The organism is Microbacterium sp. zg.B48, from assembly GCF_024623505.1.
Lineage (GTDB): Bacteria > Actinomycetota > Actinomycetes > Actinomycetales > Microbacteriaceae > Microbacterium.
The window spans coordinates 1-57671 of record NZ_JANJFE010000013.1 but is presented as its reverse complement, the minus strand read 5'-3'; the positions used below and the strand labels follow the sequence as shown (position 1 = coordinate 57671).

The 57671-nt window shown below is 69.4% G+C and carries 39 protein-coding genes, 1 tRNA gene and 1 other RNA gene (1 of these 41 running past the window's edge); 33 read left to right on the top strand and 8 right to left on the bottom strand.

Features of this window, described 5'->3' with window-relative positions; translation table 11 throughout:
* Positions 1-15: the final stretch of a Na+/H+ antiporter NhaA gene (gene nhaA / locus NQ152_RS10290; RefSeq protein ID WP_257523915.1), read on the top strand. It extends 1356 nt beyond the left edge of the window; only the last 15 of its 1371 coding nucleotides appear in the window; its start codon lies beyond the left edge, outside the window; its stop codon occupies positions 13-15.
* Positions 16-76: 61 nt separating this feature from the next.
* On the opposite strand, the gene NQ152_RS10285 is transcribed toward nhaA, so the two are convergent.
* On the bottom strand, positions 77-1372 hold the full coding sequence (locus NQ152_RS10285) for a phage tail protein (protein WP_257523914.1): 1296 nt from the start codon (positions 1370-1372) through the stop codon (positions 77-79).
* A gap of 198 nt (positions 1373-1570) precedes the next feature.
* Positions 1571-2266 carry a DedA family protein gene (locus NQ152_RS10280; RefSeq protein WP_257502990.1) on the bottom strand — a complete coding sequence of 232 codons (696 nt, stop codon included), beginning with the start codon at positions 2264-2266 and terminating at the stop codon, positions 1571-1573.
* A 310-nt stretch (positions 2267-2576) separates the two neighbouring features.
* Between NQ152_RS10280 and NQ152_RS10275 the strand changes: the two genes are divergently transcribed.
* From NQ152_RS10275 to NQ152_RS10260, 4 genes are all read left to right on the top strand, one after another.
* Positions 2577-3227: a VOC family protein gene (locus NQ152_RS10275; protein WP_257523913.1), complete on the top strand. Its 651-nt coding sequence runs from the start codon at positions 2577-2579 to the stop codon at positions 3225-3227.
* A gap of 279 nt (positions 3228-3506) precedes the next feature.
* The gene (locus NQ152_RS10270) at positions 3507-3689 is read left to right on the top strand and encodes a hypothetical protein (protein ID WP_257502988.1); all 183 of its coding nucleotides are present in this window, start codon (positions 3507-3509) and stop codon (positions 3687-3689) included.
* A gap of 343 nt (positions 3690-4032) precedes the next feature.
* A complete protein-coding gene (locus tag NQ152_RS10265) occupies positions 4033-4635 on the top strand; it encodes a GAF and ANTAR domain-containing protein (RefSeq protein ID WP_257523912.1) in 603 nt (200 codons plus the stop codon).
* A 31-nt stretch (positions 4636-4666) separates the two neighbouring features.
* Positions 4667-5404, top strand: coding sequence for a GAF and ANTAR domain-containing protein (locus NQ152_RS10260; protein ID WP_257502986.1), 738 nt, complete (start codon positions 4667-4669; stop codon positions 5402-5404).
* A gap of 149 nt (positions 5405-5553) precedes the next feature.
* Here the strand turns inward: NQ152_RS10260 and NQ152_RS10255 are convergent.
* The 4 genes from NQ152_RS10255 to NQ152_RS10240 all read right to left on the bottom strand — a co-directional run bounded on the left by NQ152_RS10255 (position 5554) and on the right by NQ152_RS10240 (position 10193).
* Positions 5554-5638, bottom strand: a tRNA-Ser gene (locus tag NQ152_RS10255).
* Positions 5639-5664: 26 nt separating this feature from the next.
* Positions 5665-7935, bottom strand: coding sequence for a DUF3488 and transglutaminase-like domain-containing protein (locus NQ152_RS10250; protein WP_257523911.1), 2271 nt, complete (start codon positions 7933-7935; stop codon positions 5665-5667).
* Positions 7922-9169, bottom strand: a complete 1248-nt coding sequence (locus NQ152_RS10245; RefSeq protein WP_257523910.1) for a DUF58 domain-containing protein — start codon at positions 9167-9169, stop codon at positions 7922-7924. The genes NQ152_RS10250 and NQ152_RS10245 overlap by 14 nt, the downstream gene beginning before the upstream one ends.
* Positions 9170-9176: 7 nt before the next feature.
* Positions 9177-10193 carry a MoxR family ATPase gene (locus NQ152_RS10240; RefSeq protein WP_257504060.1) on the bottom strand — a complete coding sequence of 339 codons (1017 nt, stop codon included), beginning with the start codon at positions 10191-10193 and terminating at the stop codon, positions 9177-9179.
* Between the two features lie 167 nt (positions 10194-10360).
* Between NQ152_RS10240 and NQ152_RS10235 the strand changes: the two genes are divergently transcribed.
* From NQ152_RS10235 to NQ152_RS10190, 10 genes are all read left to right on the top strand, one after another.
* Positions 10361-10822: a hypothetical protein gene (locus NQ152_RS10235; RefSeq protein WP_257523909.1), complete on the top strand. Its 462-nt coding sequence runs from the start codon at positions 10361-10363 to the stop codon at positions 10820-10822.
* Positions 10822-12510 carry a DUF5671 domain-containing protein gene (locus NQ152_RS10230; protein WP_257524038.1) on the top strand — a complete coding sequence of 563 codons (1689 nt, stop codon included), beginning with the start codon at positions 10822-10824 and terminating at the stop codon, positions 12508-12510. Before NQ152_RS10235 ends, NQ152_RS10230 begins: the two co-directional genes overlap by 1 nt.
* Before the next feature lie 35 nt (positions 12511-12545).
* An RNA gene (ffs, locus tag NQ152_RS10225) (signal recognition particle sRNA small type) lies at positions 12546-12642 on the top strand.
* Between the two features lie 126 nt (positions 12643-12768).
* Positions 12769-14907 (top strand): phosphate acetyltransferase, encoded by a 2139-nt coding sequence (gene pta, locus NQ152_RS10220; protein ID WP_257523908.1) that lies wholly within the window; start codon positions 12769-12771, stop codon positions 14905-14907.
* Positions 14908-15004: 97 nt separating this feature from the next.
* Entirely contained in the window at positions 15005-16231 is a 1227-nt protein-coding gene (locus NQ152_RS10215) for an acetate/propionate family kinase (protein ID WP_257523907.1), read from the top strand.
* 113 nt (positions 16232-16344) lie between these two features.
* Positions 16345-17121: an HAD family phosphatase gene (locus NQ152_RS10210; protein WP_257504056.1), complete on the top strand. Its 777-nt coding sequence runs from the start codon at positions 16345-16347 to the stop codon at positions 17119-17121.
* The gene (locus tag NQ152_RS10205) at positions 17118-19634 is read left to right on the top strand and encodes a glycoside hydrolase family 65 protein (protein WP_257523906.1); all 2517 of its coding nucleotides are present in this window, start codon (positions 17118-17120) and stop codon (positions 19632-19634) included. Before NQ152_RS10210 ends, NQ152_RS10205 begins: the two co-directional genes overlap by 4 nt.
* Positions 19635-19788: 154 nt before the next feature.
* The gene (locus tag NQ152_RS10200) at positions 19789-21939 is read left to right on the top strand and encodes a DNA polymerase III subunit gamma and tau (protein WP_257523905.1); all 2151 of its coding nucleotides are present in this window, start codon (positions 19789-19791) and stop codon (positions 21937-21939) included.
* A 2-nt stretch (positions 21940-21941) separates the two neighbouring features.
* Positions 21942-22535, top strand: a complete 594-nt coding sequence (recR, locus tag NQ152_RS10195) for a recombination mediator RecR (protein WP_257504053.1) — start codon at positions 21942-21944, stop codon at positions 22533-22535.
* On the top strand, positions 22535-23467 hold the full coding sequence (locus NQ152_RS10190; RefSeq protein ID WP_257504052.1) for a DMT family transporter: 933 nt from the start codon (positions 22535-22537) through the stop codon (positions 23465-23467). Before recR ends, NQ152_RS10190 begins: the two co-directional genes overlap by 1 nt.
* An 8-nt stretch (positions 23468-23475) precedes the next feature.
* On the opposite strand, the gene NQ152_RS10185 is transcribed toward NQ152_RS10190, so the two are convergent.
* The gene (locus NQ152_RS10185; RefSeq protein ID WP_257523904.1) at positions 23476-23964 is read right to left on the bottom strand and encodes a hypothetical protein; all 489 of its coding nucleotides are present in this window, start codon (positions 23962-23964) and stop codon (positions 23476-23478) included.
* A gap of 100 nt (positions 23965-24064) precedes the next feature.
* Here NQ152_RS10185 and NQ152_RS10180 point away from each other — a divergent pair, with 100 nt between their 5' ends.
* From NQ152_RS10180 to galE, 7 genes are all read left to right on the top strand, one after another.
* Entirely contained in the window at positions 24065-26131 is a 2067-nt protein-coding gene (locus NQ152_RS10180; RefSeq protein ID WP_257523903.1) for an elongation factor G, read from the top strand.
* 131 nt (positions 26132-26262) lie between these two features.
* A complete protein-coding gene (locus tag NQ152_RS10175) occupies positions 26263-27549 on the top strand; it encodes an aspartate kinase (protein WP_257504048.1) in 1287 nt (428 codons plus the stop codon).
* A 235-nt stretch (positions 27550-27784) separates the two neighbouring features.
* Positions 27785-28855, top strand: a complete 1071-nt coding sequence (locus tag NQ152_RS10170) for an aspartate-semialdehyde dehydrogenase (protein WP_257523902.1) — start codon at positions 27785-27787, stop codon at positions 28853-28855.
* 109 nt (positions 28856-28964) lie between these two features.
* Positions 28965-30437: a malate:quinone oxidoreductase gene (locus tag NQ152_RS10165; RefSeq protein WP_257523901.1), complete on the top strand. Its 1473-nt coding sequence runs from the start codon at positions 28965-28967 to the stop codon at positions 30435-30437.
* Positions 30438-30571: 134 nt separating this feature from the next.
* Positions 30572-32587: a DUF2207 domain-containing protein gene (locus tag NQ152_RS10160; RefSeq protein ID WP_257523900.1), complete on the top strand. Its 2016-nt coding sequence runs from the start codon at positions 30572-30574 to the stop codon at positions 32585-32587.
* Positions 32588-32620: 33 nt separating this feature from the next.
* Positions 32621-33280, top strand: coding sequence for a thymidine kinase (locus NQ152_RS10155; protein ID WP_257504044.1), 660 nt, complete (start codon positions 32621-32623; stop codon positions 33278-33280).
* A gap of 57 nt (positions 33281-33337) precedes the next feature.
* Positions 33338-34357: a UDP-glucose 4-epimerase GalE gene (gene galE / locus NQ152_RS10150; RefSeq protein ID WP_257523899.1), complete on the top strand. Its 1020-nt coding sequence runs from the start codon at positions 33338-33340 to the stop codon at positions 34355-34357.
* A 113-nt stretch (positions 34358-34470) separates the two neighbouring features.
* On the opposite strand, the gene NQ152_RS10145 is transcribed toward galE, so the two are convergent.
* Positions 34471-35319, bottom strand: a complete 849-nt coding sequence (locus tag NQ152_RS10145; protein ID WP_257504042.1) for a DUF1295 domain-containing protein — start codon at positions 35317-35319, stop codon at positions 34471-34473.
* Positions 35320-35547: 228 nt separating this feature from the next.
* On the opposite strand from NQ152_RS10145, the gene NQ152_RS10140 reads away from it, so the two are divergent.
* The 11 genes from NQ152_RS10140 to NQ152_RS10090 all read left to right on the top strand — a co-directional run bounded on the left by NQ152_RS10140 (position 35548) and on the right by NQ152_RS10090 (position 57646).
* Entirely contained in the window at positions 35548-41622 is a 6075-nt protein-coding gene (locus NQ152_RS10140; protein WP_257523898.1) for an Ig-like domain-containing protein, read from the top strand.
* Between the two features lie 41 nt (positions 41623-41663).
* Positions 41664-42635 carry a MoxR family ATPase gene (locus NQ152_RS10135; RefSeq protein ID WP_257504040.1) on the top strand — a complete coding sequence of 324 codons (972 nt, stop codon included), beginning with the start codon at positions 41664-41666 and terminating at the stop codon, positions 42633-42635.
* Positions 42635-43897, top strand: coding sequence for a DUF58 domain-containing protein (locus NQ152_RS10130; protein WP_257523897.1), 1263 nt, complete (start codon positions 42635-42637; stop codon positions 43895-43897). Before NQ152_RS10135 ends, NQ152_RS10130 begins: the two co-directional genes overlap by 1 nt.
* Positions 43894-46293, top strand: coding sequence for a transglutaminase domain-containing protein (locus NQ152_RS10125; RefSeq protein ID WP_257523896.1), 2400 nt, complete (start codon positions 43894-43896; stop codon positions 46291-46293). Before NQ152_RS10130 ends, NQ152_RS10125 begins: the two co-directional genes overlap by 4 nt.
* Positions 46290-47606: an RDD family protein gene (locus tag NQ152_RS10120; RefSeq protein WP_257523895.1), complete on the top strand. Its 1317-nt coding sequence runs from the start codon at positions 46290-46292 to the stop codon at positions 47604-47606. Before NQ152_RS10125 ends, NQ152_RS10120 begins: the two co-directional genes overlap by 4 nt.
* Positions 47603-48418, top strand: coding sequence for a PP2C family serine/threonine-protein phosphatase (locus tag NQ152_RS10115; protein ID WP_257504036.1), 816 nt, complete (start codon positions 47603-47605; stop codon positions 48416-48418). Before NQ152_RS10120 ends, NQ152_RS10115 begins: the two co-directional genes overlap by 4 nt.
* Complete coding sequence (locus NQ152_RS10110) at positions 48418-49668, top strand: FHA domain-containing protein (RefSeq protein ID WP_257523894.1); 1251 nt, start codon at positions 48418-48420, stop codon at positions 49666-49668. The genes NQ152_RS10115 and NQ152_RS10110 overlap by 1 nt, the downstream gene beginning before the upstream one ends.
* Positions 49665-51293, top strand: coding sequence for a serine/threonine-protein kinase (locus NQ152_RS10105; protein ID WP_257523893.1), 1629 nt, complete (start codon positions 49665-49667; stop codon positions 51291-51293). Before NQ152_RS10110 ends, NQ152_RS10105 begins: the two co-directional genes overlap by 4 nt.
* Entirely contained in the window at positions 51293-52672 is a 1380-nt protein-coding gene (locus NQ152_RS10100; RefSeq protein WP_257523892.1) for an RDD family protein, read from the top strand. The genes NQ152_RS10105 and NQ152_RS10100 overlap by 1 nt, the downstream gene beginning before the upstream one ends.
* A 58-nt stretch (positions 52673-52730) precedes the next feature.
* A complete protein-coding gene (locus NQ152_RS10095) occupies positions 52731-57251 on the top strand; it encodes an FtsK/SpoIIIE domain-containing protein (protein ID WP_257523891.1) in 4521 nt (1506 codons plus the stop codon).
* 101 nt (positions 57252-57352) lie between these two features.
* Positions 57353-57646 carry a WXG100 family type VII secretion target gene (locus NQ152_RS10090; RefSeq protein ID WP_257504031.1) on the top strand — a complete coding sequence of 98 codons (294 nt, stop codon included), beginning with the start codon at positions 57353-57355 and terminating at the stop codon, positions 57644-57646.
* Positions 57647-57671: the final 25 nt, after the last annotated feature.

Sequence of the window (57671 nt, the reverse complement as noted above, 5' to 3'; positions counted from 1 at the left end):
TCAGTGAGTCGGTGACTTTCGCCGTCAGCTGCCGCCGGCGCGAAGGAGGGCGCTCGGGGCAGCACCCGCCTCGGCGCTAGTCGAGTACGGGGTATTGGCCCTCAGTGCACATCGCCCCTGTCAGGGGCTGACCCGGGTCATCCAACGTTGCGGGGGTGAATGTGTCGGCGCCGTCTCCCCCATATGTGTAACCGATCAACGAGAACAGGGCCTGGTTCGTGCTCACCGGGAGGAGATCCGGCAAACGTTGCTCGGGAGTCCACGCGGTGAACCAATTGGTGGGCGTTCCAGATGTCGCCCAGTACCCGGTTTCCGATAGATAACACGCCCCGACAGGTCCGTCGTTGGTCCAGACGTTCGCATCTGACGTGCAGACCTGGTAACTCGTCCCGGTGGGCGAAGGGAGGTTGGGCGTCCCGAACGTGGTGACGCCGTCGCCGCCGAACAGGGTGCCGCTGTAGCCGAACAACGCTGGGTACTGGTTGACCGGCAGTTCCTGGCCGTTCGCCAGGGCAAATCCATAGACCGGGGTTTCCTGGGCGAAGAGTTGAACCTGGCTGACGATGCAACTGTTCTTACTCTGCTCGTCAGGGTCGGTCTCGGCCGGGTCGATGCCGCCGGTGGCGCAGACCAGCGCGTGCAGGTCCGGACCGATACCGGCAACCGTCGGCATCTGGAAGGTGGTGGCGTCTGCGCCGAACCGGTCTCCGAGAACCGCATACAGTTCCGGGTAGTTCGCGGTCCGAACGGAGCTGCCGTCTGCGGGAACGTACCCCTCGGGTGTGAGGGATGCCGGGAAGTGGTCGATCTCGCCGGTGTAGCCGCAGCCTGTGTTCATCGTCGCGTTGTCGATGAACAGTGACGCAGCCCCGAAAGAACCCGCGATTGCGTCGTCATCTGTCTGACCGATCAGCTGTACCGCGATCCTCATCGTCCGACTGTCGCGGTCATAGGTGGGCACGCCCAGCTCGACGATGAGAGGGGCTTCGAACTTTCCGCCTGCGACGGTCAGCACCGCGTTCGGAGGAACGTCCTCGAAGCCCAGGTCGGCCCAGCCTGAGACCAGAGCGTCCGTCGAGATGGTGCCCCCGTCTCGGGCGGGGCGGTCCGAGAACCAGGTTGTCTGCCGCGCGGTGTGATCCAGAGTCAGGGTGAACGCGGAATCGGTCGAGCCCTCGATGGCTTCGAGTTCGCCGGAATCGGCCTGCAGGGCGAAAAGGAGACTGTCATTGCTGGGCAGGGTGCTCAGTGAAGCCGCCTCCGCCTCCGCCTCCGCTGGGCGCTCGCTCAGGCCCCGTTCATCCGCATCGGTACATGCCGCCAACGGAACAACCAAGGCGAGCAGCATCACGAGCAGTGCCGAGCGTTTCATCATGAGAGCTTCCGATCGAGGGGACGGTGGCTCTCCATGAGTGCCCGGTGGCCACATTCTATATGCAGCATGAGCACCAGCACGCCGATGACGGGTTGGTCCTTGACGGTCGTATCAGAGCGTTCGGCGTAATTGTGGGAACGCCCGTTGCGTCAAGACGTGCGTTGGCGCGGTGATTCACGGGTCGGCCGGCAGCCCCTAGCTCGTCATATCGTCGATCGCTGCGGTGTCGGCTCGCGCCCGCCTGCTGCGTGGAGTGGTCGCTTCGCGAATGCGGCGCAGGATGAGGACGACCACCGCGAGGCCGAGGGCGGCGTAAACGACGTAATCAAGGTAGGAGAGGTAGTGCTCCAGCCGTTCGTGCTGTGTACCGAGCGCGGCACCGACGCCGATGAGGAGCGCGTTCCAGGTGCCGCTGCCGATGACCGTGTACAGGCTGAAACGGGCCAGGTTCATTCGGGATGCGCCCGCGGGCAGGGAGATGAGGCTTCTCACGCCGGGGACGAGCCTTCCCACCAGGACGGTCCAGCCGCCGCTGCGTAGGAACCAGTGTGCTCCTCGGTCCAAGTCGGATCTGCTGACCAGTCTTGTCGCGGCCAGCCATGTCACGGCCCGTTCCATCCCGATCGTGGCGCCCAGCCAGTAGAGAAGCAGCGCGCCGATCCAGGACGCCAGGGTGCTCCAGAAGATCAGCCACCCCAGGGTGAGGTTTCCGGTCTGGCTGAGGTAGCCCGCGAAGGGCAGAATCACTTCGCTCGGAATGGGAGGGATCAGAACTTCGATGAAGACCAGGACGCCGACGCCGAAATCACCCAGTGCGGTGAGGACGTCAGCGGCGAATCCGGTCAGGCCCGTGAATCCGTGATCAATGGCAATGGCAGTGGCAGCGTTCATGACGGCCCGTCTCTGTCGTTGTCGGTCCTGACGGATCGTAGGCGGCTCAGATGAACCGGACCTGATGGTGAGCCCGCAGACGCGAGTCGCATCATGCTGACCGGTGCGACTCGCTCAGGGCGCGAAAACGGCTCTGACGCAGCCGTCCTGCTTCTTTTTGAGCATCTCGTAGCCCTTCGGTGCGCCGCCGTTTTCGCGCCCATCTTCCCTCCTTCGTGAGAAGTACGCGTGGCACAGGCGGGTCAGGGTCGGATGTCGGACTCGTCGACTACTGTGGCGTCACGTTTCGCAGGATGTGGCGGGAGAGCTCATGGCTGAATCGATCAGCGCCAAGCAGTTCCATGACGAGAAAGGAACAGCCGGCTGGCACGTCCTGTACGGGGGTGCGCAGACGGTCTTCCCGACTGGCTCGTTCGCGACGGGAGTTGAGTTCGTCCGACGCATCGCACTGGCGGCGGCGTCGGTGGGTCGCGAGCCCGACATCGACCTTCGACCTGAGGCCGTGGTCGTCCGTACTGCATCCACGCCGGGCGGGCGACTTGACACCGTCGATGTGGAACTTGTGCGGCGCGTCTCGGCCATCGCCGCTGATCTCGGCCTCGCACCCGACCCGTCTCAGCTGCACACGATTCAGATCGCCATCGCCGAAGCGGAGGGCGCGAGCACCCGCGACTTTTGGATCGCGGCGCTGGGGTATGAGTCGCTCGGCGGATTCGTCGTAGACCCGCTACGCCGCGGACCGCGGATGTGGTTCGACGAGATCTCGATGCCGGGGCGGGGTCGCACCCATATCGACGTGGCCGTACCGAGTAACCGTGCGGACGAGCGCGTAGCCGCAGTCGTCCGGGCGGGAGGACGGCTCGCGGATGACTCCCACGCACCACAGTGGTGGACGTTTGCGTCGCCGGAGAACCACGGTGTGGACATCGCCGCATGGGGAGATGTCGACGAGCGCGCGTAATCACGTGTTCACAGAAGCAGCAGCCAGCGGCGCCACAGACGGCCGCAACCCACTGACCGGCGCCGACACAGCCTGGGCGGGTTCACCGAAGGCCATCTATCGACCGAAAGAAGCGGCTTGGCCGCGTGTCCGGACGGTTCCAGGTCGTTCGGTGGCAGTTATCCGCATTACGGCTGGCGGACAGGACGAGGTCGGAGGACAATAACATCACGACGCTTGGCCCCCGAGACCCCGGGACGCGTATCCGGAACCCGTCCGCACCGCTGTAAAGGGGTCATAGTGATCATCAGGCATACCGCTGAGGAGTGGCGCGGGATCCGCGCGCGGCTCCAGACCATCGTCAACGATCCCAGCGAGACGATCGCTCGCAGAGCTGAGGCGCGACGCATCCTCACTATGCGACCGCACGTGCAACCCGCGCAAGCGGATGCGGATCTCTTCGCCATCGAGTACGGCCTGTAGTCAGCCGAATCACGCGCCATCCTGGTTCGGACTGTCGCGGTCGCCCTGATCCCCACCAGAGCGCCTTGATCGCGTCCCCGCGGATAGCGTTCTTGGGTCGGTCGCGGATAGCGTTCTTGGGTCGGTCGCGGCTGGACGACGCGGAGGGTCGATGAAGACCGACCCTGTAGAGTCAGGGCTACGACGCCCAGTCCCCGCGTTCCGGTAGTCGGTGTTCGCCTGCTGGTTGGGAAACGAGGGGCTCATGGTGGGAGCTGGTGGCGGTACCGGCGGCGACGACCAGCTGGCTTCGGATGAATTGCACGCCAGCTTCGTGGCGCGTCTACCCGTCGATGGGGCGTCGGTGTCGGTGGTGACCGTGGCCGGGAACCATTCCACGGTGTCCTCCAGCGGTGCGCTGGCCGCGCGTCTCGAGCAGTTGCAATACGACCTCGGAGAGGGCCCGCATTTCCGGGCGCTGGCGCTCGGGAAGCCCGTGCTGGTGCCCGATGTGCGATCAGCCGACCACTCATGGTGGCCGATGTTCGGACACGCCGTTGTGCTGACCGAGGCGAGGGCGATGTTCTCATTCCCGTTGCGCATTGGCGCGGCAACCGTGGGAGTCGTTGACTTGTACCGCCTCAAACCGGGCGATCTTTCCGACCTCGATGTCGCCCACGCGATAGCGCTCGCCGGAGTTGCCGCGGGGAAGGCCGCGGCGTATGCGGTCGCAGATGCGAAAAGCGATGAACGGCAGGATTCGGCGCGGGTTGCGGGGACGCGGCGTCATGTCCATCAAGCGACCGGCATGGTGTCAGTCCAACTCGGCACTTCGGTTACGGACGCGTTCGCCCGGCTTCGCGGGCATGCGTACGCCACCGGGCGGAGCGTGGATGAGGTCGCCCGTGACGTGGTGACACGGGTCCTGGACTTCACCGAGCCCCTAACGGGTAGCGAGACAGCCTGATCCGCAGGACACTGGACGAAGGACAACGATGATGGCTAAGAAATCGCGGGATGCCCGACTCAGCGCCGCATTTGTGAAGCTTGCGGACACGTTGGTCGACGACTACGACGTGGTCGACCTGCTCGACACGCTGGTGCAACAGTGCACCCTCCTGGTCGATTCCGAGGCAGGGGGGTTGCTGATCGCCGACACGGATGGGTGGTTACAGCTGATCGCCTCCACCAATGAAGAGGCCGAGTTCGTGGAAATCATTCAGCTGAACGCCGGCGAGGGACCGTGCGTGGAGGCATACACGACCGGCAAGGGCGTGACGATCGCGGACATCTCTCAGGAAGACCGGTGGTCGGCGTTCTGTGACGCGGCGACCAGGCACGGCTTCCAGTCGATGCACGCATTCCCGTTGCGGTTACGCGGTCAAACGATCGGCGCGATGGGCCTTTTCAGCGTCGCCACCGGCGAGCTCAGCGAGCCGGATCTCGCGATCGCCCAGGCTCTCGCCGATGTCGCCACCATTGGCATCCTCCAAGAACGTTCCCTCCGCGACTCCACACTGGTCGCTGAGCAACTACAGCGCGCCCTGGACAGCAGGGTCATCATTGAGCAAGCCAAGGGCGTTATCGCCGCGCAAACCGGCGCTGACATGCACGCCTCGTTCACCATCCTCCGCGACTACGCCCGCCACAACCAACTCAAACTCAGCGTCGTCGCCGAGCAAGTCGCCGAACGCACCCTCAACCTCCCAACGAGCAGTCGCGTCGCAACCGAGTAGCCCCCACGGTATGGCGGAGCCGCCATGGCTGGGGAGCACGGATGGCACGGGCTTCACAAGGGGTCGAAATCGGCCTTAACTGTGCCAGGGGGCGCGTCACGCGACGTTGACGGACGGAAAATCCCTTGAAAACACTGGGATCGGAGCGGCGGAGGATAGGGGATTCGAACCCCTGAGAGCTTTCACTCAACACGCTTTCCAAGCGTGCGCCATAGGCCACTAGGCGAATCCTCCGTGGCCCTTGCGGGCCGCGGACCATCCTACCTTGCGCGGACGGTCCTGCCCGAACCGGCGTAGACGCTGCCCGGCCGTACGATCAGCGATCGGGGTACCAGCAGCGCCAGCAGCCGGCGCGGAACGTCGAGCGAGGCCACCATCGCGGCGCTCACGGTGACCGCTGCATTCGCCATCGCGTCACCCTGCCAGAAGGCATGCTTGCCCCCTGGCGCGTAGCTTGCCCGTTCGATGGCGCTGATCAACTGGCTCATCTCGGCGGCGGGCGCCCCGTGCGCCTGCACGAGGCGCGTGCCGAGGTTGCGCGGCGTCTCACTCGCCGGCACATCGATGCCGAGATCGATCGCGGTGTCCTGCACGACAAGCCAGGCCGCGGCGGCATCGCCGGCTCGGGCCGAGGCAATCATCTGCCGTCGTCTCAGTTCACGGATCAGCGCGGGAATCGCCAGGGCGAACAGGATGCCGAGTGCCACCGTCAACGCGGGCAGCGGGTTGATCGCGTTGGCGGTGGAGCCGGCCTCACCGCCTGTCTGGTCTGCGGCGAGGTCATCGGGCGTGCGCCCGGGGAGCAGGGCGGACGCGGTCGGAGCGGGGGAGGCCAGGGCTGGGTCATCCGTGCTGCCGGGGATCGTGCTCGCGGGCGAGAACGAGGTCGGCACGCCGAGCCCGTTCGTCGGTTCGAAGGGCACCCACCCGATTCCTTCGAAGAGCACCTCCGGCCACGCATGCAGCTGGGCGCTGGACACGGTGTACAGGGTTTCGCGCTGCACCGCGTCGCTGGTCGCGCTGCCCGGGAGATAGCCGACTACGATGCGGGTCGGCATCCCGAGCGTGCGCGCCATCAGCGCGAACGCCGACGCGAAGTGGATGCAGTAGCCCTCGCGCTGCTCCAGGAACTTCGCCACCGCCTCGGTGCCGGAGCCGTCGAACCCCTCCTCGACGGGAGCATCCAGCGAATACCGGAATTCCGGGCTGCGGAACCACCCCTGCAGCGCGACCAGCGCGTCGTAGTCGTTGGTCGCATCGGCGGTCACCTCGGCGGCGAGGTCCCCGACGATGGGTGCGATGTCGGCGGGGAGGGCCGCCGTCCCGTCCGGCTGCTCCTCGCCGCGCGCGGAGTGCGCGCGGATCTGCTCCAGGGTCGGCCGGGGGACGTTGGTGATGACCTCGTAGTTCTGGCCTTGCGTCGTGCCGGCCTGACTGAGGATCGTGCGGTTGTACGGCGCCGCCGTCCATTGGCCTTCCAATCCGTTGACCGCCACGGCGGGGTAGGCCACCGGCAGCCAGGGAGAGGCAAGGTTGAGGACCTCCACGGAGGTGACGTATTCCGCAAGGCGAATGCCCTCGTCCACGACGACCCCCCCGAGGGGATCTTCGCTCTCCAGCGGAACAGTGCGGACCCGGTCCGGTTCCCAGACGTCTCCGTCGAACTGCGACAGGGTGGTGGCGCGCAGATACGGGGGTGACGGGGCGCTGGAGCGCACCTGCAGGACTTCGACTTCGCGCGGGCGCCGCAGGTCGTCGCCCAGTTGCAGCGTCGCGTCGATCCCCGGTCCGGTGCCGATGGTGCCGGACCCGGCGCGGGCGACGGGCTGCGGCATGAGGGGCGCCGCGACGAGGGTCACGACCACCGCGATCGCGCCGATGCCCAGAGCGGTCGCCGGCACGCCGGCGGTTCGGGTCGATTCACGTCCCAGCGGTTCCTCGCGCGAACGCGTGTCGGTGCGCATCAGGAAGAGGATGGCCGCCGCCAGCAGCACGAACGCCATGATGTCGACCTCGCCCGGCACCGCAATCGACGGAATGAGCGAGACGGCGATCAGACCGATCGCGCCCAGCAGCGGCATCCGAGCGGTGAGCACCACGTGATCGACGACGAGCGTGAGCAATCCGGTGCCGCCGACGATCAGCATCGACAGCGCGAGACTGGCATCCAGCGGTGCGGCGCCGACCGCGATCTCCTCCCCGCCGCGTGAGACGAGTGCGGTCAGGGATTGCACGGTCTCGGGGGTGGGGATGATCCACAACAGCGCGGTATCGCGCAGGAACACCAGCATCATGAAGACGACCCACACGGATGCCTCGACGAGGCTGACCGCGACGGCCGGCAGACGGTAGCGGCGGGCGATGAAACCCGCGGCGAGAACGGCGACCGACAGCAGGATCGCTCCGAGCAGCCAGCTGCTCGGGCGAACGACCCGCATCAGAGGCAGGAGCGACGCGAACACGGCCGCCAGCACCGCGATCGTGAGGGTCAGCTCCGCACCGCGCCGGGCGGGACGCTCATCGGAGGACATGGCTCACCCCCCGGTCGGCCGCCGCCGACCACGACGTGGCGAGGTCGCCGTCCGGATCGATCAGCGCGGCATGCCAGCCCCGGTCGGCGGCGCGCTCCAGCGAGTTCCCGACCGGTGCGACGGCCAGCAGCAGCGGCAGCGTGCTGTGATGGGCGACCGGCGCGATGACGTCGGCGTCGGCGGGATCGAAGCGGCCAACGATCAGGACGATCGGTCCGGTCATCACGCCGGCGAAGACGCGGACGAGCTTGCCCAGGTGCTCGTCGCGCCGCGCGGTCACCGTGGCGAAGTGGTTGACCAGACCTTCGACTTCGGTCATGTCTCCGCCGTCGATGCGTTCGGCGAGCATCGAGCCGTCGGAATCGACCACCTCCACCGCGTACCCGTCGTGCACGAGCCGCGTGACCACCGAGACGCAGGCCGAGATGGCTGCTTCGAAAGCCGCGTCGGTGCCGGGTGCCTGCATCGCCTCAGGGGAGAAGCGCAGCACGCCGCGGTCCAGCACGACGGTCGCTTCCGGAGTGGACTCCTGCTCCTCCTGCCGCACCATCAGCTCGTCGCGGTGCGCCGTCGCACGCCAATGGATGCGTCGCATCGAGTCGCCCGGGACGTACGGTCGCGCGATCAGGTTGTCCGCGCCTTGACCGAGCTGGTTGTTCGTGGTGTGCAGCGTGCCGCCCGTTTCGCCCGTGAAGTTGCTCAGCGCGGGCAGGTCGATGACCGCCGGGGCGACCGTCACTTTCGTGCGCTCGCCGAACAGGGTGGTGCGCCGGGCCAGGCCGAACGGATCGCTCGAGGTCACCTGCAACGGCCCCAGAGCATGGATGCCGCGCCGCGCGCCGCTGACGACATACGCGAACTCGATCATGCGTTCGGTACCACGCAGCCCCGAACCCAGTGCCGGGAATACCCCCTCGGCCTTCGCGGTGAGCCCCTTGGGAACCGTGTCGCGCCAGGTTCCCGGTGCCGTCGGGAGTGCGGTGCGCACCCCCACGCGAACCGTCACCAGCGCCTCCCTGCCCACGGTTGCCGCATCCGGCGACAGCGATCGCGAGACCGTCTCGGATCGACGGGTCACGTACAGGGAGACGACGCTGGCCGCCAGCACGGCGATGAGCAGGATGCCGAAGTACACCAACTCGACGATTCCGACCTCGCTGGCGATGATGAAGCACGCCAGGGCGAGGATGAGAGCACCCGTTCCACGGGCGGTCAGCGGCCAGAGGCGTCTCATCGGAATGTCACTGGCGGGCGGCGATGGGAACGCGCACGCTTCCGGCGATGCGTTCCAGGATCGACGCGATGGCGTCGGCGGTGGTTCGTGCGCGAGCCCCGCCGGCCGATCGCGTGGGGATCAGACGATGTGAGAACACCGGTATCAGAAGAGCGGTGATGTCATCCGGGATGACGAAGCCGCGCCCGTCCAGTGCCGCCCACACCTTCGCGGCCCGGACCAGCTGCAGCGTGGCCCGCGGGCTCGCACCCAGTCGCAGGTCGGAGTGCGTGCGGGTCGCGCCGGCCAGAGCCACCGCGTAGTCCTCGATGGTGGGGGCGACATGAACGGCGCGCGCCCATGCCACCAGCTCCGCAACCCGGGACGCCGAGGCCACCGGCGCGATGGCGTCCAGCGGGTTGACGGTGTCCCGCTGGCGCAGCATCAGCGCCTCGCTGCGCGGATCCGGGTAGCCCATCGAGATCCGCATCATGAATCGGTCGCGCTGCGCCTCGGGCAGGGCGTACGTGCCCTCCATCTCGAGCGGATTCTGCGTGGCGACGACGAGGAAGGGATCAGGCAGGGGATGGGTCTGGCCGTCGACGGTGACCTGGCCCTCTTCCATCGCCTCCAGCAGGGCGGACTGCGTCTTCGGGGAGGACCGGTTGATCTCGTCCGCGATGACGATGTGCGCGAAGATCGCGCCGGGCTTGAACTCGAACTCCCGGTCCACCGGGTTGAACACGCTCACCCCGGTCACATCACCGGGCAGCAGGTCGGGCGTGAACTGGATGCGTCGCACGGTGGCGTCCACGGATGCGGCGAGCGCTCGCGCCAGCATGGTCTTGCCGACCCCGGGCACGTCCTCGATGAGCAGGTGCCCCTCGGCGAGCAGGCAGACCAGGGCGCTGCGCACGGCTTCGGGTTTGCCGTCGATGACCCGTCCCACTGAGGCCAGGATGCTGTCGGTGACGCGCGCGAACCCTTCCGCGGTGATACCGCCACCGGTTCCTGTGGCAGCATCCGTCGTCGCGATATCGGCCAAAGCGACCCCCCTGGATCGGCATCCGCGGGCATCCTCGCCCACCATCGATCGTATCCTGCGGGGGTGGCCAGTGGGCCGGAGGGATCATTGTGGCTGGAAGGCGGCCGCGCCCGCCGTCTGGGCCGGATCCGATGCGGTCGGACGCGGCGAACCGGCATGATGACACCATGACCGACGATCACGTCCGACGATCCCGAGCGGCCCTCATCGCGTTGATCAGCGGCGTCGTCCTGGTGGTCGTCGTGGCCCTGATCGCGGTCTTCGCGCGTGGCGGTCCCGCACTGCTGGATCCGGCGACACCCGAGGGAGTCGTGCAGCGCTACTCCCAAGCCGTGGTCGACGGGGACGTGTCCGAGGCGCTGAGCTACCTCGCCCCCGACGTCGCTGATTCGTGCGAGCGCATTCCGCTCAGCACGGAGGACCGTCGGCTCACCCTGCTGGAGAGCAGCGAACGGGAGGACACCGCGCGCGTGCGGGTGCTCGTGGTCACCGTGTACGGATCGGGGCCGCTGGGGGCGGGCGAGTACGAGAGCGAAGAGGTCTTCGAGCTCGTCCGGCTGGACGGCGACTGGACCATCGACATGGCGCCATGGCAAGTGGCCGTCTGCGTCGCCGGCGGGGGCGCGTGATGGTGCCTGGCGGCGCGTCGCTGCCCTCGGCCGAGGGCGCCGCGGCTCCCGACGCGCGGGCGGAACGCACAACCGCGCTCCGGTCATCCGGCCGCGGGCAGGACGTGGTGCGGCGCCTCATCGTCTTCGTCATCCTGTACGCGCTGGTCGTGATCGCGGCGATCGGACTCGCCGGGCTCCTGGAGCGTGCCATCGGGGCCGGCACCGTGATGGTCGCCGGTAACGACGGGGGACTGGCGAGGTCGCTGGCGTTCACCCTCATCGCGGCGCCGCTCGCGGCACTGCTGTGGTGGTGGGAGCGCCGGCACCTGGCCGATCCGGGGGAGCGGTCATCGCTGGCGTGGACGCTGTATCTTGCCGCGATCTCGCTCACCGCCCTGATCGTGACGACCGTGGCGGTCGCCACGGCGGCCAATGCCGGAATCGACGGCGAATGGCGCCCCGGCGACCTTTCCGCCGGCGTGGTCTGGCTGGGGGTATGGATCTGGCACGGTCACCTGCGGCGCGCCTCCGCCACCGCACCGACTCGGCTGGCCGGGTTGACGGTTCAGCTGAGCGCCCTGTACGGCCTGACGCTCGCGGCATCCGGTGCCATCTCGGCACTGGCCGAGCTGATCGCGCGAGCGCTGATCGACGTCTCGACGGTCCTCGTGCAATCGCAGCAATGGATCACCGGCGTCCTTCAGGCTCTGGTGTGGTGCCTCGTCGGCGCCCTGGTGTGGTGGTGGCACTGGTTCCGGGAGGGTGCCAAGGATGCGACGGCGGCTTTCCCGGCCGTTCTCCTGGTGCTCGTGGTGGGAGCGGCTGAGGCGACCACGCTGTTCGGGGTCGGCAGCACCCTGTTCGCGGTGCTGCGCGCCCTCCTCGGCACCGATCCTCCGGCAGAGGCCCTCTCCGCGCTGGATGTCGGCGTCGCCGCGGCGCTGATCGGCGCGCTGATCTGGGTCTACCACGCGCGGGTGCTCGCCGGCCGGTCCGTCCCGGTACAGCGGGCCGGGCGCCTGGTCGTCTCGGCGATCGCGCTGATCGGCGCGGCGAGCGGGTTCGGCGTCGTCATCAACGCGCTGCTGGGCACGCTCAGCGGGAACCTCGTCGACAGCGATCCGCGGATCGTCCTGCTCGGCGGCATCAGCGCGCTGGTGGTGGGTGCGCCGGTGTGGTGGTCGGCCTGGCACCCGGAGCGCCCGGTGACAGCCGGTGACGCGGCCGACCCGGCTCGTCGCGTCTACCTCATCGCGCTGTTCGGGGCGAGCGCGATCGTGGCCATCGTGACGCTGCTGGTCATCGGCTACCGCCTGTTCGAGTTCGGGCTGGATCCGACCGGCGCGGGCGGACTGATCGAACGCGTCCGTGCGCCGTTGGGGCTCCTGTGCGCCACGGCCCTCGTCTTCGCCTACCACTTCGCGATCTGGCGTCGCGACCGCACGCTTGCCGGATCGATCGTTCGGTCGGACAGCATCGGCCGGCTCATCCTGGTCACCGGCGGCGACGCGGGGGAGCTGGCCCGGCTGCTGCGCGCCGAGACCGGTGCCCATGTCACTGTGTGGCGGGCTGCGGATGCCGGGGCGCACCTCGGGAGCGCGGACGCCGCTGCAGTGCGGGAATCCTTGCGCGGGGTCACCGCCCCTCGCGTGCTCGTCATCGCCGAAACCGGCGGAGGAGCACGGGTCGTGCCGCTCGCGGACTGATGAATCGGGCACCCGCGCGGACCGGTTAGACTGTTCCCAGCTCTCCGCGAGGCGGCATCCAGGCCAACTCCCCCAGGACGGAAACGTAGCAAGGGTAACCGGGCTCTGCCGGGTTCGCGGAGAGTCTTAATTTTCCCGGGGTCCGCTGCGGCGCGCAGATCCCGTGATCGGAATCCCGCCGAACCGCTGTCGGGACGGATCGGGGCGCACGTCGGTCGGCCCATCGTCTGGGCGGGCGTCGCACCCTAGTCTGGGTGGGTGGCGCAGAGCATCCTGATCACCTCGGCCGAAGGACACTCCGGCAAGTCCACCGTCGCGCTGGGCGTCCTAGACGTACTGAGCCGAGCCACCCCGCGGGTGGGCGTGTTCCGTGCGGTCGCGCGATCCACCGTCGAACGCGACTATGTCCTGGAGATGCTGCTGGCCCATGACGGGGTCGACCTCGACTACGACGAGTGCATCGGCGTGACCTACGACGACGTGCGCCGGGATCCGGAGGCGGCCCTCGGCCGCATCGTCGAACGGTACAAAGCCGTCGAGGCGCAGTGCGACGCGGTCGTGATCGTCGGCAGCGACTACACCGACGTCGGCAGCCCTGCGGAACTGAGCTACAACGCCCGCATCGCGGCAAACCTCGGTGCTCCCGTCCTGCTGGTCCTCAGCGGCCGTGCGGGGCAGGGGGAGCAGCTGGGTGCATCGACACCGCGCACTCCCGAGCAGATGGGGCAGATCACCTCCCTGGCCTTGGCCGAGCTCGCGCACGAGCGCGCCAGTCTCCTCGCCGTCATCGCGAACCGGACCGAGCCGGCCGATATGACAGCCGTCATCGCATCGATCCAGCAGGTGCTCGCCGGCTTCCGCCCCAACGCCGGCGACGAGGCGATCCCGGTCTGGGCGCTGCCGGAGGACCGTTTCCTCATCGCGCCGTCGGTTCGCGGAGTGATGCGCTCGGTACAGGGCCGCCTGGTCAAGGGCGACCCCGACCTGCTCACCCGGGAGGTGCTGGACGTCGTCGTGGCGGGCATGTCCATGGTCAATGTCCTGCCGCGACTCACCCAGAGCGCGATCGTGGTGATTCCGGCCGATCGCACCGAGGTGCTGCTGGCCACGATGCTGGCCAACTCATCCGGGACCTTCCCCTCCATCGCCGGCGTCGTCCTGAACGGTCCGTTCCCGCTGCCCGATGCGATCGACCGTCTGATCGACGGACTCGGCTCCGCGCTTCCGATCATCGCCACCGACCTGGGCACGTACGACACCACCGTGCGCATCATGAACACCCGCGGCCGCCTGGCGGCGGACTCGTCGCGACGCTACGACACCGCGCTGGCGCTGTTCGAGCGCCATGTCGACACGCAGGAGCTCACCCGGTCGCTGGGTCTGGCGCACTCCACAGTGGTGACCCCGCTCATGTTCGAGTACCAGCTCATCGAGCGCGCCCGGGCGCAGCGCCGCCGGATCGTGCTGCCGGAGGGCGATGACGATCGTGTGCTGCGGGCGGCCGCGACGGTGCTGGCGCGCGGCATCGCGGACGTGACGATCCTGGGCGAAGAGATCGAGGTGCGCAGTCGCGCCATCGAACTGGGTGTCGACATCACCGCCGCGACCGTGCTCAGCACATTCGACCCGGTGCACGTGGACCGGTTCGCGCACGAGTACCACCGCCTTCGCTCGCACAAGGGAGTCACTTTCGCCAAGGCGGCCGACACGGTGACGGACGGGTCCTACTTCGGCACGCTGATGGTGCACCTCGGCCTGGCGGACGGCATGGTCTCCGGAGCAGCGCACACCACCGCGCACACCATCCGGCCCGCGTTCGAGATCATCAAGACCAAGCCGGGCGTCTCGGTGGTCTCGTCGGTGTTCCTCATGGCACTGGCCGATCGCGTCCTGGTCTACGGAGACTGCGCCGTCATCCCCGACCCGACCTCGGCTCAGCTCGCCGACATCGCCATCTCGTCCGCGGCGACCGCGACCCAGTTCGGCATCGATCCGCGCATCGCGATGCTGTCCTACTCCACAGGGGAGTCGGGTGCCGGTGCCGAAGTCGAAAAGGTCCGCGCTGCCACGATGCTGGTCCGCGAGCGCGCTCCCGAGCTCCTCGTCGAGGGGCCCCTCCAGTACGACGCCGCCGCAGATGTGGCGGTGGCGGCAGCGAAGATGCCGGGCTCCGCGGTGGCCGGGCGGGCGACGGTGTTCATCTTCCCCGACCTGAACACGGGCAACAACACCTATAAGGCGGTGCAGCGCTCGGCCGGCGCCGTCGCGATCGGACCGGTGTTGCAGGGGCTGAACAAGCCGATCAACGACCTCTCCCGGGGCGCGACGGTCGATGACATCGTCAACACCATCGCGATCACGGCCATCCAGGCCCAAGCCCAGGAGGACTCCGCGTGAGAACGGCGCGCACAGCATCCGGCCATGTCCCGGATCTTGTTGCCCGGCACGCCACGAAGCAACAACACATGGGACACGGTGGGGGAGAGGGATGCCGATGAGCGTCGTGCTCGTGGTCAACAGCGGCTCGTCGTCGTTCAAGTACCAGCTGATGGATATGGATGCCGAGACGGTGCTCGCCTCGGGACTGGTCGAGCGCATCGGCGAAGAGACGGGCCGATCCTCGCACACGGTGTTCACCGAACGCTCGGACGGCCCTGCGCCGACCGTGCTGGACGCGACCTACACGCGCGAGCTGCCGATCCCCGATCACACCGCCGGGTTCGCCGTGATGCTGGAAGCGTTCGGGCAGAACGGGCCGTCACTGGCCGAACGTCCGCCGATCGCGGTCGGGCATCGCGTCGTGCACGGCGGCGCCAGGTTCTTCGAGCCGACCCTGATCACGCGCCTGGTGGAGATCAACATCGCCGAGCTGTCGGTGCTGGCCCCCCTGCACAATCCGGCCAATCTCGCCGGTATCGAGGCGGCGAAGAAGGCGTTCCCGGACGTCCCGCACGTGGCAGTCTTCGACACGGCGTTCCATCAGACGCTTTCGCGCGCGGCGTACACCTATGCGATCGACGAGGACCTCGCCGAGGAGTACCGCATCCGCCGCTACGGGTTCCACGGCACGAGCCACAAGTTCGTCAGCGAGCAGGCGGCCCTGTTCCTGGGGCGGCCGTTGGCCGAGTTGAAGCAGATCGTGTTCCATCTGGGCAACGGCGCGTCCGTCACCGCCGTCGACGGCGGCCGTTCCGTGGAGACCTCCATGGGGCTGACCCCGCTGGAGGGCCTGGTCATGGGCACCCGCTCAGGCGATATCGACCCCGCCGTCCTGTTCCACCTCGCCCGCCGGGTGGGCATGTCCATCGACGAGCTGGATGAGCTGCTGAACAAGCGCAGCGGACTGCTCGGGCTGTCCGGCTTCTCCGACTATCGAGACATCCGCGCGGCGATCGCGCGCGGCGAAGACCGCGCCATCCTCGCCTTCGAGGTGTACGCGCACCGGCTGCGCGGATACGCCGGCTCCTACATCGCCCAGATGGGGGGTGTGGATGTCATCTCCTTCACCGCCGGCGTCGGCGAGAACGCTCCGGCCGTCCGTGCGGCGGGGCTGGAGACACTGGGGTTCGCCGGCGTCGAGATCGACCTCGAACGCAATGCGGCGACCGGCCGCGGCATCCGGGTCATCTCCACCGACGCGTCCCGCGTGACCGTGCTGGTCGTTCCGACGAACGAGGAGCTCGAGATCGCCCGTCAGACCCTCACCGTCGCCGGGACCTGAGCGGTCGTGTCCATGCCCCAGACGGTTACGGCGGGCCTCTGCGCCGGACTACGCTGGTGGCCGGCGCAAAGACGAGCCGCAGCCCGTCATCCGCACCTCGCCCTGGAGGTTTCGTGACCGTCGACGCCCCGCCCGACCTCACTTCGTACGACGCCGTCCTGTTCGACCTGGACGGCGTCCTGACGCCTACCGCCGAAGTGCACATGCACGCCTGGCAGACCATGTTCGAGGAGCTGTTCGCAGCCTGGGACATCACGCCCCCGTACACGGAGCGCGACTACTTCGACTACCTCGACGGCAAGAAGCGCTATGACGGCGTGGCCAGTCTGCTGCGCAGCCGCGACGTCGAGGTGCCGTGGGGCGATCCCGCCGACCCGCCGACGGCCGATACGGTGTGCGGCATCGGCAACCGCAAGAACGAGGTGTTCTCGCGGCTGCTGCGGGCCGAGGGGATCGTGGCGTACCCCGGCTCGGTCGCGCTGCTGGACGAGCTGGATGCCGCGGGCACGCCTACCGCGGTGGTGTCCAGTTCGAAGAACGCCGAAGAGGTGCTGCAGTCCGCCGGGCTTCGCGCACGGTTCCCTGTGGTGATGGACGGCGTCATCGCCGAACGCGACCACCTCGCCTCCAAGCCGGCGCCGGACGTGTTCGTCGAGGCCGCGCGGATGCTCGGCGTCGATCCCGCCCGGAGCGCCGCGATCGAGGACGCCATCAGCGGAGTTCAGTCCGCCGCCGCCGGCGGTTTCGCCCTGGTGATCGGCGTCGATCGGGGCACCGGCCCGGATGAGCTGCGCCGAGCCGGCGCGCACGTCGTGGTGGACGACCTTGCGGCACTGGTGCGCCGCCCCGAATCCTCCCCCCAGACCGATGCCCAGGAGCTTCCCGAATGATCGACCGCGACCGCTTTCCCGTCGACCCGTGGAACCTCGTCGAGACGAGCTTCTCGATGGAGGATGTCGGCGTGACCGAGACGATCTTCGCGGTCGGCAACGGCTACCTGGGACTGCGCGGCAACCAGATCGAGGGCCGCTTCGCGCAGGAGCACGGCACGTTCATCAACGGATTCCATGAGACCTTCCCGATCCGTCACGCCGAGCAGGCGTTCGGGTTCGCGGAGGTCGGGCAGACCATCATCAACGCCCCCGACGCGAAGGTGATGCGGGTCTACGTCGACGACGAGCCCCTCTCGCTGGACACCGCGGACGTGCGCGAGTATCGCCGCGTCCTGGACATGCGTGCGGGCGTGCTGCATCGCCGCATCCGCTGGACCACCCCGTCGGGCAAGGACGTGCTGGTCGAGGATGACCGCCTGGTCTCGTTCGAGGAGAAGCACCTCGCGATCCTCCGCCTCGAGGTGACCGTGCTCAACGCCGACGCCCCCGTCACCGTCAGCTGCCAGGTGATCAACCGGCAGGACGGCGAGAACGTGTACGGGGGCACCACGACGGCGTCCAAGAAGTCCGGCTTCGACCCGCGCAAGGCCGAGCGGATCCACCAGCGCGTCCTGCAGCCGCAGGAATACTGGCAGGACAAGGGCCGATCGGCACTGTCGTACCAGGTGACCGAGTCCGAGATGACGATGGCGGTCGTCGCAGACCACGTGGTGGAGACCGAGAACGAATACACCCACCGCACCCTCGTCGAACCCGATATCGCCAAAGACGTCTTCCGCGTCCAGGCTCGCGCGGGCGTGCCGATCCGCATCACCAAGCTCGTGAGTTACCACACCTCCCGGGGCGTTCCGGCCCGCGAGCTGGTCGACCGCTGCCGGCGGACGCTGGATCGGATCGAGGTCGAAGGCGTCGAGCTGCAGTACGAGCGTCAGCGTCTCTGGCTCGAGGGCTTCTGGTCGCGTTCGGACGTGCGCATCGGCGGACACGACGACCTGCAGCAGGCGACCCGCTGGTGCCTGTTCCAGCTCGCCCAGGCCGCGGCGCGCGCCGACGGACTGGGCATTCCCGCCAAGGGCGTCACCGGCTCCGGCTACAGCGGTCATTACTTCTGGGACACCGAGATCTACGTGCTGCCGTTCCTGGCGTACACGACGCCGCTGTGGGCGCGCAATGCGATCCGGATGCGGTATCTGATGCTCCCGGCCGCCCGCCGCCGCGCGCACCAGCTGAATGAGCACGGCGTGCTGTTCCCGTGGCGGACCATCAACGGCGAAGAGGCATCCGCCTATTACGCCGCCGGCACCGCGCAGTACCACATCAACGCCGACGTGTCCTTCGCGCTGGCCAAGTACGTGCGCGCGACCGGAGACATCGAGTACCTGCACCGCGAGGGTGTGGACATCGTGGTCGAGACGGCCCGGCTGTGGGCGACGCTCGGGTTCTGGCGCACCAGCGACACCGACGGCGAAGAGTCCTTCCACATCCACGGCGTGACCGGACCGGACGAATACACCACGGTCGTCAACGACAACCTCTTCACCAACGTGATGGCACGCTTCAACCTCCGCTTCGCCGCGCGCACCGTACGGGAGATGGCCGAGGACGACCCGGAGGCCTACCGCGCGATGACCGACCGGCTGGGGTTGGATCCCTCCGAGCCGGAGGGATGGGAGCGGGCCGCGGAGGCCATGCACATCCCGTTCAGCCCGGCCCTCGGCATCCATCCCCAGGATGCCGTGTTCCTGGAGCGCGAGGTGTGGGACCTGGAGCACACCCCCGCCGATCAGCGTCCGTTGCTGCTGCACTTCCACCCGCTGGTGATCTACCGGTACCAGGTGCTCAAACAGGCGGACGTCGTGCTGGCGCTGTTCCTGCAGGGCAACCACTTCTCGGACGAGGACAAGCTCGCCGACTTCGAGTACTACGACCCGCTGACCACCGGCGATTCGACCCTTTCGGCGGTGGTGCAGGCGATCCTCGCCGCCGAGGTCGGCTACCAGGACCTTGCGCTGGAGTACTTCCGCGAGTCGATCTTCGTCGACCTCGGCGATCTGCACCACAACGCCGCAGACGGGGTGCACGTCGCCTCGGCCGGCGGCGTGTGGACGGCGCTCGTCTCGGGCTTCGGCGGCATGCGCGATCACTTCGGCGAGCTCACCTTCGATCCCCGGCTGCCGGCGGACTGGCCGGAGCTGTCGTTCAAGCTGCAGTGGCACGGCACGGCGCTGGATGTGAGCATCACGCGCGACCAGTTCCGCATCCGCGCGGGCGAGGGCGATCCGCTGGTGTTCAGCGTGCGCGGCAAGCCCTTCGCGATCGGCGCGGGCGAGGAGGTCGTCGTTCCCCTCGTCGGCCAGGGTCCGGTGATCCCCGGGCGACCATCGCTCAAGCAGTTCGCGGACGTCCGCCGCGAAGACGGGACGCTGCTGTCTGCATCGGTGCCCACCGTCACCACGAGCATCCCGGTCATCGGTGCGACGGCGGATGTGGAGCACGGCGCGGACGCGTGATCGCCACACCGCGGGGGATCCGCCGGGGTGCGCGGATCGGGACGAACGCAGCGGGATCGTCCCGATCAGGCCGCATCCGGGGATTCGCCGCGCGCCGCGGCAGGGGTCCGCATCGCCCCGACGCGATGTCGTTCGCACGCCGTAGGCTGGGGGAGTGACGACTGCTCTCTACCGCCGATACCGTCCTGAGGCGTTCGGCGAGATGATCGGGCAGTCTCAGGTCACCGAACCGCTGATGACGGCGCTGCGCAGCGATCGCGTCGGCCACGCCTACCTCTTCTCCGGTCCCCGCGGCTGCGGCAAGACCACCTCCGCGCGCATCCTCGCCCGGTGCCTCAACTGCGCTCAGGGGCCGACCGACACCCCGTGCGGCGTGTGCGACAGCTGCGTCGAACTGGGGCGCGACGGCGGCGGCTCCCTGGATGTCGTGGAGATCGACGCGGCCAGCCACAACGGCGTCGATGACGCCCGCGACCTGCGCGAGCGCGCCGTGTTCGCCCCCGCCCGCGACCGCTTCAAGATCTTCATCCTCGACGAGGCGCACATGGTCACCCCGCAGGGCTTCAACGCTCTGCTGAAGCTCGTCGAAGAGCCGCCCGATCACGTCAAGTTCATCTTCGCCACCACCGAGCCCGAGAAGGTCATCGGGACGATCCGCTCGCGCACGCACCACTATCCGTTCCGCCTGGTGCCGCCCGCCGCGATGCTCGATTACGTGCAGACCCTATGCGAGGCCGAAGGCGTCACCGTCGAGCCGGGCGTGCTGTCGCTCGTGGTCCGCGCCGGCGGTGGGTCGCCCCGCGACACGCTCTCGCTCCTGGACCAGCTGATCGCCGGTTCCGAAGGGACCCTGGTGGAGTACGCGCGGGCGGTGTCCCTGCTCGGCTACACGCACGCAGAGCTGCTGGACGAGGTCGTGGACGCGTTCGGCGCCGCCGATGCCGCGGCCGCCTTCGCCGCCGTGGACCGCGTGGTGCAGACGGGGCAGGACCCGCGTCGGTTCGTCGATGACCTCCTGGAGCGGCTGCGCGACCTGATCGTGATCGCCGCCACGGGTCAAGGCGCGGGCGCCGTGCTGCGCGGGGTGTCCGCGGACGACCTCGCGCGGATGACACGCCAGGCCGAGCTCTTCGGCTCCCTGCGGCTCTCGCGCACCGCCGACCTGGTCGTGGCCACCCTCGACGAGATGAACGGCGCCACCTCGCCCCGCCTGCAGCTGGAACTGATGGTCGCGCGCGTCCTGGCACAGACCGCCGCGGCCGCCGGGGCTGCTGCGCCGAGTCCGGCCGTCCCGCGGGCCGCTCCGGCAACGCCGGCTGCGGCTGCGCCCGCCCCGGCCGCGCCCGCCCCGGCTCCGCCCGCTGCGGCTGCGCCCGCCCCGGCAACGCGGGCTCCGGCTGCGCCCGCTGCGGCAACGCCGGCTGCGGCTGCGCCCGCTGCGGCACCCGCTCCTGCTGCGGCGCCCGCCGCGCCGGATCCTGCTGCCCCGGCGCCTTCCTCTTCCCCCGCGCCCGCGCCAGCCCCCACCGGGCCGGTCACGCTCCAGCACATGCGGGATGCCTGGCCCGAGGTTCTTGCGGGCCTCGAGTCCAAGAGCCGGTCCTCCTGGCTCATCGCGTCGGTGGCCCGCGTCACGGCGCTCGCCGGCGACGTGCTCACCCTGTCGTTCCAGAGCCAGTCCGATGTCGCACGGTTCAAGAAGCTCTCCGCCGGTGCCGGACCCAGCGAAGACCTCCGCCAGGCGATCCTCGCGGTCCTCGGCATCCGGGTGAAGTACCTGGCCAAGCACGACAGCGACGCCGGCCCCGGGCCGGGAGCGGCCACGCCGGCACCCGCTCCGGCGACCGTTGCCGAGCCGCCGCGGCCACCCTCTGCCGTCCCCGCCCGCGCCGCCGCGGCCGCGCCGGTCACCGAGTGGGTCGTCGCGGCGATCCCCAGCGACGACGACGCGCCCCCGGCCGATGACCCCGAGCCCCCGGCATCCGTGGCGCAGTTCGCCGTCGATGACGAGCCCGAGGACGCCGCCGCGCGTGCACACGTCGCGACGCTCGCTCCGCCGCGGGAGGGCGAGGTGCTGCCGGCACAGGACATCGCGCCCTCGATGCCGACCGAGGACGAGGACCAGGACGAGACGGATGCCGTGACCGACGTGCCGGTGCCGCCCGTGGTGGCGCCGCCGATGCCGACCAGCGCACGGCAGTCCGCCGCCGGCTCGCAGCGCTACGGCGAAGCGGTCGTCCGCCAGGTGCTGGGTGCGCGCTTCGTGCGCGAGGAGCCCTACGAGCCGCCGACGAGGTTCAGCTGACCATGTACGACGGCATCGTCCAGGATCTGATCGACGAGTTCGGGCGTCTTCCCGGGATCGGCCCGAAGTCGGCTCAGCGCATCACCTTCCACATCCTCCAGACCCCGTCCTTCGACGTGTCACGGCTGGCCCAGCTGCTGGCCGAGGTGCGCGAGAAAGTGCGGTTCTGCGAGATCTGCGGCAACGTCTCCGAACAGGACCGCTGCGGCATCTGCCGCGACCCGCGCCGCAACCCGGCCGTGATCTGCGTCGTCGAAGACGCCAAGGACGTTGCGGCGATCGAGCGTACGCGTGAGTTCCGCGGGCTTTACCACGTGCTCGGCGGTGTCATCAGCCCGATCGCCGGGATCGGGCCGGAGGATCTGCGCATCACCCAGCTGATGCAGCGTCTGGCCGACGGCACGGTCCAGGAAGTGATCCTCGCCACCAACCCGAACCTCGAGGGCGAAGCGACCTCCACCTACCTCAGCCGTCTGCTGCACACCCTCGAGATCTCCGTCACACGCCTGGCCTCCGGGCTGCCCGTCGGTGGAGACCTGGAGTACGCCGACGAAGTCACGCTCGGTCGTGCCTTCGAAGGTCGTCGCGCGGTCTGATGATCGCCGCGACCCAGCGCTTCGGCGCCCGCGGCTGGGTGCTCTTCGCCGCGATGGCGGTGCTGTGGGGGATGCCCTACCTGTTCATCAAACAAGCGGTCGACTCGTACTCGCCCGCGTCGGTTGTCGTGGGACGCACGCTCCTGGCTGCGCTGCTGCTGCTTCCGTTCGCGCTGCGGCAGAAGGCGCTGCGCCCCGCTTTCGCGAAGGTCGGGTGGGTGCTGCTGTTCGCGGGGATCGAGATGGCGGTGCCGTTCCTGCTGCTGGGGCATGCCGAACTGACGCTGCCGTCCGGCCTGACGGGCCTGCTGGTGGCCACCGTGCCGCTGTTCGCGGCGATCATCGCCTTCGCCGGTGGCGACAGAGCGGTCCTGCGGCCCGCCCGCACCATCGGCCTGGTCGTCGGGTTCGCGGGGGTCGGGATCATCGTCGCCGGTCCCGGACTGGCCACCGGCGGTGCCGCCGGCCTGCTCGCGATCGGCGAAGTGCTGATCGTGGCGATCTGCTACGCCATCGCACCGTTCATCGTGGCTCGCAAGCTCACCGGCGTGCCGGCGCTCGGTACGATCACCATCTCGCTGGCCGCGGTCGGGATCTTCTACCTCCCCATCGCGCTGCTCACCCAGCACGAGGTGCCCACGCTCCAGAGCACCGTGTCGTTGGCGGCGCTCGCGGTGCTGTGCACGGCGGTCGCTTTCATCGTCTTCTTCGCCCTGATCGATCACGTCGGTCCGGCGCGGGCGCCGCTGTTCACCTACGTCAACCCGGTGGTGGCCATCCTGCTGGGCGTGCTCATCCTGGGCGAGGAGCTCCACGTCGGCCTGCTGATCGGCTTGCCGCTGGTGATCCTCGGCTGCTGGTTGGCGGCGACCGGCGGCACGGTGCGGACCCGCGAGCCGCCCGGCAAGCTCCCGCCGGTGGCCGCGGGCTGAGCGGACGGTCAGCGCAGCACTTCGACCAGAACGACCCAGGACACTACGATCGCCGCGACGATCGCCAGAAGGCAGCCGGCGGCCGCCAGCAGCAGACCCGACGGATGCGCGGCCATCACGGCGATCGCGCCGGCCAGGTAGGTCAGGATCGGCAGGAAGCCGAGCACGGACTTCGGCAGACGTGCGCGGGCGGCCGGGTCCGGGTCGGCGAAGATCGCGCGCGTCGCGAGCACCTGGAACGCCCCCGCGCCGACGGTGGCGGCCATCAGCAGAACCCCGAACCAGATCGGTGTGATCTCCGGGATCAGCCCGAGCGCGGACGCCACGATCGCCAGGACGAGGGCGGCGATGCCGGCCGCGAGGCGTGCGGTCAACGCGCGCGTCTTGATGATCTGTGCGATGTTGACGCTCGCGGCGACGATCACCAACCCGGCCAGCGCCGCCGTCGCGCCGACCATCGCCACGTTGAACTCGGCCCACGCCTCGAACTCCGCCATGCTCGGGATGCTATCGCGACGGTCCGGACGCGCGGGCACGTGACAGGGCGCGACGAACAGGGCACGATGGTCAGCAACTCACACCGGCGTGGGAGGCCCCATGGATGCGAACCCTGATCCGACGCACCGGACGGTGGCCCTCGTGGGCGGCCCCGGTTCCGGCAAGACGACGCTCGCGGAAGCGCTGCTGTTCCGCAGCGGGGCGATCCCGCGCCGCGGATCGATCGAGCACGGCACCACCGTCTGCGACCACGATCCCGAGGAGATCGCCCGCCAGACGACGCTGGCGATCTCGCTGGCCCACATGCCGTGGGCACCGGCGGAAGGCACCGAGCGGGCGATCACCCTGGTGGACACCCCGGGGCATCCCGACTTCATCGGAGGCGTGGACACGGCCCTGGCGGTGGCGGATGCCGCAGCCGTGGTCGTCAGCGCGGTGGACGGGGTCACCGCGGGCACGCGCGCGGTGTGGGCCGCTGCCCAGGCAGCCGGCCTGCCACGGATCGTCGTGGTCACCCAGGAGGACCGCGCCCGCGCCGACTTCCGCCGTGTGCTGGGCGAGCTGCGCGCCGCTTTCGGTGATCACCTGTGGCCGCTGGAGCTGCCGATCGGAGAAGAGCAGGACTTCCACGTCGTCGCAGACCTCCTGAGCGAGCATGCCCTCGTCTACGACGACACCGGCCACTCCCACCAGGAGCCGGTCCCTGCCGCGGCGGAGGCCGAGGAGCACGACCTGCACGTGAGCGTGACCGAGGAGATCGTCTCCCACGACGACGCGCAGCTCGAGGCGTACCTGGACGGCAATGAACCGACACCGGCTGAGCTCGAGCGCACGCTCGCCCACGAGGTCGCCTCCGGCGAGACGGTGCCGGTGCTGCTCTGCTCCGGCCTCACCGGAACCGGTGTCGACCGCGTCGCCGATCTGCTGTGCGCGCTGACGCCGGCCGCACGCGACCACGACAGCCGGATCGTGATCGGCGCCGCCGCGGACGGCGCCGCCGGCACCGAGGTCAGGGTCGCACCCACACCCGATGGCGAGACCGTCGTGCACGTCTTCCGCACGGTGGCCGACGCGTTCGTGGGGCAGATCGCCATGCTGAAGGTCCTCTCCGGAACGCTGCGCCCCGGCGACCGCCTGCGCAACGCCACGACGGGCGCCGAAGAGCGGATGCCGGCCCTGTTCCGGCTCCGCGGCGCCCAGCATCTGCCTGCCGACGCCCTGCGCACCGGCGACGTCGGTGCCGTCGCCAAGCTGGTCGGCTCGCCCACGGGGTCTGTGCTGTGGTCACGGCAAGGCAGCGGACGTCCCGCGCCGCTTCCGTCCCGGCATCCCGTCTACGCCGTCAGCCTCACCCCGGCCACGCAATCCGATGACGCCAAGCTCTCCACCGCGCTGGCGCGCCTGCTCGCCGAGGACCCGACGCTGCGGCTGGACCGGGCGGCGGGCCAGACGCTCCTGCGCGGGCTGGGGGAGACGCACGTCGCGGTCGCGGTGGAGCGGCTCGCGCGCGTCCTCGGCGTGAACGTCACGACCGGTCCCGCACCGGTCGCCTACCGGGAGACGATCGCCCGCGCCGCGCAGGCGGAGGGGAAGCTGAAGAAGCAGTCCGGAGGGCACGGCCAATTCGCGGTGGTGCAGCTGCGGGTGAGCCCCCTCCCGCCGGGAGGCGGTTTCGAATTCGTGGACGCGGTCGTGGGCGGCGCGGTGCCCCGGTCGTACATCCCCGCGGTGGAGAAGGGCGCACGGGACGCGCTGGCTGCCGGGGGACCCCAGGGTCATCCCGTCGTCGACGTGCGCGTCGAGCTGTTCGACGGCAAGTCGCACTCCGTGGACTCCTCCGAGATGGCCTTCCGGACGGCCGCCTCGATCGGCGTCAAGGCGGCGCTGGCCGAAGCCGGCTCGGTGGTGCTCGAACCGGTGTCGATCGTGACCATCACGGTGCCGGCAGCCCTGCAGGGACCGGTCCTCACCGACCTGTCCTCACGGCGGGCGCACGTGAACGCCACCGAATCGACCGACGACGGGGGGACGCGCATCGTGGCGAGCGTCCCCGAGGCCGAACTCGGACGGTACGTGCTGGATCTGCGCTCGCTGACCGGTGGCCAAGGGCAGCTGACCATCACGCCGGACCGGTACGAGCGAGCTCCCAGCACCGCCAGGGCGTAGCGGTCGCAGACCGACTCATGGACGGGCCGGCGCGGCGGGATCCGTAAGATGGTGCGTTGGGCGCGGCATCCGATCGCCCGTTCTTGACCACATGCGCGTCGCTTCGGTGACGCGACTCCGGGAGCTTCATCGTGGCGTTGTTCGTCCAGAAATACGGCGGGTCCTCCGTCGCCGATGCCGAGAGCATCAAGCGCGTCGCCAAACGGATCGTCGACACGCGACGCGCCGGACACGACGTGGTCGTCGCCGTCAGCGCCATGGGCGACACGACCGACGAACTGCTGGACCTGGCCGCGCAGGTGGCCCCCATTCCGGCGCCGCGCGAACTGGACATGCTCCTCTCCAGCGGAGAACGCATCTCGATGGCGCTGCTGGCCATGGCTATCCACTCGATGGGCTTCGAGGCACGCTCGTTCACCGGCTCGCAGGCGGGGATGATCACCGACGCCACGCACGGTGCCGCCCGGATCGTCGATGTCACGCCCGTGCGGTTGCGCGAGGCGCTGGATGAGGGCGCGATCGTGATCGTCGCCGGGTTCCAGGGCTTCAACCGCGACACCCGCGACATCACCACGCTGGGCCGGGGTGGGTCAGACACGACGGCCGTCGCGCTGGCCGCCGCCCTGGACGCCGATGTGTGCGAGATCTACAGCGACGTGGACGGAGTGTTCACCGCAGACCCGCGGGTGGTGCCGCGCGCGCAGAAACTCACCTCGATCTCCAGCGAGGAGATGCTCGAGATGGCCGCGAACGGCGCCAAGGTGCTGTACATCCGTGCCGTGGAGTACGCCCGCCGGCACGGGGTGCTCATCCACGCGCGATCCACGTTCAGCTCGGGCGACGGCACCTGGGTGCTCGGTCCGGGCATGGTGCCGCCCGCAGCCCCAGAAGGAGAACAGATGGAAGAGCCGATCGTCGCCGGAGTCGCGACCGACCTGAGCCAGGCCAAGATCACCGTCATCGGCGTGCCCGACGTTCCAGGCAAGGCGGCCGAGATCTTCAAGATCGTCGCGAAGTCCGGTGCGAATGTCGACATGATCGTGCAGAACGTGTCGGCCGCCTCGACCGGCCGCACGGACATCTCGTTCACGCTGCCGAAGGAGGACGCCGGCATCGCGCTGCGCGCGCTGGCGGCGGAACAGCCCGAGGTCGGGTTCGAAAGCCTCGTCCACGACGACCAGATCGGCAAGCTGTCGGTCGTCGGCGCGGGCATGCGCACGCATTCGGGTGTCTCCGCGACGCTGTTCGAGGCGCTGAGCGTCTCGGGCGTCAACATCGAGATGATCTCGACCAGTGAGATCCGCATCTCCGTCGTCGTCCGCGGCGACGATCTGGCCGAGGCTGCCCGCGTGGTGCACACCGCGTACGGCCTCGACGGCGACGCCGAAGCGGTCATCCACGCCGGCACCGGCCGCTGAGCCGCCGACCCACCTCGTTCCCCTGTCACGACACGCCGACGCGGCGTGCCGTTTGTGACGGGCGAGCGGTGACCGGGCCGACCGGCATCGAGGGACCGGGGCGACCGGCATCGAGCGGCCGGGGCGACCGGCATCGAGGGGCCGGGCCGACCGGCATCCGGCCCCGGCCGGTACAATCAGGCAACCCCGCGCACCGATGGCGTCTGCGCGCCCACTCTGCATCGAGGAACCCGTCATGACCCGCATCTCCGACTCAGGACTCTCCATCGCCGTCGTCGGCGCCACCGGCCAGGTCGGGGGTGCGATGCTCGACATCCTCGAGGAGCGCGGGTTCCCCGTCCGCGAGCTGCGCGCCTTCGCCACAGCGCGCTCCGCGGGCTCGGACGTCATCTTCCAGGGCAAGGCCGTGATCGTCGAGGACGTCGCCACGGCACACCTCGCCGGAATCGACATCGCCCTGTTCTCGGCGGGCGCCACCGGCTCCCGGGCGCACGCGCCCCGGTTCGCCGAGGCCGGCGCCACGGTCATCGACAACTCCAGCGCGTGGCGGATGGACCCGGACGTGCCGCTGGTGGTCAGCGAGGTGAACCCGCACGCGATCGCCGAGGCGCGCAAGGGCATCATCGCCAACCCGAACTGCACCACGATGGCCGCGATGCCGACGCTGAAGGTGCTCGACGCCGAGGCAGGGCTGGAGCGACTCATCGTCAGCACCTACCAGGCCGTCAGCGGGTCCGGTGTCGCCGGTGTCCAGGAGCTCCTCGGCCAGATCGAGGGCGTCATGGCGCAGGGCGATGTCGATCGCCTCGCGCGCGACGGCTCGGCACTGGATTTCCCGCAGCCGGACAAGTACATCGCGCCGATCGCGTTCGACGTCATCCCGTTCGCCGGCAACCTCGTCGACGACGGGTCCAACGAGACCGATGAGGAGAAGAAGCTGCGCAACGAGAGCCGCAAGATCCTCGAGCTGCCGGATCTCCGCGTGGCCGGCACCTGCGTGCGCGTGCCCGTCTTCACGGGCCACTCGTTGAGCATCAACGTCGAATTCGCGCGCGAGATCACTCCCGAGCGGGCACGCGAAGTGCTCTCCGCTGCTCCGGGCGTCACGCTGGAGGAGGTCCCCACCCCGCTGCAGGCGGCCGGCAAGGACCCGAGCTTCGTGGGTCGCATCCGCGCCGACCAGTCCGCCCCCGAGGGCAAGGGGCTGGTGCTGTTCATCAGCAACGACAACCTGCGCAAGGGAGCCGCACTGAACGCGGTGCAGATCGCCGAGCTCGTCGCGGCGGGGCTGACCGCCGACGCCTGAGCCGCAGCCTCCGATTGCGCACACCGCGGTCCAGCGATAGGTGCGAGGACGACGGATGCCGGCCTCCCGCGCGTCCGGGGGACGGCCCGGCCGCGCCTAGACTTGTCTGGTGACAGAAACCGTCGATGTCGTTCTCATCGGTGGCGGCATTATGAGCGCCACCCTGGGCACGCTCCTCTCTGAGTTGCAGCCCGACTGGAAGATCGTCGTCTACGAACGACTCCACGACGTCGGTCTGGAAAGCTCCAACGCGTGGAACAACGCCGGGACCGGTCACGCCGCGCTGTGCGAGCTGAACTACACGCCCGAGGGTCCGGACGGCAGGATCGATCCGTCCAAGGCCATCTCGATCAACGAGCAGTTCCAGCAGAGCAGGCAGTTCTGGTCCTCGCTCGTGGAGGAGGGCGCGCTGGATGCCCCCTCGACCTTCATCAACTCCACGCCGCACATGACCTTCGTGCGGGGCGAGAAGGATGTCACGTTCCTCAAGAAGCGGTACGAAGCGCTGAAGGACCAGCCGCTGTTCGCCGGCATCCAGTACAGCGAGGACTCGCGCGTCATCAACAAGTGGGCGCCGCTGCTGATGCAGAAGCGTCTGGCGGGCGAGCCGTTCGCCGCCACCCGGGTGCCTGCCGGCACCGACGTGGACTTCGGCGCCTTGACGCACCAGCTGTTCGACAATCTGCGCGAGCGCGGGGCGCAGGTCGTCACCAACCGCGAGGTGCGCAAGCTCAAGCGGATGAAGGATGGGACCTGGCGCATCAGATGGCGCAACTCGATCGGCAGCAGCCCGGGCGAGACGCGGGCGCGGTTCGTGTTCGTCGGCGCCGGCGGCTGGGCGCTCAAACTGCTGCAGCGCTCCGGCATCCCGGAGATCAAGGGCTACGGGGTGTTCCCCATCGGCGGACAGTGGCTGAAGACCAGCAACCCCGCCCTGGTGGCCAAGCACAAGGCCAAGGTGTACTCGCAGGCCTCGGTCGGCGCGCCGCCGATGTCGGTGCCGCACCTGGACACCCGCGTGGTCGACGGCGAGACCTCGCTGCTGTTCGGGCCGTTCGCCACGTTCAGCCCGAAGTTCCTCAAGAACGGTTCGATGCTCGACATCGTCTCGCAGGTACGCCCCAGCAACCTGTGGCCGATGATGAAGGTCGCCATCGACAACCCGTCGCTGATCACCTACCTGGTGGGTGAGCTGCTGAAGAACCACAAGAAGAAGGTCGACAGCCTGCGCACCTTCATGCCCACGGCCAAGGACGAGGACTGGGAGCTGCTGAACGCGGGTCAGCGCGCCCAGGTGATGAAGAAGGACCCCAAGAAGGGCGGCGTCCTCCAGTTCGGCACCGAAGTCGTCACCGGCGCGGATGGAACGATCGCCGGGCTGCTGGGCGCCTCGCCCGGTGCGTCCACGGCCGTGTCGATCATGCTGGGCCTGCTTCAGACCTGCTTCCCCGACCGCATCCAGGAGTGGGAGCCGCGCCTGCGCGTGCTCATCCCCAGCTACGGGCAGCAGCTCAACCCGCGTCCGGAGGTCGCCGAGGAGATCCTCTCCGAGACCGCGGAAGCCCTCGCCCTCACCGCCTGAGGGCTCGCGCCGCCCCGGCCGCGCGGCGTTGACCCGCGGCTGTGCCGCTCGCACCCGCCGGCGTCGCGGCGCGCACCCGCCCGGCGTCGCGGCTCGCGCCGGTTGCCGACACGGTGCGGCCCTAGGGTGGGGGGATGCGACTCAGGGGACGACGATCGCAGCGAGCGGTCGCGCTCCTGGTCGTGATCGGGATGGCGGCGCTGCTCTGGCCGGCACCCGCCAACGCCGTTGATGCACGCGGCGCGGAGCCGGCGGCCGTATCGGTGACGCCGGAGCTGGTCGCTCCCACGTCGGTCGAGGATTTCGCCTACGACTCCTTCGAGGCGGACTACTATCTCGTGCGCGGCACCGGCGGCCGGAGCCACCTGTTCACCACCGAGAAGATCGTCGCGCGATTCCCGGAGTTCGACCAGAACCGTGGCATCGTCCGGTCCATTCCCAAGGCGGACTCCGGCATCGCCCACGACACCCAGGTCATGGGCGTCACCGGGGCCGGAGGCGCCGCGATCCCGTGGTGGACCGAGCAGGATGATGACTGGGTCTACGTGCTCACCGGCGACGACTCGTACGTGCGCGGAACCCAGACCTATGTCATCTCCTACACGATGCGCGACGTCGTCCTGCGCTACGAGGACACCGACGCCGACGAATTCTATTGGGACACCGTCGGAACGGATCACGCTCAGCCGTTCGGTTCGGTCGCCGCGCGGGTTCACATCGGCGGGGATGCCGCGGCCGGTCTCCTCCCGGATCGGACGTACTGCTATGCCGGGCCGGAAGGCTCGACGGACACCTGCGAGTTCCAGCCCGCGACAGCAGCGGATTGGCCGGGGGAGGTCGCGGTCTGGGCGGCGTCGGTGGGCGCGATGGACACGGGGGACCGGTCCGTGTCGTTCACCGCCGGCGACGTCGACCTCGGGCCGGACGAGAACGTCACCGTCGCGATCGGGTTCGAGCCGGGCACGTTCGCTGCGCTGACCCCGCCGCCCCCGCCCCCGTACCCGTGGTGGGAGTGGATCCTCCCGGCCCTGGCGCTGCTGACCGGCGTCGGCGGGTTGGTCGTCGTGCTCGTGCTGCGGGTGCTGCTGCGGCGCAACCCGGACCGCTCCCCGGTGATCGTGCAGTACACGCCCCCGAAGGACGAATCGATCACTCTGTCGGCGGGGGTGCTCGATGTGCCGGAGCGCGCGATGGCCGCGCACTTGGTCGACCTCGCGGTGCGGGACGCGGTGGAGCTGCGTGCGTCCGGGGACCGGGAGGATCCGGAGGATTTCGAGGTGATCCTGCGCAGCAGGGACGGACTCGAGCACGACGATCTGCGCGTCCTGGACACGCTGTTCGCACGGAAGGCCAAGCCGGGAGCGGGGGTGGACCTCGGCAGGTTCGCCGAGAAGCCACCGGCGCGCGCGGTCACCTACGTCCGACGCATCGACGAGTACACGCTCCAGCGCGGCTATCGCAGCAGGCTCCCGGCCTGGATCGGTTCGGTGCGCATCGCGACCGGCATCCTCGGCTTCGTTCTCGCGATGCTGCTGCTGACGCTGGCCGACACCTCGTACGAAGTCCTGGCCGAGCTGTCTCCGGTCGGCGGGGCGGTGTACGCCGCGGCGATCGTCAGCGGCTTCTTCGCATTCATCGGCCTTCCGTTCATCCGGCTGCCGAAGACCACGCTCACCGTGGCGGGCGGCATCCATCAGACCTACCTGGACGGCATCCGCGAGTACCTCCGGCTCGCCGAAGCGGATCGCCTGCGCGCCGCGCAGTCGCCGCAGACGGCCGATCTGGTCTCATCCGGCCGCCGCACGTTCGGTGAGACGCCCAACGCGCCGGGGGACAGCATCGTCAATGTCTACGAGCGGCTCCTGCCGTACGCCGTCCTGTTCGGAATGGAACGCGAGTGGGTGAAGGTGATCCGCAGCGCATCCCCGGTCGCGGACGCTGCGGCGACCCTGCCGCTGCTGGACGCGGTGTCGTCGCGTTCCCTGCAGGACGCGTCATCCTCGATCGGCAGGCTGGCGGCCACGCCGGTCTCGAGCCCGCGCTCCTCCGGCGGCTCGTCATCGGGTTCGAGCTGGTCCTCCTCGGGCGGCTCGTTCGGCGGCGGCTCGTCCGGCGGCGGCGGTGGCGGCGGCGGGTTCGGAGGCCGGTGAGCCGGGGGCGCTGACGGCGACTACGCTCGGCACGTGGCAAAACTGTACTTCCGCTACGGTGCGATGAACTCGGGCAAGTCCTCCTCGCTCCTGCAGGCGGCCCACAACTACGAGGAACGCGGACAGCACGTGCTGATCGCCAAGCCGGCGATCGACACCAAAGAGTCCGACAAGATCTCCAGCCGACTCGGCATGTCACGGACCGTCGACTTCCTCATCCCGCCGGATGCCGATCTGCGCGCCCTGTTCGCCGAGCACCGCGCACGTGTGCAGCAGTCCGCCGCCGAAGCCCTGTTCCCCGAGCAGACGCCGTCCGGGCGGCCCGTCGATGTCGCCTGCCTGCTGATCGATGAGGCGCAGTTCCTCACGCCCGCCCAGGTCGATGACCTGCTGAGGATCGTCGTGCTGGACGGCGTCCCGGTGCTCGCCTACGGCATCCGCACCGATTTCCGCACCGAGGCCTTCCCCGGCTCGCGGCGGCTGCTGGAGCTGGCGCACAGCCTCGAGGAACTGAAGACGATCTGTCGCTGCGGACGCAAGGCCATCTTCAACGCGCGCCTCGTCGGCGGTCGGTTCGTCTTCGACGGCGATCAGGTCGCCATCGACGAGCTCTCCGCCGACCGGGTGACCTACGAGTCGATGTGCGCGGAGTGCTACCTCCGCGAGTCCGGCGGACGCCTCGACGGGCGCTGAGCTTCACCGACGCCGTTCCGCGCCGGCGTGCATCCGGATGCTCGGTAGCATCGAGTGATGCGAGTTCTCCTTGCCGGTGGCGCCGGATACATCGGCGCGCACACCGCCGTGTCCCTGCTGGATGCCGGCCACGAGGTGGTGCTGCTGGACGATCTGTCCGGGACGAGTGCGATCGCGGCCCAACGCGTCGCAGCGATCACCGGCAAGGATGCTCCGCTCGTCGCGGGCGATGCCTCCGACGACGCGGTCCTGGCGGGTGTGTTCGCCGATCACGGCCCCATCGATGCGATCGTGCACCTGGCCGCGTTCAAGGCGGTCGGGGAATCGACCCTGAAGCCCCTCGAGTATTACGCCAACAACCTGGACACCACCTTCGCGCTGCTGCGCGCGGGCCTGCGCCACGGCATCCGCTCGTTCGTCTTCTCCAGCACCGGCACCGTCTACTCCGACCCCGCGGACCTCCCGTTCACCGAGGAATCCACGACCAGCATCGATCTGTCCAACCCGTACTCGAAATCCAAGCGGATCAACGAGGTCGTGCTCGCCGACGTCGCCCGGGTCAACCCCGAGCTGAACGTGACGGTGCTGCGGTACTTCAACCCGGTCGGCGCGCACCCCAGCGGTCTGATCGGGGAGGATCCGGCCGGCATCCCGAACAACCTGATGCCGTTCGTGGCGCGCGTCGCGGTCGGCAAGCTCGACCGCATCGGCGTGTTCGGCGCGGACTACGACACCCCGGACGGCACCGGCCTGCGCGACTACATCCACGTCGTCGACCTGGCCGACGGCCACGTCACCGCACTGGAGCAGGCCCGGCCCGGCTTCGCCGTCTACAACCTGGGCACGGGCACGCCGGTCAGCGTGCTCGAGCTGATCGCGTCCTTCGAGAAGGCGGTGGGTCACGAGCTGCCCAAGCAGATCCTCGATCGCCGGCCCGGGGATGTGGCGGCGACCTACTGCGACCCGTCCAAGGCGGAGCGCGACCTGGGCTGGAAGGCGCAGCTCACGATCGATGACTCCTGCCGCGACTACTGGAACTGGCAGTCCCAGAACCCCGACGGCTACGCGACCGCCTGACACCGGACACCTGGCCGCTGTCGCTGTCGCTGTCGCTGTCCGCTGTCGCATCGGTGTCCCGATTTCGCAGCTTATGGGCCGCTATCGGGTGTTGATTCGGGACATCGGCGACGTTACGCGGGCTTGGGAGAGCGTGCCGGGCGCCGGCGCGGAGGAAGCGGGACCAGCATCGACGTGGACCGCCGGTAGTCGGCGTACGCGGGGTACTTCGAGGCCGAGATCGACTCCGTGAAGATCGTCGATCCGATGAACAGCAGGGTCAGCAGGGCGGCTCCGACGATCGTCCAGTTCAGCGCACCGCCCCACACGCCCAATCCGGATGCCACGGCCGCCGTCGCTCCGATCGCATAGAACGTCCACCACTGCGCCTGCTCGAAGAAGAAGTTCGGGTGACGGCTGTATCGGAACAGCCCCGACGTGACGAAACCGGGCTCGAGGCGACCGCCTGCGGCGGCCTTGGCGCGATGGAAGTCCCACTGCTGCTGGTCGGCGACGAACTCACCGACCAGGAACGCGGCGAACAGGACCGCGAACACCACATCCCACCCGTTGAGCGCCGCGGGATGCTGCCATGCCATCAGAGCCGGAAGCGTGATCAGCACGAGCAGCGCGTTCTGGTACAGCACGATGAACAGAAGATTGAAGACCTGGAACTGCCAGGGCTTCATCCGTGCGCGCAGGATGGCCCAGCGGTAGTCCTCCATGCCGGTGTACCCGCCCTTGCGGGCGAAGTTGAACGTCAGTCGGACCGCCCACGCCGTGACCAGCACCGCCATCAGGATCAGACGCGCAGCGTCGATGCCGGCGGTGATCCCGGCCACGGCGAAGATCCACACGTACACGGCCGGCACGATCGACCAGAGGCGGTCCACCCAGGAGGTGTCCTTCGTGATGAGTGACGCGATCCAGCAGAACGCGCACGTCAGCGCGGCGACGATCACGACGATGGCCAACGGGTCCATGGCACCAGAGTAGGCGACGGCGCAGTCAACGCGCATGCACACACGACGTGTCCGTGAATCCCTGTGGATGGGGATATCTGCCCATCAGGGCTGGATGCCGCCGTGGTTAGGATGGACTTTCTGCCCCGCACCGCGTCACGCACCCGCAGTGCGGGCGCAGAGAGCCGGTGCGGATGGCCGGCCAGGGGCGATGCATCACGACATCAGGGCATTAGGGGAGAACAGCGGATGAAGGCCTTGTCGTGGATGCGTGCGCGCCCCAAGGCGCTCGCGTCGGCGGCCGGCGTCACCGTGGGCGTCGTCGCGATCACCACGATGGCTTTCAGCTACGAGGGCTTCCCGACCACAAAGGTGGACCTGAACGACGGCGGCGTCTGGATCACCAAGACCTCCAGCCTGCTGGTCGGGCACTTCAACCACGAATCCACCGTGCTGGATGGCGGTCTGCGCACCACAGGCGAGAACTACGACATCCTGCAGGACGCCACGAATGTGCTGGTCGTCGACGAGGGCGGTTCCACTGTCACCGCGGTCGACCCCGCTCGGGTCTCGTTGGGCGATTCCGCCGGCATCCCCAGCGCCGCGAAGGTGTCGCTGGGCAACAAGACAGCCGCCATCCTGGACACGAAATCCGGCGCCCTGTGGGTGGTGCCGGTACGGGGTATCGCGTCGTTCGAGATCGAGGCGGCCGATCCGGTCGCCGAGCTCGGCGAGAACGCGGATGTCGCGGTCGCAGTGGACGGCACCGTCTTCGCCCTGTCGACCGCGCGCGGCGAGGTCGTCACCGTGTCCGTCGACAACGAAGGCGAGGCGCTGGAGCCCTCGACCGCGTCGCTGGGCGAGCTCGACTCGTCCGCGCAGTCGACCATCACCGCCGTGGGGCGCACTCCGGTCGTGCTCGATGCGGCGGCCGGAGCCGTGCTGACGCCCGGCGGATTCCGGACTGAGATTCCCGACGCCGACGGCGCCGTGCTGCAGCAGGCCTCGGCGGAGACCGATGCCGTCGCCGTGGCGACCGGGTCTGCCCTGGTGCGCGTGCCCCTCGACGGCGCAGATCCTTCCATCACGGATGCCGGTGGACAGGGCGCCCCCGCAGCCCCTGTCTGGTTGCGTGGGTGCACGTACGGCGCCTGGGCGGGGTCCGGGGCCTTCGTGCGGGACTGCGCCGGCAGCGCGAACGACGTCACCGCGGCGATTGAAGAGGCCGAGGAGTCGGCCAGCCTCATCTTCCGAGTGAACCGCGACGTGATCATCCTGAACGATGCCGTCGGCGGCGCCGCGTGGATGGCCAACGAGAGCCTTCAGCGCGTCGACAACTGGAACGATCTGACTCCTCCCGAGGGCGAGACCGAGAATGAGGAGGACTCGACGCAGGAGACGGTCGAGTCGACCCTGCCAGAGCGCAGCGAGGTGAACACCCCGCCGATCGCGGAGGACGATTCCTTCGGCGTGCGACCGGGCGGTTCGGCTCTGCTGCCGGTGATCGACAACGACAACGACCCGGACGGCGATGTCCTCGTCGCCACGATCTTGCAGCCGCAGCCGTCGATCGGCACGGTCCAGTCGATCTTCAACGGGGCCTCGCTGCAGATCGCCGTCGCCGAGGATGCCTCCGGTTCGGCCACGTTCGAATACGAAGTCGACGACGGTCGCGGCGGAAAGGACACGGCATCGGTCACGCTGGCCGTGCACGAAGAAGACGTGAACGGGCCACCGACGCCGAAGCGCAAGACCTCGCTCACGGTCGAGACCGGCGGAACCGTCTCCTACAACATCCTTCCGGACTGGATCGATCCCGACGGCGATGACATCTATCTGAAGGAGGTCGTGGCGGCCCCCGGTGACGAGGTCGACTTCAGCACCGACGGTCAGCTCACCTACAAGGCCACGGCGAGTCTGCAGGGCCGCAAGGACGTGCAGGTGACGGTCGCCGACGGCCTCGGCGAGCTGACGACGACCTCGATCGCCCTCGAGGTGCGCCCGCAGGGCACGACCAAGCCGAAGACGAACGCGGATCACGTGGTCACGCGGGTCGGAGAGCAGATCACCGTCGCGCCCCTGGCGAACGACACCAGCTCGGGTCGGGAACCTCTGCGCCTCGGCCGTGTGGACGAGGTCCCCGGCGCCACCGTCCTGCCCGACTTCACCAACAAGACCTTCTCGTTCACGGCCCCGACCGTCGGCGTCTACTACGTGCAGTACCTTGCGACTGCGGGGCCGGAGAACGGCGAGGGACTCGTCCGCATCGACGTGATCGATGCCGCAGATGTCGATCTGCCCCCGGTCGCAGTGCGGGACGTCGCTCTGCTGCCGACCGGTGGCGACGTGCTGATCGGGGTGCTCAACAACGACGCCGATCCGGCCGGCGGCATCCTCGTCGTGCAGTCCGTGTCGATCGAACCGGGCACGGGGGTCTCCGTCTCGGTGCTGAACCATGAGACGCTGCGCATCACGGATCAGGGCACCCTGGAGGAGCAGGTCCGCGTCACCTATCGGATCTCCAACGGCAAGCAGTCCGCCGAGGGCGAGGTCGTGGTGGTCCCGATCCCGGCGCCGGAGGAGATCCTGCAGCCGGTCACCGCCCCCGATACCGCCTACGTGCGGGCGGGGGACGTGGTGACGATCCCGGTGCTGGACAACGACACCCATCCCAGTGACGATGCGCTGCATGTCGCACCGGACCTCATCGAGCCGTTCGTCGATCCGGAGGACGGGGAGGCGTTCGTCTCGCAGGACACCGTGCGCTTCAGGGCGGGTCTGGAGGCCAAGACCGTCTACCTGACGTACGAGGCGGTCGACTCGCGTCAGCAGAAGGCCGCGGGCTACGTCACCATCCAGATCCTGCCGGTCGACGAGGAGACGAACGCGGCGCCGCGGCCGCGCGATCTCGTGGCCCGCGCGCTCTCCGGCACCGAGATCGACATCGCGGTTCCCCTCGACGGCATCGACGGTGACGGCGACTCGGTGGAGCTGCTGGACATCTCGTCGAGCCCGACCAAGGGTCGCATCGTCGAGGTTGCGCAGAACTACTTCAGCTACGAGGCCTTCGACGACTCGACGGGCGTGGACGTCTTCAAATACAATGTGCGCGACCGCCTCGGCAAGGAGGGCACCGCCACCATCCGCGTCGGCATCGCGCCGGCGGAGCAGGTGAACCAGGCGCCGTACGCGGTCAAGGACGCGGTCGTCGTGCGCCCGGGCCGCGAGATCGCCGTACCGGTCATGCTCAACGATTCCGACCCGGAGGGCGACAAGGTCTCGCTGGTCAAGAGCGGCCTGGAAGTCCCCGCGATCGACGGGCTGTCGGCGCGGGTCTCCGGCGACCGGGTGCTCGTTCAGGCGCCGGACAACGCGCTGGAGACGTCCCTGCAGTACACCATCACCGACACGCGCGGAGCCACGGCGACGGCGGTGCTGCAGATCACGGTGGATGAGGACGTCCCGCTCCAGGCGCCGGTCGCCCGCGACGACCGCCTCCGACCCATCGACCTCGAGGATGGCAGCCTTTCGGCGGATCTCGACATCCTCGACAACGACGAGGATCCCGACGGCACCACCGAGCACCTCGAGGTGGAGGTCGGTGCAGGAGGAACGCTCCTGGACAACGGCACCGTCACGGTGACCGTCACCGACCAGCTGCAGCTCATCCGCTACACACTCACGGACCAGGACGGCCTGCAGGCGTCGGCGTTCATCTTCGTCCCGTCGGAGGACGGACTGCGCCCGACGCTGACCTCGACCAAGCCGCTCGAGGTGATCAGCGGCGAGACGAAGGAAGTGCCGCTCTCGGAGTACGTCACCGTCGCCGGCGGCGGCGATGTCGTGATCACCGAGCACGCCAAGGTCAGTGCCGTGAACGCCGACGGCTCCGACCTGGTCAAGGACGAGCGGACGCTGGTCTACACCTCGGCGCCGGGATACTTCGGACAGGACGCGCTGACCTTCGAGGTCACCGACGGAACGGGTCCGGACGACCCCGACGGCCGCAAGGCGACGCTCAGCATCCCGATCAACGTGCTGCCGCCCGAGAACCAGCAGCCGAAGTTCGTCGGCGGTCAGATGAACGTCGCACCGGGCGAAGAAGCCGGCGTCCTCGACCTCGCCGCACTCACCGTCGACCCCGACCCGGAGGACGCCGGCACGCACGAGTACTCCCTCGCGGGCGGACAGGACAAGGGGATCACCGCGGAGATCGACGGCGACAGGCTCCTGGTGAAGGCCGCCTCCAACGCCAAGAAGGGTGCGGCGACGACGCTGACGCTCCGGATCAGCGACGGCGTGACCGACCCCATCGAGGGAGCGGTGCTGGTGCAGGTGACCGCATCGAACCGAGCGATGCCCGCTGCCAACACCGACACGATCGCGGAGGCCGATCAGGGCAAGGCCGTCACGGTTCCCGTTCTGGCCAACGACTTCAACCCCTTCCCGGAGACGCCGCTGAAGCTCCTCTCCGCGAACGTCGAGACCGGTTCGGGCAGCGCAAGCGTCAACGGCGACAATGTGGTGGTCACTCCGTCCGCCGACTTCGTCGGAACCCTCGTTGTGCGCTACACCATCCAGGACTCGACCGAGGATCCCGACCGCCAGGCGACCGGTCAGGTCGTGCTCACGGTGCAGGGCGTCCCTGCGGCGCCGGGTGCGCCGACGGTCACGAGCGTGCAGGATCGCACGGTCGTGGTCTCGTACGGCGCCCCGTCGAACAACGGCGCCGAGATCACGAAGTACACGGTGCGATCGGTGCAGGGCAGCGCCTACTCCAAGGACTGCCAGTCGACGACGTGCACGCTGGACAACCTGACGAACAACGTCGAGTACGTGTTCCAGGTGACCGCCACCAATCGGGTGGGCGAGTCGAAGCCGTCGGGTTCGTCGGCCGTCGCTCGTCCGGATGCGCGGCCGGACACCCCGAACCCGCCGACACTGGCCTTCGGTGACAGGTCGCTGCAGGTGGCCTGGACGACGCCGACGACACCCGGTTCACCGGTGGAGCGGTTCACGCTGGAGATCTCTCCCGCGCCGCCGTCGGGGATCACACGAAAAGAGGTCACCGGCAACGCCGTGACCTGGGAGGGCCTGGAGAACGGCGGCAACTATCAGGTGCGGGTGCAGGCGCACAACCGTGCGCCGGAGCCCTCGAGCTGGAGCAACTGGTCGGCGTCCGAGGTGCCGGCCGGTCCTCCGCTGGCGGGTTCGGCTCCGACGACGGCCGAGCTGCAGCCGGTCGGCAGCCAGGCCCAGATGCAGGTGAACTGGGCGACGCCGTCCGCGAACGGCGACGCGATCGACGCCTATCAGCTGGAGGTGTGGGAGGGATCCAGCCTGCAGAAGACCTTGACGCCCGGCGCAGGATCCAACAGCCAAGCCATCGTCGTGCCGACCTCCGAGAACGCGTACACGTATCGGATCCGGGGTCACAACAAGGCCGGCTGGGGTGAGTGGAGCGCCATGTCGGCCCCGCGCCGCGGCGTGATCGCCCCCTCGCCTCCGCAGGTCACCGGCGTCGCCGCCGCGGACCGCCAACTGACGGTGAGCTATACCCCCGGTGCGCGCAACGGCGCGCGGGCGGGTGAAGTGGCGTACCAGTACCGCCTGAACGGCGGCGGCTGGGCAGGATTCCCCGGCAATGGCGTCATCGGCGGCCTCGCCAACGGCACCTCTTACTCGGTCGAGATGCGGGCCGTCGCAACGGTGGATGGCGCGACGTACGCCGGAGGGGTCTCCAACTCCGTCGCCGAGGTCCCGTTCGGTCCTCCCGGCGCCCCCACGGCCGGCGCCAGGAACCTCGGTCAGAGCGTGGAAGTCACCTGGAATTCGGGAGGATCCGACAACGGACGTCCGATCCAGACGACGCAGATCCGGCTCGACGGCGGCGGCTGGCAGGACGTGGGCGGCAACGGGTCGCGGACGGTCGGCAATGGGTACGAGCAGACCCACACCATCGATGTGAGGGCGCAGGACTCCACCGGCGCGTGGTCCCCGGTCGCCTCGGCATCGGCCCGCACCGACGACCAGCCGCAGCCCCGGGTGTGGGTCACCCAGGGTGACGCGGCAGACAGCTGCGTGAACGGATGCCGCCAGATGGTCGTGAACTGGGAGAACCTGAACATCGGCAACGCCACGGTGACGTGTCACTCGAGCAACAGCGGCCAGATAGAGGACCTCACCTACACCGTCAACTTCAACGGCAGCGGCTCCAAGCAGCTGGGCTGCTGGGTGGGACGCGACGGTCAGGACGTCTGGGTCGACATCCTCGGCTGGGGGAGCGGCGTCGACACCGAGAAGAGATTCTGGGCGCGGCCCTAGCCGAGCCCAGCCATTCGCATACGACAGAGAGCAGTGACGAAATGAGCATGACCCCCGATCAGGCCGCCTGGTTCCAGGCGACATTCCTGCGCCTGGTGCACAACATCGACAAGGCTGTGCAGGGCAAGCACGAGATCGTCGGTCTGGTGGTCGCGTCCATGCTCGCCGAGGGTCATGTCCTCCTCGAAGACGCGCCCGGGACGGGCAAGACCAGCCTCGCCAAGGCGCTCGCCGCGACCGTGCAGGGCACGAGCGCGCGCATCCAGTTCACGCCCGACCTGCTGCCCTCCGACGTCACCGGCGTCACGATCTACGACCAGCAGTCCCACCGGTTCGAATTCCACAAGGGCCCGATCTTCGCATCCATCGTGCTCGCGGACGAGATCAACCGCGCCTCGCCGAAGACGCAGTCGGCTCTGCTCGAGGTGATGGAGGAATCCCGGGTCACCGTCGACGGCGTGACCCACGAAACGGGTCGCCCGTTCCTGGTGATCGCCACCCAGAACCCGATCGAACAGGCCGGAACGTACAAGCTGCCGGAGGCGCAGCTCGACCGCTTTCTGATCAAGACATCGATCGGCTACCCCGACCTCGCGGTGACGGAGAAGATCCTGGCCGGCGCATCCGACCGCAACCCGTCCGCCGGGCTCACCGCGATCATCACGACGGGCGCGGTCGCGGACATGGCCGACCTCGCGGCGTCGGTCCACGTCGAATCTGCTGTGCTGCGGTACGTGGCGGAGCTCGCCGAGGCGACCCGCAACGACCCCGCGACCCGTCTCGGCGTTTCGGTGCGCGGCGCGATCGCCATGATCCGCATCGCCAAGGTGTGGGCCGCCGCCCACGGGCGGCACTTCGTCCTCCCCGACGACATCAAGACCCTGGCGCCTGCCGTCTGGCAGCACCGCCTCCTGCTCGATGCCGAGGCGGAGTTCGCCGGCACCAGCAGTCAGACCGTGATTTCTCGGGTGCTCGACGGGATTGCGGCTCCCCAGGCGCGAACGGCGGCCTGATGGTCGCGGAGGCACTCTCGGCGCCGTCGGCGCAGACGGACCGCGACGCCGAATGGCGTGACGTCGCGGCCGTCATCGGCGCGCGCGTGCTGACGCGCCTCCGCATCATCGGCTCGGCGATCCGCCCGCTGGCCTGGGTCCTCATGGCGATCGCCGTCGGCTTCTGGGCCCTCGGCCAGATCGCCGGGTGGTGGGAGTTCACCGTCGCCGCGATCGTGATCGCGATCACGGTCGCGCTGTGCGCGCTGTTCTTGATCGGCCGCACCGCATACGATGTCTCGCTCGACCTCGCCCGCACGCGCGTCGTGGTCGGTGAGCGCGCCGTCGGTGCGCTCACCCTCACGAACCGCGGATCCCGAGCCATCCTGCCCTCGCGCATCGTGCTGCCCGTCGGTTCGGGCCGCGGCGAATTCGGCATCCAGCGGCTTGCCCCGGGGGAGGAGGCCGAAGAGCTCTTCGCCATCCCCACCCAGAAGCGCGGCGTCGTCAAGGTGGGCCCGGTGAGCGTGGTGCGCGGCGACCCGCTCGGCCTGTTCGAGAGGGCGCACCGGCGCGACGACCCGGTCGACCTGTTCGTGCATCCGCGCACCGTGCTGTTCGATGGACAGTCGCTCGGCTACCTGCGCGATCTCGAAGGCCTCCCTGCCGCCGATCTGTCCCGGGATGACGTCTCGTTCCACGCTCTCCTGGAGTATCAGCCCGGCGATGACCTGCGGCACGTGCACTGGAAGTCCACGGCTCGGACGGGCACCATGATGGTCCGTCAGTTCGAAGAGACCCGCCGGTCGCACTTCGTGATCGGCCTGTCCCGATCCAGCGGCGACTACTCCACCGCCGACGACTTCGAGCTTGCCATCTCGGCTGCCGGCTCGATCGGCCTGCGGGCACTCCGTGATTCCCAGCGCGTGGACATGCGTGTGCAGGGGCGCGAGCTGCCGGCGGGCACCGGCAAGCAGCTGCTCGACTCGCTCTCGGCCGTCGAGAGCAGCAAACCGCGCGACGGCGGCATCGCGGAACTGGCCGGGGCCGTGTCGGCGACGATGCCGCTGGCGAGCGTTGTGGTGCTCGTGTGCGGATCCGAGGTGCGCCCCGAGGCCCTTCGCCTGGCCTGCTCGCGTCTTCCGTTCGGCGCTCGTGCGCTCGCCATCGTCGCGGACACGACGGCTCCGGCCCCGGCTCTGCGTCGCATCGGCGACGCCGACGTGATCACGATCGGTGCGCTCGAGCAGATCCCGCTCGCTCTGCAGAAGGTCCTCGCGTGACCGCGCCCCGCCCCGCATCCGCGCCGATCACCGCGCGCCGCTGGTGCCTCGACCTCACCGCGAGCGCCGTGCTGGTCGCGGTCGCGCTCGTGGGTTTCTGGCCCACTTTCGCCGGTCCGTCGTTCCTGCCCGCCGCCATCGGCGGCATCGTGATCGGCCTCGCCATCGCGGCCGTCGCCCTGTGGCGACGCTGGGGCATCCTGATCACCACCGGGCTGGTTATCGCCGCGTACTTCGTCTTCGGCGGGGTTCTCGCGCTCCCGCACTCCACCATTCTCGGTGTCGTCCCGACCCTCGAGACGCTGCAGAAGCTCGCGCTGGGCACGGTCACCGCCTGGAAGCAGATGCTCACCACGGTCGCCCCCCTCGCGGCAGCCGACGGGCACCTGATCGTGCCGTTCCTCCTTGCGCTCGTGGTCACCACCCTCACCGCCTCGCTGGCTCTGCGACTGTCGCAGGTCGCCTGGGCGCTGCTGCCTGCGGGCGTGCTGCTGATGCTGGTCATCGCGCTGGGCACACCGGAACCGGCATTCCCGATCGGGCAGGGCCTGGTCTTCGCCGTCGTCAGCATCGCGTGGCTCGCGCTGCGGCAGATCTGGGCCCCGCAGAACACGGCGGTGTCGGTCAGCGAGATGCAGCCGTCGCGCGCGTCGCACATGCGCATGCGGCGGCTGCTCGCCGGCGTCGCCGTCGTGGCCGTCGCCGGCGGCGCGGGCGTCGCCACGGGCGCGCTCGCCGTCCCGGCCGAACCTCGGCACGTCTTCCGCGACGTGATCATCCCCCCGTTCAACGTCCGCGACTACCCCAGCCCGCTCCAGGCATTCCGCAAGAACGTGCGCGATGACGTCGACGAGACGCTGTTCACGGTGCAGGGACTGCCCAAGGGCGCACGCATCCGCACCGCGGTCATGGACGAGTACGACGGCATGGTCTACAACGTCGCCGACGGGGGACCCACCTCGTCGAGTGCGTTCTCGCCGTTGCGCTCCAACATGGCCCCCGACGCCGAGGGGGTGCCGGTCACCCTCAAGATCGCCGTAGACGAATACGACGGGGTATGGATGCCGACCGCCGGGGCGTTGTCCGAGATCCGGTTCGACGGCGATCGTGCGGAGGAGTTGCGCCGCGGCACCTACGTGAACACCGCGACCGGCACTGCGGTGGCCACGCCGAGGCTCCGAGCGGGCGATGAGTACTCGGTCGACGCGGTGATGCCGGCCATGCCCGACGATGACCAGCTCGCCGAGGTGGAGTTCGGAAAGGTCGCGGCGCCCAAGCAGAGCAACGTGCCCGAGGAGCTGACCTCGCTCGCGGCGGAGACCGTCGCCAACGCGGAGTCGCCCATCGAGCAGGTGCGCGCGCTGGAGAGCTTCCTCTCCGAAGGCGGATTCTTCAGCCATGGGCTCGAGGGCGAGGTGCTGTCCCGCGCCGGTCACACCGCCGAACGGATCACGACGCTGATCGGCGGCGACCAGATGATCGGCGACGACGAGCAGTATGCGGTGGCAATGGCGCTCCTGGCCGGGGAGGTCGGCATACCGGTGCGCGTGGTCATGGGCTACTACCCCGACGAGGAGCAGGAGGGTGAGGCTCTCTTCACCGCCACCGGCGACAACGTGCACGCCTGGGTCGAGGCCAACTTCGAGGGGGTCGGATGGCTCCCGTTCACCCCGACGCCTCCCGAGGACCAGGTTCCCAACGACCAGAACACCAAGCCGCGGGTCGACCCGAAGCCGCAGGTCCTGCAGCCGCCGCCCCCGCCGCAGGAGCCCGTCGATCTTCCTCCGACGCTGCCCGACGATCGCGAGTCCGAGGACGAGACCCTGAACATCGCCGGCATCCTCGGCGCCATCCTGCTCATCGGGGGGATCGCGCTGGCGATCATCGCCCTGCTGATGTCTCCGTTCATCGTGATCGGCGCCTGGAAGGCATCCAGACGTCGATCGCGGCGCACGGCCGCGCGGACCGCCGACCGCATCAGCGGCGGCTGGGACGAGCTGACCGATCGCGCCGTCGACTACGGCGCCCGGCTGACCCCGGGTGGCACCCGACCGGAGGAGGCCGCGGCCGTCGTGGCGACGCTCGCCGTTCCCCGCGTCGCGGACCTCGCCCATCGGGCCGACGCCGACGTCTTCGGCCCGACCGACCCGACCCCCGAAGACGTCGAGTCGTTCTGGAACGAGATCGACACGATCGTGGGGGGCCTGGGGGAGGATGCGGGATTCTGGAAGCGCACCAAGGCGCGTCTGAGCGTACGGTCGCTGCTCGGGGGCACGGCGATCTCGACCCGAATGCGCGGGCTCCGCGAGGCGGCGTCCGCGCGCGTCCGGCGCGAATCCGGCACGATCAAGAGCAGCACGAGCACAGCTGCCGCACCCGAGAGCGAGACCCCATGACGCAGCCCGCGGCCGCACAGATCGCGCCGATCTCCCGCCGCGCGATCGGCTTCCTCATCGACGCGTTCATCGCGGCCGGTCTGGCGATCGTCCTGGGCGGCGGCTTGGTGGTCGCTGCCACGCTCGCCGGCGGCGTCGAGGCGATGCTGACGACGCTGCTGATCGGCGGGCCGATCCTCGTGCTTCTGCTGCTGGCATGGTTCGTCGTGTACACGCTGATGCAGGCGGGTGCGGGCTCGATCGGGATGCGCGCCCAGGGCCTGCGTCTGGTCTCCGCACGTGATCAGGCGGCGCTGGGATTCGGGCGGACGCTTCTGCGGAACATCATCTTCGGCCTGACCAGCTCGATCGTGGTGGGGTACTTCACGCCGCTGTTCGACGGCTCCGGTCGTTTCCAGGGCTGGCACGACAAGGTCGCCGGTTCCCTGATGCTGGATGCGCGCGCGACGGCATCCGCGGTGTCCGCCTCTGATGCCGCCCCAGCGACGTCGGCAGTCACGGCACCCGGACGACCGGTCCAGCCCGCGCAGCCGGCCCCCGCTGTCGCCGGCATCCCTCCTCGTCCGCCGCAGCCCGCGGTGCCGGCTCCCGCACCCTCCGGGCGCACGCCGGCCATGGCGGCGCCGGCCCAGCCCGCGGCGCCGTTGACGGCACCGACCCGGTCGCGTCCCGGCCAGACCACGCCCGCCGACGAGGGTCCGCTGATCGCGTTCGTGCCCGGCATCACCCCGGCGTCGGCGCATCGCGAGGCGCCGGCGCCGACAGTTGCGCCGGAAGCCGACTCGGATCTGGACGCGACGGTGCTGGGCTACCGTGCCACTGCGCCCATCGCGCCGGTCCCCCCGGCTGTTGCGCCCATCGCGCCGGTCCCCCCGGCTGTCGCGCCCGTCGCGCCGGTCTCCCCGCCTGTTGCGTCCGCCACCGCCTCCGAGACCGACGCCGGTGAGACCACCGTGCACGCCCCCGAGGACACCAGGATCAGCATCCCCGGGCACCGGCTCGTGTTCACCTGGGACGACGGCACGCGCGTGTCGGTGTCGCGGCGCACGATCTTCGGCCGCAATCCGGCGCCGGAGGACGGCGCCGTGGTCGTACCCGTGCGCGATGAGACCCTCTCGCTCTCCAAGACGCATTTCGAGGCAGCGGCGGAATCCTCCGGCGGCTGGGTGCTGGATCGGCACTCGACCAACGGCACGACCCTCGTCCGCGAAGGACAGCGGATCGCATGCCCCGCGGGCCAGCGGGTGCCCGTGCGGCTGGGGGACGCGATCGAGATCGGCGACCGCATCGTCACGGTCGGGGGATACGCATGACCCCGGCGCTCGTCGTCGCGGCGGGGTCAGCGACGCACCCGGGACTGCGGCGGGCCCTCAACGAGGACGCGTATCTCGCGAGTGCTCCGGTGTTCGTCGTCGCCGACGGCATGGGAGGGCACGAGGCGGGCGAGCGGGCGAGCGCCGCGGTCATCGCGGCGTTCTCGAGCTCGATCGGGCGGGGATCCCTCGAATTCGAGGACGTCCGGCTGGCGCTGTCGCGAGCACGCGCCAGCGTCGAAGATCTCTCGACCTCGGGCAACGGCAGGGCCGGCACCACACTGAGCGGTGTCGTCATCACGTCGGTCGACGGTGTGGGCTACTGGCTCGCTGTCAACATCGGCGACTCGCGCACCTACCGGCTCGCCGAGGGCGAGTTGGAGCAGATCAGCGTCGACCACTCGGTGGTGCAGGAGCTGATCGACTCCGGCGAGCTCACTGCGGAGGACGCGACCACCGATGGACGCCGCAACGTGATCACGCGGGCGATCGGCGCCAGCAGCACCGGGGATGCCGACTACTGGCTGTTCCCGGCCGAGCTCGGCGACCGGATCATGGTGTGCTCGGACGGCCTGACCTCCGAAGTGCCGGACTCGCGGATCCTCGAGGTGCTGCAGAGCACGCCCGATCCGCAGAAGGCGGCCGACGTGCTGGTCGACGCCGCGGTCGGCGCGGGCGGCAGGGACAACATCACCGTGGTCATCGTGGATGCCGTCTCGGTCGCCTCGCGGCCGGGAAGCCTCCCGGAGACGGACTCGGACATCGACTGTGACACGCGTCCGCGTGAAGCAGCAGCAGGAGGGGTTCGCTGATGCAGACGATCTACCGACCGGGACAGTGGTACCTGATCGTTCTCCCGGGCACTCTCGTGGCGCTGCCGCCCGATGTGTCCGGAGACGTCGTGGCGCGGCTGTGGGAGCGGATGCAGGAGCGGGGGACGCTCACGACCGTGGTCGAGGTCCTGACCGCCCAGGCGGGCGGGGTCTTCACGTCGCTGCCGCCGTTCGTCGCAGTCGTGGCGGAGGGTGCCGACATCCGCATCGCCCTGCGTGGTGAGGTCTCCGCCCGGGTGAGCACTGCGTCCGGGGCGGACGAGTTCTCCGGGGCCGACGTGACCACGTGGAGTGAGCGGTTCGTGGTCGGCGCATCACGCGTCGAGATCACCGTCGAGGCCGTCGAGGGCGCGGCCGCGCTTCCCGTGCAGAGCGGAGTCGTCCGCGCGGCGGCGGTGAGTGCCGAGCTCGAGTCCGGCCAGGAGTGGACGCCGATCGCGACACCGCCCGCGACGCCGCTCGTAGCGCCGATGGCGGAGCCGATCGCAGCGCCCATCGCCGTCACCGAGCCGGTCGAGACGCCGCTCGGCACGCCGATCGCGGAAGCCCAGCCGGTCGATGATCCGTCGACCCACAGCGCGGCGGAGCCGGGCGAACCGGAGCAGCCGGCGGCTGAGGCCGAGGCGGTCCCCGTGGTCGATGGGGCGACCATGACGCCGACAGAACACACGCTGGCTCCCCCGACCGAGGACTTCGACCAGCTGTGGGGTGCCACGGTGCACTCCGTCCCGGCGGTCACTCCGGCCTCCGGTGCCACGGCTGATGTGGTCGGCCTTGACGGCGACCACGACGGCGCGACGATCTCGGTCCCCGAGCTGCGCGCGCTGCGCCAGCAGCGTCCGCCCACGGACGACGTGCCGACCGCGGTGATGCCGGTGGTGCCCGGTGCGACCGGCCGTGTCCGGGTCTCCACGGGGCAGGTCGTCACGCTTGATCGCACCGTGATCATCGGCCGTCGGCCACGGTCGACGCGGGCCAGCGGCGCGAACCTGCCGCACCTGATCGCCGTCGACAGCCCGCAGCAGGACATCTCCCGCAGTCATCTCGAGATCAGGCCGGAGGGGGACACCGTCGTGGTCATCGATCTGCACACCACGAACGGCTCGACGCTGCTGCGCCCCGGCACGGACCCCATGCGGCTGCACCCCGGCGAGCAGACCCTCGTCCTCTCCGGAGATGTGGTGGATCTCGGCGACGGGGTGAAGGTCGCGTTCGAGGACCTGCCGTGAGCCGTCCACCCTCCACCCCGCCGCAGCTCCCCGGCTTCCGCTACCTCGAGCCCCTCGGCGTCGGCGGTTTCGCGGATGTCTTCCTGTACGAGCAGCAGATGCCCCGCCGTGAGGTCGCGGTCAAGGTGCTGCTGGCCGACCGCATCTCCAGCAGCGCCGCCCAGGAGTTCGCCGACGAGGCCAACGTGATGGCGATGCTCTCGACGCATCCCGCGATCGTCACGATCTACCAGGCCGGGGTCGCCGGAGACGGCCGGCCGTACCTGGTGATGGAGTATTGCCCGCGCCCGAACCTGCAGCTGCGTGCGCGCAACGAGACGTTCTCGATCGCGGAGGCGCTGCGCGTGGGCGTGCAGGTCGCGGGAGCGGTGGAGACCGCCCACCGGGCCGGCGTCCTGCACCGTGACATCAAGCCTGCCAACATCCTCGTCACCGCGTACAACCGCCCGGCGCTGACCGACTTCGGGATCGCCTCGACGACCGGCGCAACGGGTGAGGCATCCGGCATGTCGATCCCGTGGTCGCCACCGGAGTCGTTCGCCGATCCACCGCGCAGCGGACCGCGCACGGATGTGTGGGCACTGAGTGCGACCCTTTACACGCTGATCGCCGGGCGTTCGCCCTTCGAGAGGCCGGGGGAGCGCAACTCCAGCGCCGATCTGATCGAGCGGATCGAGCGTGCCGCCCTCACCCCACTGGGCCGCCCGGACTCGCCGGACAGCCTCCAGCGCGTCCTCGAACGCGCGATGGCGAAGAATCCGGATGACCGCTACCCCAGCGCCGTTGCGTTCGCGCGGGCGCTGCAGAAGGTGCAGATCGAGCTCGCGCACTCCGTGACACCCATCGACATCGTCGACGATCACCCGCCCGCCGAAGAGCGGGACGACGACGGGGACGGACTCACCCGCGTGCGGCAGGTCGTCAGCATCGACCCGGATGTCGCCGCCTTCACGCGCCCCTCGGCCACCACCCAGCCCAAAAGCGCCGGGTGGGAGCTGCCCGGTGTGCCGCGTTTCGACCCGCCTGAGCGCGCCGCCCCCGACCTCGACGCGACTCAGATGCGCCTTCCCGCTGCGAGCGCAGCACCCGCGGCCGAGGACCGGACCATCGTCCGGCCGCCGATGGTGGTCGCGCCGCACGCCGCGGCATCCGCGGCTCCCGCCGTCGCCCCACCTCCCGACGCGACTGCCGTCGACACGCCTGATCCGGCGCCACCCCGCCGCCGCAGAGGCATGTGGATCGCCCTGTCGGCCGTCGTCGCCGTCGTGGTCGTCGTCGTCGCGATCGTCGGCCTGAACCTTCTGGTGGCCGGGATCCAGACCCCGCCCGAAACGACCGAGACGTCCGAGCCGCAGGACCTGGTGTCCGACTTCGTTCCGAAGGTCGTGGACCTGGGCGGCACGCGGCAGGGGGAGCAGATCGTCTTCACCTGGGTGAACCAGGACCCGCAGGAGGGTGACAGCTTCATCTGGAGCGTCGTCGACGTCACCGGCCAGGTCGATCCGCAGCAGACCGAGACCACTGTGGCGCAGGTGCCCGCGAGCCCCACGACCGTCTGCATCGACGTGATGCTGCGACGGGACGACGGACGGGTCTCCGAACCCGTCCGGGGGTGCGTGGACTGATGATCTGGGAAATCGACGATCAGAAGCCGAAGATCGAAGGGCTCGACGCTCAAGGGCGCCCCGACCCCGCGTACGCCGCGGCGCTGGGACTGCTGCGCGCTCCCTTCGGCCGACGTGCTCTCGCAGCCACGACAGACGTGGGCATCTGGGTGCTCGTGGTGCTGCCGTTCCTGATCGGCACGGCACCCCTGCTGGTCAAGCTCGCCACGGGGGCGATCTCGCCGTACGGCTTCCTCAATCACCCGGATTTCATCTTCGCTGTCGTGATGGCCTCGGTCTCGACGCTCCTCGGCCTCGTGTACCTCATCGTCCAGCTGGTCCTGCACGGAACCAAAGGGATGACGATCGGCAAGGCGGTCACCGGCATCCGCAGCGTCAACGTGCGCACGTTGGAGCGCCCGCGGGTCGGCGCCGTGCTCGCGCGCTTCCTCATGGTGGTCGCCTCCGGAGTGGTGCCTCTGCTGGGGCCGGTGTTCCTCCTCATCTCGCCCACGTTCGACCCCGAGCGTCGGGGACGCGGACTGCACGACAAGGCGACTGGGATCTGGCTCGTCGACGTGCGCACAGGGCTGAACCCGTATGCGGAGAAGCGGATGCGCGTGGCGCGGAAGATGGTGAAGGCCGAGCCGAACCTCGGGCGGTCGACGCTGCCCTCGCTCGCGACGCCCACGGACCCCGCGGCGCAGCCCGAGTATCGTCCCGGCAGCCGGGTCAGCGCGGGGGTGCTGGGCATGGCGCGACCGCACGAGGCGCACGAGCGACCGACGGTCGGCCTGCCCCCCGCGACACCGGCAGCGCAGGCGCCGGCCGAGGCGGGGAAGCCGGTGCTCGGCGGATACCGGATCGCGGACGACGAGAAGCCTGCCGCAGTGGCCGGCTCTCCCGCCGCGCCCATGCACCCCGAGCCCGCACCCGTGTCTGCGCCGGTACAGTCGGCCGCTCCGCAGCCGGGACCGGTGCCCCCTCCCGCGCCGCAGCGCGAACCCGCGCCGCAGCGCGAACCCGCGCCACAGCCGGAGCCTGTGCAGCCTCCGTCGTCCCAGCCCGAGCCGGCAGCTCGCTTCGGCCTGCGCTTCGACTCCGGCGAAAGCATCCCGATCACGGCACCCGTTCTGCTCGGACGCAACCCGGATGCCGCCCAGCACCCGGGGGCGAGCGCCATTGCGCTCTCCGACGACAGCAAGTCGCTGTCGAAGACCCACATGCTGGTGCGCCCGGTCGAGGGCGGGCTGGAGATCGTCGACTGCCGCTCCACCAACGGATCCGGGTTGATCCGGGCAGGCACCGAGTACGCAGTCGCGGCCGGGACGCCCACCATGGCGACCGACGGCGACAAGATCCGGCTCGGCGACCGCGTCGCAGCCGTGGTGCGGGTATGACCGAGCGCGACCGAGTGATGAGGATCGCCGGCGTGCCGGCAGGACCGGGGGAGACGCCGTGAGGCTCAAGCTGACGCTGCATCGTCAGGCAGGTGATCCGGTCGACATCGTCATCACGACCGATTCCACCGCGACCGCGGGGGATGTGGCCCGTCACGTCGCCGCAGCTGATCCGACCCGGTCGGTCTCGGTGGCGGAGGGGGACGTGCTCACCCTCGCGGTCGCGCCCCCGACCGGCGACCGGCTGATCCCGCTGCAGCCCGATGTCCCGATCGGCGAGGCGCCGATCGGGTCCGGATTCGCGGCATCCATCGTCAATTACGGCCCCGATCATGCCTTCGCCGGACAGCGCGAGATCGTCGGCGTGCTCGTGGCGACTTCGGGCGCCCTGGCCGGCCAGGAGTTCCCGATCGCGGCGGGCCACGTCTTCCTGGGGCGGGAGGTCGGCAACGACGTCGTCCTGGCCGACCCGATGGTCTCCAAACGTCACGCACGACTCGAAGTCGGCACGCACATCGAGGTCGTCGACCTCAACTCCGCCAACGGCGTGCTCGTGGACGGGGTCGCCGTGCAGCGCGTCCGGGTCGAGGAGGGTGAGCCCTTCATCATCGGCGGCACCACCCTCGTCCTCCGCCTCGCGCGATCCTTCGACGGCTCCGCGACCGAAGAGCCGATCATCGAACGCGGCGGCGGCCTGCTGTTCAACCGCAGCCCGCGTGTCGAGGTGCGCTACCCGGGAACCCTGTTCAAGATCCCGCGGCTGCCCACGGAGAAGATCGGCAGGATGTTCCCCTGGCCGATCCTGATCGCGCCGATCCTGGCGGGGATGGCGCTGTATGCCTTGAACGGCAACCCCCGCTCGCTCCTGATCATCGTGATGACGCCGTTGATGGCGTTCGGGAACATCATCAACCAGGCAGCCCAGAGCAAGAAGGGCGAGAACCACGAGATCCTCCTGTTCGAGCGGCAGTACGAGCAGCTCGAGGAGGACTTCTTCCACGGCAAGCCCGAGGAGGAGCGAGCCCGAAACGCGGAGGCTCCGCCGGTCGCCGAGATCTTCGATCATGCGATGCGCCTGGGCCCCATGCTGTGGACGCGACGACCGGAGCACTGGAACTTCCTCGGCCTGCGCCTCGGCACCTGCCGGCTGCCGGCACGCAACAGCATCGACGACGCCGAGACGCCCGAGGGCCTTCCCGACTTCATCGACCGTGTCGACCGGTTACGCGACCGCTACGCGTTCGTCGACGACGTGCCGGTGTTCGAAACCCTCGGCGATGCCGGCTCCATCGGCATCGCAGGTCCGCAAGGTCCCGTGGCGGACACGATGCGCGGCCTTGCGGTGCAGCTGCTCGGTCTGCACGCCCCGAACGACGTCGTCGCCGTCGCCTTCGCGGATTCGGCCTGGACGCCGGAGCTGGACTGGCTCAAATGGATGCCGCACACCTCCAGCGACAGGAGCCCCTTCCGTGACCTGGCCCTCGCGGATTCCGCGCCGACCAGCGCTTCGCTGCTGAGCACCCTCGAGGAGTACGTGCTGCGTGCTGCGGCGGCGGGCGGGGGCGGCGAGCCCCGCGGACCGTTCAAGGAGGACTGGAACCCTCTGCTGTACGGCACGGACGTGGCTCGCGCGGCATCCGAGCACAAGAGCACGCCCGCCGTGTCGGTGATCGTCTTCGTCTCCAGCGACGCACCGGTCGATCGCGGTCGCCTCACGGATGTGCTGGAGCGCGGAGCCGACCACGGCGTCCACGCGGTCTTCGTCGCGCCCACCGTCGAGTCGCTGCCCGCCGTGTGCCGCAGCTACATCGATGTCACGGCGGGCCTCGAGGACGCGCAGGTCGGTCTCGTCCGCAACGGCGAGAACTTCGAGCACGTACGAGTGGAGGGGGTCTCCAACGCGTACATGGAGATGCTCGCGCGACGCCTCGCTCCGGTCGTGGACGCGAGCACAGGCGTGCACGACTCGTCCGACATCCCGACCTCGGTGATGTTCCTGCAGCTGGTCGATCCGGCCATCGCCGAGGATCCTCAGGTCGTCATCGAACGCTGGCGGCAGAACAACACCATCGTGGACCGTTCGCCGAATCCGAGGCCGCGCCTGAAGAAGGCGGGCACGCTTCGGGCGATCATCGGGCAGGGACCGAGCAGCGCGATGGTCCTCGACCTGCGCACGCAGGGCCCGCACGCGCTGGTCGGCGGAACCACCGGTGCGGGCAAGTCGGAGTTCCTGCAGGCGTGGGTGCTGGGCATGGCCGCGGCGCACAGCCCGGACCGGGTGACGTTCCTCTTCGTCGACTACAAGGGCGGCTCCGCGTTCGCCGACTGCGTCGAGCTGCCGCACTGCGTCGGACTCGTGACCGACCTCAGCCCGCACCTGGTGCGGCGCGCGCTGACCAGCCTGAGGGCCGAGCTGCAGAACCGGGAGCACCTGCTCAACCGCAAGAAGGCGAAGGATCTGCTCGAGCTCGAGAAGCGCCAGGATCCGGAGTGCCCTCCGGCGCTGGTCCTGGTGATCGACGAGTTCGCCGCGCTGGCATCGGAGATGCCGGAGTTCGTCGACGGCGTCGTGGACATCGCCCAGCGCGGCCGCTCGCTCGGCATCCACCTGATCATGGCGACCCAGCGGCCCGCCGGCGTGATCAAGGACAACCTGCGCGCGAACACGAATCTGCGCATTGCGCTGCGCATGGCCGACGAATCCGACTCGCGCGACGTGGTGGATGACGGCGTGGCGGCGACCTTCCCGGCGACCGTGCCCGGCCGGGCGATCGCCAAGACCGGTCCCGGGCGGCTCGTGCCGTTCCAGTCCGCCTACGCGGGCGGTTGGACCACCGAGGACGATTCCGCCGCGGCCGAGGTGCGCGTCGCGGAGCTGCGCTTCGGTGCCAGCAATGAGTGGGAGGCCGACCGGCCCGCCGACGCCGATGCGCATCTGGAAGACCTCGGTCCGAACGACCAGAAGCGCATCGTCTCGACGCTGATCCGCGCCAGCGACAGGGCGGCCCTTCCCCGGCCGCGGCGTCCGTGGCTGGATGACCTGTCACCGCTCGTGGATCTGCGGGATCTGCCGAACGAGGGCGACACGCGCATCCCCCTGGCGCTGGTGGACGTGCCGGAGAAGCAGCTGCAGCAAGCGGCCGTGTTCGCACCGGACCGTGACGGTTCGCTGGTGATCTACGGCACGTCGGGATCCGGCAAGTCGACGCTGCTGAAGACGATCGGCACGGCGGCGGGGATGCGGCCGGACCTCGGCCGCGTGCAGGTGTACTGCCTCGACTTCGCCTCGGGGGCGCTGGGCGCGCTGGCGTCTCTTCCCCATGTCGGCTCGGTCGTGGACGGTGCGGACGTCGACCGCATCCAGCGCCTCCTGCGCACGCTGGACGGTGAGATGGATCGCCGCGCCGCGGCTTTCTCCGCTGCCAGCGCGGCATCCGTCCAGGAGTACCGGGAGCTGAAGGACCGGCGGATGCCGCGCATCCTGCTCCTGATCGACAACTACCCCGAGTTCAAGAAGGACTGGGAGGTCGCGCCGGGCCGGGGACCCTTCTACCGCATCTTCATGCGCATCCTCGGTGAGGGGCGCACACTCGGGCTGCACACTGTGATCACCGCTGACCGGGGCAACGCGGTTCCCAGCGCGGTCGCGGCGAACATATCGCGTCGTGTCGTGCTGCGCATGGGCGATCCCAGTCAGTACATGCTGCTGGGTGTCCCGCGAGACGTGCTGGACGAGCAGTCCGCGCCGGGGCGTGCCGTCGTCGACGGTCACGAAGCGCAGATCGCGGTCCTCGGCGGCACCATGAACGTCGTCGAGCAGACGAAGGCTCTCATCGCGCTCGGAGATCGGCTCCGCGAGGAGGGCGTGCGGGACCTGCCCGAGATCGGCGCGCTTCCGACCATGGTCACCGTCTCCGAGATGCCGGCCCGGGCAGGGGGGATGCCGGTGTTCGGCGTCGCCGACGACACGCTCGCCCCGCACGGATTCGAACCCATCGGCTCCTTCGTCATCTCCGGTCCTCCGGCATCGGGGCGGACGAACGCGCTGAAGGCGCTCGTGGTCGCCATGGAGCGCTTCGATCCGGACGTGAAGATGTACCACCTCGGCAGCCGTCGCGCGGAGCTGAAGGACTTCCGGCCGTGGGTGCGCAGTGCCATGCGGCCCGAGGAGGAGAAGGATCTTGCCGCCGAGTTGGCCGAGCTGGTCGTCAGCGAGTCGCCGGGCGGTCGCATCATGATCGTCGTGGAGGACATGCCGCACCTGGCCGATGGTCCCGCGGATCGCCCGATGCGCGCGCTGCTCCAGGCGATGAACAACAGCGACCATCTGCTCATCGGCGAAGCCGAGATCACCCGCGCCAGCGGCAGCATCGGCGTGCTCGGCGAATGGAAGACCGGCCGGCAGGGCATCGTGCTCAAACCCGACACCTACGACGGGGAGGCGATCTTCAAGACCGCGTTCGGCCGTGTCAAGCGCTCGGATTTCCCGGTCGGCCGTGGCATCTTCGTGCAGGCGGGCCGTGCGGTGACGATGCAGATCCCGTTCGTGCCGGCTGCGGGCTCGAATGGGCAGGGGTGACATGGGTACCACTCCCCGTGTGCGGAATGGCAAGCATTGGCTAGCCTCGATTCAAGAGAGGCCGCAGGGCCTGAACACGACGAACGCAGGAGGCGGACCTCATGGCCGGACATGATTTCGGGGCAACGTACAGCGAGATGGAGAGCGCAGCGGCGCGACTGCGCGATGGACGCAGCACCGTCACCGACACCCTGAAGGAACTCCAGGGCGTCATCGACGACCTGGTGCAGGACGGATTCAAGACCGAGAATGCGTCCGAGGCATACTCCTCCGCGTACTCGGAGCTCACCGCGTCGCTGGACGACGCCGCTGAGGCCGTAAACGACATGGCTCAGGCCCTCGACCGGATGGCCGACTCGATCCGTGACAAGGATGCGGAGCTGGCAGGCGGCTGAGCCAGCGTGCTTTCAGAGGTCGTGG

Bases quoted from the DNA above. Each gene is read 5' to 3' on its own strand.
- NQ152_RS10285 (WP_257523914.1), bottom strand. From the start codon at position 1,372: ATGAAACGCTCGGCACTGCTCGTGATGCTGCTCGCCTTGGTTGTTCCG.
- NQ152_RS10280 (WP_257502990.1), bottom strand. From the start codon at position 2,266: ATGAACGCTGCCACTGCCATTGCCATTGATCACGGATTCACGGGCCTG.
- NQ152_RS10275 (WP_257523913.1), top strand. From the start codon at position 2,577: ATGGCTGAATCGATCAGCGCCAAGCAGTTCCATGACGAGAAAGGAACA.
- NQ152_RS10260 (WP_257502986.1), top strand. From the start codon at position 4,667: ATGGCTAAGAAATCGCGGGATGCCCGACTCAGCGCCGCATTTGTGAAG.
- NQ152_RS10250 (WP_257523911.1), bottom strand. From the start codon at position 7,935: ATGTCCTCCGATGAGCGTCCCGCCCGGCGCGGTGCGGAGCTGACCCTC.
- NQ152_RS10245 (WP_257523910.1), bottom strand. From the start codon at position 9,169: ATGAGACGCCTCTGGCCGCTGACCGCCCGTGGAACGGGTGCTCTCATC.
- NQ152_RS10235 (WP_257523909.1), top strand. From the start codon at position 10,361: ATGACCGACGATCACGTCCGACGATCCCGAGCGGCCCTCATCGCGTTG.
- NQ152_RS10230 (WP_257524038.1), top strand. From the start codon at position 10,822: ATGGTGCCTGGCGGCGCGTCGCTGCCCTCGGCCGAGGGCGCCGCGGCT.
- NQ152_RS10215 (WP_257523907.1), top strand. From the start codon at position 15,005: ATGAGCGTCGTGCTCGTGGTCAACAGCGGCTCGTCGTCGTTCAAGTAC.
- NQ152_RS10205 (WP_257523906.1), top strand. From the start codon at position 17,118: ATGATCGACCGCGACCGCTTTCCCGTCGACCCGTGGAACCTCGTCGAG.
- recR (WP_257504053.1), top strand. From the start codon at position 21,942: ATGTACGACGGCATCGTCCAGGATCTGATCGACGAGTTCGGGCGTCTT.
- NQ152_RS10190 (WP_257504052.1), top strand. From the start codon at position 22,535: ATGATCGCCGCGACCCAGCGCTTCGGCGCCCGCGGCTGGGTGCTCTTC.
- NQ152_RS10185 (WP_257523904.1), bottom strand. From the start codon at position 23,964: ATGGCGGAGTTCGAGGCGTGGGCCGAGTTCAACGTGGCGATGGTCGGC.
- NQ152_RS10180 (WP_257523903.1), top strand. From the start codon at position 24,065: ATGGATGCGAACCCTGATCCGACGCACCGGACGGTGGCCCTCGTGGGC.
- NQ152_RS10170 (WP_257523902.1), top strand. From the start codon at position 27,785: ATGACCCGCATCTCCGACTCAGGACTCTCCATCGCCGTCGTCGGCGCC.
- NQ152_RS10160 (WP_257523900.1), top strand. From the start codon at position 30,572: ATGCGACTCAGGGGACGACGATCGCAGCGAGCGGTCGCGCTCCTGGTC.
- galE (WP_257523899.1), top strand. From the start codon at position 33,338: ATGCGAGTTCTCCTTGCCGGTGGCGCCGGATACATCGGCGCGCACACC.
- NQ152_RS10145 (WP_257504042.1), bottom strand. From the start codon at position 35,319: ATGGACCCGTTGGCCATCGTCGTGATCGTCGCCGCGCTGACGTGCGCG.
- NQ152_RS10140 (WP_257523898.1), top strand. From the start codon at position 35,548: ATGAAGGCCTTGTCGTGGATGCGTGCGCGCCCCAAGGCGCTCGCGTCG.
- NQ152_RS10135 (WP_257504040.1), top strand. From the start codon at position 41,664: ATGAGCATGACCCCCGATCAGGCCGCCTGGTTCCAGGCGACATTCCTG.
- NQ152_RS10130 (WP_257523897.1), top strand. From the start codon at position 42,635: ATGGTCGCGGAGGCACTCTCGGCGCCGTCGGCGCAGACGGACCGCGAC.
- NQ152_RS10120 (WP_257523895.1), top strand. From the start codon at position 46,290: ATGACGCAGCCCGCGGCCGCACAGATCGCGCCGATCTCCCGCCGCGCG.
- NQ152_RS10115 (WP_257504036.1), top strand. From the start codon at position 47,603: ATGACCCCGGCGCTCGTCGTCGCGGCGGGGTCAGCGACGCACCCGGGA.
- NQ152_RS10110 (WP_257523894.1), top strand. From the start codon at position 48,418: ATGCAGACGATCTACCGACCGGGACAGTGGTACCTGATCGTTCTCCCG.
- NQ152_RS10100 (WP_257523892.1), top strand. From the start codon at position 51,293: ATGATCTGGGAAATCGACGATCAGAAGCCGAAGATCGAAGGGCTCGAC.
- NQ152_RS10090 (WP_257504031.1), top strand. From the start codon at position 57,353: ATGGCCGGACATGATTTCGGGGCAACGTACAGCGAGATGGAGAGCGCA.